Annotated in this window: 57 protein-coding genes and 1 pseudogene (2 of these 58 running past the window's edge); 13 read left to right on the forward strand and 45 right to left on the reverse strand. The window is 38.2% G+C overall.

Annotation, left to right across the window (positions count from 1 at the left end; genetic code table 11):
* Positions 1–367, reverse strand: partial view of a GNAT family N-acetyltransferase gene (locus tag H4J76_RS03090; protein WP_259366328.1) — the 5' portion only. It extends 83 nt beyond the left edge of the window; only the first 367 of its 450 coding nucleotides appear in the window; the start codon lies at positions 365–367; its stop codon lies off the left edge, out of view.
* The gene (locus H4J76_RS03095) at positions 357–1,253 is read right to left on the reverse strand and encodes a DMT family transporter (RefSeq protein WP_182221568.1); all 897 of its coding nucleotides are present in this window, start codon (positions 1,251–1,253) and stop codon (positions 357–359) included. The genes H4J76_RS03090 and H4J76_RS03095 overlap by 11 nt, the downstream gene beginning before the upstream one ends.
* Before the next feature lie 203 nt (positions 1,254–1,456).
* On the opposite strand from H4J76_RS03095, the gene H4J76_RS03100 reads away from it, so the two are divergent.
* Complete coding sequence (locus H4J76_RS03100) at positions 1,457–1,909, forward strand: isoprenylcysteine carboxylmethyltransferase family protein (RefSeq protein ID WP_182215663.1); 453 nt, start codon at positions 1,457–1,459, stop codon at positions 1,907–1,909.
* A gap of 111 nt (positions 1,910–2,020) precedes the next feature.
* On the opposite strand, the gene H4J76_RS03105 is transcribed toward H4J76_RS03100, so the two are convergent.
* From H4J76_RS03105 to rpsB, 20 genes are all read right to left on the reverse strand, one after another.
* Positions 2,021–2,590, reverse strand: coding sequence for an alkylphosphonate utilization protein (locus H4J76_RS03105; RefSeq protein ID WP_070374039.1), 570 nt, complete (start codon positions 2,588–2,590; stop codon positions 2,021–2,023).
* A 317-nt stretch (positions 2,591–2,907) separates the two neighbouring features.
* Complete coding sequence (sstT, locus tag H4J76_RS03110) at positions 2,908–4,146, reverse strand: serine/threonine transporter SstT (protein WP_182221569.1); 1,239 nt, start codon at positions 4,144–4,146, stop codon at positions 2,908–2,910.
* A gap of 108 nt (positions 4,147–4,254) precedes the next feature.
* A complete protein-coding gene (tilS, locus tag H4J76_RS03115) occupies positions 4,255–5,625 on the reverse strand; it encodes a tRNA lysidine(34) synthetase TilS (RefSeq protein WP_182230099.1) in 1,371 nt (456 codons plus the stop codon).
* A gap of 133 nt (positions 5,626–5,758) precedes the next feature.
* Positions 5,759–6,715, reverse strand: coding sequence for an acetyl-CoA carboxylase carboxyl transferase subunit alpha (accA, locus tag H4J76_RS03120; protein WP_070374042.1), 957 nt, complete (start codon positions 6,713–6,715; stop codon positions 5,759–5,761).
* A 171-nt stretch (positions 6,716–6,886) separates the two neighbouring features.
* A complete protein-coding gene (gene dnaE / locus H4J76_RS03125; protein ID WP_182215657.1) occupies positions 6,887–10,444 on the reverse strand; it encodes a DNA polymerase III subunit alpha in 3,558 nt (1,185 codons plus the stop codon).
* Entirely contained in the window at positions 10,444–11,169 is a 726-nt protein-coding gene (rnhB, locus tag H4J76_RS03130; RefSeq protein WP_182215656.1) for a ribonuclease HII, read from the reverse strand. Before rnhB ends, dnaE begins: the two co-directional genes overlap by 1 nt.
* Positions 11,166–12,368: a lipid-A-disaccharide synthase gene (gene lpxB / locus H4J76_RS03135; protein WP_182215654.1), complete on the reverse strand. Its 1,203-nt coding sequence runs from the start codon at positions 12,366–12,368 to the stop codon at positions 11,166–11,168. The genes rnhB and lpxB overlap by 4 nt, the downstream gene beginning before the upstream one ends.
* Positions 12,369–12,400: 32 nt before the next feature.
* Positions 12,401–13,195 (reverse strand): acyl-ACP--UDP-N-acetylglucosamine O-acyltransferase, encoded by a 795-nt coding sequence (gene lpxA, locus H4J76_RS03140; protein WP_182215653.1) that lies wholly within the window; start codon positions 13,193–13,195, stop codon positions 12,401–12,403.
* Complete coding sequence (gene fabZ / locus H4J76_RS03145) at positions 13,196–13,648, reverse strand: 3-hydroxyacyl-ACP dehydratase FabZ (RefSeq protein WP_070374046.1); 453 nt, start codon at positions 13,646–13,648, stop codon at positions 13,196–13,198. It abuts the gene before it with no gap.
* Positions 13,649–13,652: 4 nt separating this feature from the next.
* On the reverse strand, positions 13,653–14,693 hold the full coding sequence (lpxD, locus tag H4J76_RS03150) for a UDP-3-O-(3-hydroxymyristoyl)glucosamine N-acyltransferase (RefSeq protein ID WP_220465242.1): 1,041 nt from the start codon (positions 14,691–14,693) through the stop codon (positions 13,653–13,655).
* Positions 14,694–14,866: 173 nt separating this feature from the next.
* The gene (locus H4J76_RS03155; protein ID WP_259364978.1) at positions 14,867–15,385 is read right to left on the reverse strand and encodes an OmpH family outer membrane protein; all 519 of its coding nucleotides are present in this window, start codon (positions 15,383–15,385) and stop codon (positions 14,867–14,869) included.
* A 146-nt stretch (positions 15,386–15,531) separates the two neighbouring features.
* Positions 15,532–18,006: an outer membrane protein assembly factor BamA gene (gene bamA, locus H4J76_RS03160; RefSeq protein ID WP_182215650.1), complete on the reverse strand. Its 2,475-nt coding sequence runs from the start codon at positions 18,004–18,006 to the stop codon at positions 15,532–15,534.
* A gap of 27 nt (positions 18,007–18,033) precedes the next feature.
* Positions 18,034–19,389 (reverse strand): sigma E protease regulator RseP, encoded by a 1,356-nt coding sequence (gene rseP, locus H4J76_RS03165; protein WP_182215648.1) that lies wholly within the window; start codon positions 19,387–19,389, stop codon positions 18,034–18,036.
* Positions 19,390–20,637, reverse strand: coding sequence for a 1-deoxy-D-xylulose-5-phosphate reductoisomerase (gene ispC, locus H4J76_RS03170; protein ID WP_182221572.1), 1,248 nt, complete (start codon positions 20,635–20,637; stop codon positions 19,390–19,392). It lies immediately after the preceding gene.
* A gap of 13 nt (positions 20,638–20,650) precedes the next feature.
* Positions 20,651–21,520 (reverse strand): phosphatidate cytidylyltransferase, encoded by an 870-nt coding sequence (locus H4J76_RS03175; protein ID WP_182221573.1) that lies wholly within the window; start codon positions 21,518–21,520, stop codon positions 20,651–20,653.
* Between the two features lie 60 nt (positions 21,521–21,580).
* On the reverse strand, positions 21,581–22,324 hold the full coding sequence (gene uppS / locus H4J76_RS03180; protein ID WP_182230100.1) for a polyprenyl diphosphate synthase: 744 nt from the start codon (positions 22,322–22,324) through the stop codon (positions 21,581–21,583).
* 99 nt (positions 22,325–22,423) lie between these two features.
* On the reverse strand, positions 22,424–22,981 hold the full coding sequence (frr, locus tag H4J76_RS03185; protein ID WP_070374054.1) for a ribosome recycling factor: 558 nt from the start codon (positions 22,979–22,981) through the stop codon (positions 22,424–22,426).
* Between the two features lie 24 nt (positions 22,982–23,005).
* Positions 23,006–23,746 (reverse strand): UMP kinase, encoded by a 741-nt coding sequence (gene pyrH / locus H4J76_RS03190; RefSeq protein ID WP_070374055.1) that lies wholly within the window; start codon positions 23,744–23,746, stop codon positions 23,006–23,008.
* A gap of 144 nt (positions 23,747–23,890) precedes the next feature.
* Positions 23,891–24,763 (reverse strand): translation elongation factor Ts, encoded by an 873-nt coding sequence (gene tsf / locus H4J76_RS03195; protein ID WP_070374056.1) that lies wholly within the window; start codon positions 24,761–24,763, stop codon positions 23,891–23,893.
* Between the two features lie 122 nt (positions 24,764–24,885).
* Positions 24,886–25,614 (reverse strand): 30S ribosomal protein S2, encoded by a 729-nt coding sequence (rpsB, locus tag H4J76_RS03200; protein ID WP_070374057.1) that lies wholly within the window; start codon positions 25,612–25,614, stop codon positions 24,886–24,888.
* Between the two features lie 461 nt (positions 25,615–26,075).
* Here rpsB and H4J76_RS03205 point away from each other — a divergent pair, with 461 nt between their 5' ends.
* From H4J76_RS03205 to H4J76_RS03225, 5 genes are all read left to right on the forward strand, one after another.
* The gene (locus tag H4J76_RS03205; RefSeq protein ID WP_182215641.1) at positions 26,076–26,684 is read left to right on the forward strand and encodes a hypothetical protein; all 609 of its coding nucleotides are present in this window, start codon (positions 26,076–26,078) and stop codon (positions 26,682–26,684) included.
* A gap of 76 nt (positions 26,685–26,760) precedes the next feature.
* Positions 26,761–27,549, forward strand: coding sequence for a type I methionyl aminopeptidase (gene map / locus H4J76_RS03210; RefSeq protein WP_182230101.1), 789 nt, complete (start codon positions 26,761–26,763; stop codon positions 27,547–27,549).
* Positions 27,550–27,653: 104 nt separating this feature from the next.
* Positions 27,654–30,275 (forward strand): [protein-PII] uridylyltransferase, encoded by a 2,622-nt coding sequence (gene glnD, locus H4J76_RS03215; RefSeq protein WP_182215637.1) that lies wholly within the window; start codon positions 27,654–27,656, stop codon positions 30,273–30,275.
* Positions 30,276–30,312: 37 nt separating this feature from the next.
* The gene (gene dapD / locus H4J76_RS03220) at positions 30,313–31,143 is read left to right on the forward strand and encodes a 2,3,4,5-tetrahydropyridine-2,6-dicarboxylate N-succinyltransferase (RefSeq protein ID WP_182215635.1); all 831 of its coding nucleotides are present in this window, start codon (positions 30,313–30,315) and stop codon (positions 31,141–31,143) included.
* Between the two features lie 268 nt (positions 31,144–31,411).
* Positions 31,412–31,741, forward strand: a complete 330-nt coding sequence (locus H4J76_RS03225) for a hypothetical protein (protein WP_182215633.1) — start codon at positions 31,412–31,414, stop codon at positions 31,739–31,741.
* Between the two features lie 13 nt (positions 31,742–31,754).
* Here H4J76_RS03225 and truC read toward each other — a convergent pair whose 3' ends face one another.
* A complete protein-coding gene (gene truC / locus H4J76_RS03230) occupies positions 31,755–32,513 on the reverse strand; it encodes a tRNA pseudouridine(65) synthase TruC (protein WP_220465983.1) in 759 nt (252 codons plus the stop codon).
* Between the two features lie 110 nt (positions 32,514–32,623).
* On the opposite strand from truC, the gene H4J76_RS03235 reads away from it, so the two are divergent.
* The gene (locus tag H4J76_RS03235) at positions 32,624–33,673 is read left to right on the forward strand and encodes a DUF3549 family protein (RefSeq protein ID WP_182230102.1); all 1,050 of its coding nucleotides are present in this window, start codon (positions 32,624–32,626) and stop codon (positions 33,671–33,673) included.
* Between the two features lie 15 nt (positions 33,674–33,688).
* Positions 33,689–33,988, forward strand: coding sequence for a DUF3301 domain-containing protein (locus tag H4J76_RS03240; protein WP_182230103.1), 300 nt, complete (start codon positions 33,689–33,691; stop codon positions 33,986–33,988).
* A 306-nt stretch (positions 33,989–34,294) separates the two neighbouring features.
* Here H4J76_RS03240 and H4J76_RS20255 read toward each other — a convergent pair whose 3' ends face one another.
* Both H4J76_RS20255 and H4J76_RS20260 read right to left on the reverse strand, forming a co-directional pair.
* Positions 34,295–34,699, reverse strand: a complete 405-nt coding sequence (locus H4J76_RS20255; RefSeq protein WP_404842481.1) for a CZB domain-containing protein — start codon at positions 34,697–34,699, stop codon at positions 34,295–34,297.
* A 48-nt stretch (positions 34,700–34,747) separates the two neighbouring features.
* Positions 34,748–35,419 (reverse strand): annotated as a pseudogene (locus tag H4J76_RS20260) (methyl-accepting chemotaxis protein); the annotation flags it as partial.
* A 144-nt stretch (positions 35,420–35,563) separates the two neighbouring features.
* Here H4J76_RS20260 and H4J76_RS03250 point away from each other — a divergent pair.
* Entirely contained in the window at positions 35,564–36,079 is a 516-nt protein-coding gene (locus tag H4J76_RS03250) for a fused DSP-PTPase phosphatase/NAD kinase-like protein (protein WP_182230104.1), read from the forward strand.
* A gap of 177 nt (positions 36,080–36,256) precedes the next feature.
* Here H4J76_RS03250 and H4J76_RS03255 read toward each other — a convergent pair whose 3' ends face one another.
* From H4J76_RS03255 to H4J76_RS03265, 3 genes are all read right to left on the reverse strand, one after another.
* A complete protein-coding gene (locus H4J76_RS03255) occupies positions 36,257–37,237 on the reverse strand; it encodes an MDR family oxidoreductase (RefSeq protein WP_182230105.1) in 981 nt (326 codons plus the stop codon).
* Between the two features lie 45 nt (positions 37,238–37,282).
* On the reverse strand, positions 37,283–37,915 hold the full coding sequence (locus H4J76_RS03260) for a TetR/AcrR family transcriptional regulator (protein WP_182217969.1): 633 nt from the start codon (positions 37,913–37,915) through the stop codon (positions 37,283–37,285).
* A 72-nt stretch (positions 37,916–37,987) separates the two neighbouring features.
* Positions 37,988–38,428, reverse strand: a complete 441-nt coding sequence (locus H4J76_RS03265; protein ID WP_182221579.1) for a MarR family winged helix-turn-helix transcriptional regulator — start codon at positions 38,426–38,428, stop codon at positions 37,988–37,990.
* Between the two features lie 110 nt (positions 38,429–38,538).
* Here H4J76_RS03265 and H4J76_RS03270 point away from each other — a divergent pair, with 110 nt between their 5' ends.
* Positions 38,539–38,967: an organic hydroperoxide resistance protein gene (locus tag H4J76_RS03270; RefSeq protein WP_182217973.1), complete on the forward strand. Its 429-nt coding sequence runs from the start codon at positions 38,539–38,541 to the stop codon at positions 38,965–38,967.
* Between the two features lie 61 nt (positions 38,968–39,028).
* Here the strand turns inward: H4J76_RS03270 and H4J76_RS03275 are convergent, their stop codons facing one another.
* The 4 genes from H4J76_RS03275 to H4J76_RS03290 form a co-directional block, all read right to left on the reverse strand.
* On the reverse strand, positions 39,029–40,051 hold the full coding sequence (locus H4J76_RS03275) for a phospholipase A (protein WP_259377112.1): 1,023 nt from the start codon (positions 40,049–40,051) through the stop codon (positions 39,029–39,031).
* Between the two features lie 107 nt (positions 40,052–40,158).
* Positions 40,159–41,358: a sodium/glutamate symporter gene (gene gltS, locus H4J76_RS03280; RefSeq protein WP_182217975.1), complete on the reverse strand. Its 1,200-nt coding sequence runs from the start codon at positions 41,356–41,358 to the stop codon at positions 40,159–40,161.
* Between the two features lie 218 nt (positions 41,359–41,576).
* Positions 41,577–42,362 (reverse strand): 2OG-Fe(II) oxygenase, encoded by a 786-nt coding sequence (locus H4J76_RS03285; protein WP_182230106.1) that lies wholly within the window; start codon positions 42,360–42,362, stop codon positions 41,577–41,579.
* Positions 42,363–42,441: 79 nt separating this feature from the next.
* On the reverse strand, positions 42,442–43,773 hold the full coding sequence (locus H4J76_RS03290; protein WP_182230107.1) for an aldehyde dehydrogenase: 1,332 nt from the start codon (positions 43,771–43,773) through the stop codon (positions 42,442–42,444).
* 136 nt (positions 43,774–43,909) lie between these two features.
* Here H4J76_RS03290 and H4J76_RS03295 point away from each other — a divergent pair, with 136 nt between their 5' ends.
* The gene (locus H4J76_RS03295; protein WP_182230171.1) at positions 43,910–44,266 is read left to right on the forward strand and encodes a helix-turn-helix domain-containing protein; all 357 of its coding nucleotides are present in this window, start codon (positions 43,910–43,912) and stop codon (positions 44,264–44,266) included.
* 244 nt (positions 44,267–44,510) lie between these two features.
* On the opposite strand, the gene H4J76_RS03300 is transcribed toward H4J76_RS03295, so the two are convergent.
* The 13 genes from H4J76_RS03300 to H4J76_RS03355 form a co-directional block, all read right to left on the reverse strand.
* Complete coding sequence (locus tag H4J76_RS03300) at positions 44,511–44,840, reverse strand: YbaB/EbfC family nucleoid-associated protein (RefSeq protein ID WP_146798582.1); 330 nt, start codon at positions 44,838–44,840, stop codon at positions 44,511–44,513.
* A 63-nt stretch (positions 44,841–44,903) separates the two neighbouring features.
* On the reverse strand, positions 44,904–47,126 hold the full coding sequence (gene dnaX, locus H4J76_RS03305) for a DNA polymerase III subunit gamma/tau (protein ID WP_182230108.1): 2,223 nt from the start codon (positions 47,124–47,126) through the stop codon (positions 44,904–44,906).
* An 8-nt stretch (positions 47,127–47,134) separates the two neighbouring features.
* The gene (gene apt, locus H4J76_RS03310; protein WP_220465244.1) at positions 47,135–47,689 is read right to left on the reverse strand and encodes an adenine phosphoribosyltransferase; all 555 of its coding nucleotides are present in this window, start codon (positions 47,687–47,689) and stop codon (positions 47,135–47,137) included.
* A gap of 52 nt (positions 47,690–47,741) precedes the next feature.
* A complete protein-coding gene (locus H4J76_RS03315; protein WP_182230109.1) occupies positions 47,742–48,134 on the reverse strand; it encodes a response regulator in 393 nt (130 codons plus the stop codon).
* Positions 48,135–48,172: 38 nt separating this feature from the next.
* Positions 48,173–48,298 (reverse strand): hypothetical protein, encoded by a 126-nt coding sequence (locus tag H4J76_RS19810; protein ID WP_259367688.1) that lies wholly within the window; start codon positions 48,296–48,298, stop codon positions 48,173–48,175.
* Between the two features lie 479 nt (positions 48,299–48,777).
* The gene (locus H4J76_RS03320; protein ID WP_182230110.1) at positions 48,778–49,371 is read right to left on the reverse strand and encodes a hypothetical protein; all 594 of its coding nucleotides are present in this window, start codon (positions 49,369–49,371) and stop codon (positions 48,778–48,780) included.
* 625 nt (positions 49,372–49,996) lie between these two features.
* Positions 49,997–50,398, reverse strand: a complete 402-nt coding sequence (locus tag H4J76_RS03325) for a DUF3718 domain-containing protein (protein ID WP_182230111.1) — start codon at positions 50,396–50,398, stop codon at positions 49,997–49,999.
* Between the two features lie 748 nt (positions 50,399–51,146).
* On the reverse strand, positions 51,147–52,418 hold the full coding sequence (locus H4J76_RS03330; protein ID WP_182230112.1) for a lipopolysaccharide assembly protein LapB: 1,272 nt from the start codon (positions 52,416–52,418) through the stop codon (positions 51,147–51,149).
* Between the two features lie 5 nt (positions 52,419–52,423).
* Entirely contained in the window at positions 52,424–53,038 is a 615-nt protein-coding gene (locus tag H4J76_RS03335) for an energy transducer TonB (RefSeq protein WP_070374081.1), read from the reverse strand.
* A gap of 3 nt (positions 53,039–53,041) precedes the next feature.
* On the reverse strand, positions 53,042–53,443 hold the full coding sequence (locus H4J76_RS03340; protein WP_070374082.1) for a biopolymer transporter ExbD: 402 nt from the start codon (positions 53,441–53,443) through the stop codon (positions 53,042–53,044).
* A gap of 12 nt (positions 53,444–53,455) precedes the next feature.
* Positions 53,456–53,980, reverse strand: a complete 525-nt coding sequence (locus H4J76_RS03345) for a MotA/TolQ/ExbB proton channel family protein (RefSeq protein ID WP_146798594.1) — start codon at positions 53,978–53,980, stop codon at positions 53,456–53,458.
* Positions 53,980–55,323: a MotA/TolQ/ExbB proton channel family protein gene (locus tag H4J76_RS03350; protein WP_070374084.1), complete on the reverse strand. Its 1,344-nt coding sequence runs from the start codon at positions 55,321–55,323 to the stop codon at positions 53,980–53,982. Before H4J76_RS03350 ends, H4J76_RS03345 begins: the two co-directional genes overlap by 1 nt.
* Positions 55,323–56,105, reverse strand: a complete 783-nt coding sequence (locus H4J76_RS03355; RefSeq protein ID WP_070374085.1) for a DUF3450 domain-containing protein — start codon at positions 56,103–56,105, stop codon at positions 55,323–55,325. The genes H4J76_RS03350 and H4J76_RS03355 overlap by 1 nt, the downstream gene beginning before the upstream one ends.
* Before the next feature lie 449 nt (positions 56,106–56,554).
* Between H4J76_RS03355 and H4J76_RS03360 the strand changes: the two genes are divergently transcribed.
* Both H4J76_RS03360 and priC read left to right on the forward strand, forming a co-directional pair.
* A complete protein-coding gene (locus H4J76_RS03360; RefSeq protein WP_182217993.1) occupies positions 56,555–57,340 on the forward strand; it encodes a TSUP family transporter in 786 nt (261 codons plus the stop codon).
* 22 nt (positions 57,341–57,362) lie between these two features.
* Positions 57,363–57,671, forward strand: the 5' portion of a protein-coding gene (gene priC / locus H4J76_RS03365) for a primosomal replication protein PriC (protein ID WP_182217995.1). 297 nt of this gene lie beyond the right edge of the window; only the first 309 of its 606 coding nucleotides appear in the window; the start codon lies at positions 57,363–57,365; its stop codon lies off the right edge, out of view.

Consider the following 57,671-nt stretch of genomic DNA (forward strand, 5'->3'; position numbering starts at 1 on the left):
GATTTGCTAACAAAACATTTAATGTTATTGGTAGTTTTAACTCTTTTGCTTTTCTTTTAATTAAGGCTAAAACCTTACCACCAATTCCTTTTCCTTGATGTATTGGTATGATTTGTAGCTGCCTGATGTGTAACTTATCCGCTAAAACTGCTATTTTTATTAAGCCTATCGGGGCATTGTTCATCAAGATAATAGTTGAATCTGCAAAAAATTCATTCACTCGTGCAAGGTGTTGCTGATCAGATAAATCCAAACCTGCGGCAATAAGATGTTCACCCATTGAGGCTTTTCTTAATTGTAATAAATAGCCTATATCACTCTGCTGGGCTTGTCGAAATCCTATGGTTACTTTTTCATCAGTGAGCATATTTATTACGATGGTGTTTAATCACTAAATCGCCCCATTGATAAATAGCTAAACCAGCAATGATAGCTAATGCGCCAACGATTAAATTAATATTAATTGTTTCATTATTTAATAGTAACCCCAGTGAAATGGCAATCACTGGGGTGATCATAGTGATCAATGCCACCGTACTCGCTTTTAGGCGTTGTAATATATAGAAATAAGCAATAAAGCCCACTAAAGAGCCAATAACACCAAGATAAACGACACTTAATATTGATTTGTTACTCCATGTTTGATGCGCAATATTGCCATCGAAAATAAGCCAAACTAAGATAAATAAAGGCAGACTTAATAATAGTGAACCTAGGGTTGTTGCCATAGGGTTTATAGCAACTTCAACACTTTTTACCAATACACCACTTAAACTAAAAAATGAAACAGCAATCAATACCGCGATAATGCCAATATATCCATCATCTTTAAGTGATATTTTATCAAAACATACCGTAGCTAAGCCGCAAATAGCGATCGCCAATGCTATTTTTTTTGCTGGTGATAATGCAGACTCAGCCAAAATGCGCTGACTTAGTACCCCAGATAAAATAGGTGCCAAGCCGAACATTAACGACATCAGCCCAGAAGAAATGTAGCCAGCGGCTAAATACGCAAATAACATCCCGCCAAAAATACCTATCGCTGAAAAACTATAAAGTTTAAGCGCACTTTTATGCCAAGGAAGCTCAATACGAAAAGCCTTCAGTATTAACCAGCCAGGTACAACCGCAATCAGCATCCGCAACAAAACCGCTAAGGTTGGATGAATAGTTTCACTGCTCCACACTATCGCTAGTGGTGTTGTTGACCAGATAAGAATAACGGCAAAATAAGCGATGGGGACTGACATTTCATAAATCCTTTATCGGTACTATATTGAAAATTTAACAGGAAGAAAGCTAAATAAACATAACGAGTATACAAATGAACAATGGCGATATTATCTGACTACGTCAATAACACCTAAAAATAAACTTATCGAATAGTGTGCTTAATAACCACTAATACCTGCTAAAATAACAGCCAATAAACTTTTTAAGCTTAAGGTAAATCATGGAGTTAAAAGTAATACCCGTTGTGCAGATATTAATAGCCGTGTTATTAATGATGATTTTTTATAAAATATCACCCGATCTCACCTTGAGCTGGCCGGCTCATGTGCCAGTTGCCCTCGCGCTGTTATTTATCGCGATAGTTGTGGGCCTTTGTGCAATAGTCAGTTTTAAAAAACACAAAACAACTGTTAACCCCACTAAACCAGAAACAAGCTCAACCGTGGTAAGTTCTGGTATATATTCATTTTCAAGAAATCCAATGTATTTAGCCATGCTGATTTCACTGATCTCGCTCGCTTATTACTTACAACATTTAGCATCTTTACCTATTATTTTAATATTTATTGGCTACATGACACGTTTTCAAATAATCCCCGAAGAAAAAATGTTAACAAAAATATTTGGTCAACAATACCGTGATTATCAGCTAAAAGTAAGACGTTGGTTATAAACGATATGAGTAAGACAGTAAAACCGCAATGTTGGGGCTTTACTGACTTACTTTGATGCTTTTTTTGACTTTACATAGCTTTTTAAGGCGATTATAAACAGCAAGTTTTGCTTAAGCTTTTTTCAGATACGCCGAGACTAAAACAATACGTGTACCGTTAACTTTTCCTTCAATATGCTCAGGATTATCCGTTAAGGTAATGCCACGCACCATAGTGCCCTGCTTAGCCGTAAAGTTAGCGCCTTTAACTTTTAAATCTTTAATCAAGGTAACATCGTCGCCATCTTGTAAATCAGTGCCATTACTGTCTCTTGTTGGCCCCTCTCGCTCAGCAGCGGCAATGCCTTGCTCAGCCCAAGTTTTAACATCATCTTCCATGTAAATCATTTCTAAAGCGTCTTGTGCCCAACTCTCTGCTGACAGTTTATGAAGCAAGCGATACGACATAACTTGCACAGCAGGTTCTTGATTCCACATACTGTCGTTCAAACAGCGCCAGTGACTTACATCCATTGCAGTGTCACCATTAATTTGTGCTGTGCATGTAGCACATAGATATACACATTGCTGAGCACTTAAGTCGCTGGTTGGTGGCACAGGAAACACCGCTAATTGTTCAGTTGACGTACATAATTCACAGCTAGCATTACTGCGTGCTTTTAAGGCATTTTCGGTAGGCATAATATTAATTCACTAATTTTTGAAGAAGATTTTTCGCTATTATGCTCCTAATTCAGTGATTTAAAAAGTGCTGATTAAAAACGGGGAATAATTGACCTGAGCCATTATTTAAAGGCTGCACTTTACTCTGGCTAAAACGTGACCATATAGCTTAGTTGCTGAATACTAAAGTGGCGGTATAGCTCTGTTGCTGAATATTAAAGTGAAAGTATAGCTTTGTTGCAGGGCTATAAAGTGGCAAAAAAGCTATCACCCTTAATTAGCTTCAGGGTCTAAAATCAACCACCTCTATATGAGGTGGTTAACGAAGACTTCATTTATTCTAGATTTTTAGTGATGTGATGCGAAGCGGCTGCGGTGAAAATAACATCGGTAGAGCTATTTAAGGCTGTTTCGGCAGAGTCTTGAATAACACCAATAATAAAACCTATCGCGACTACTTGCATAGCAATATCACTGTCTATACCGAATAAACCACAGGCTAATGGAATAAGTAACAATGAACCACCTGCAACACCAGAGGCACCACAAGCTGATACTGAGGCGATGACACTCAATAAAATAGCAGTTGCAAAGTCAACTTCAATATTTAAAGTATTGGCCGCAGCCAGCGTTAATACCGTAATGGTGATCGCCGCACCAGCCATATTAATGGTGGCACCTAAAGGAATAGAAACCGAATAGGTATCTTCATGTAAATCAAGTTTTTCACACAGTTCCATGTTAACCGGAATATTTGCTGCAGAGCTACGCGTAAAGAAAGCGGTAATGCCGGATTCTTTTAAGCAAGTAAAGACTAGCGGATAAGGGTTTTTACGCGTAATAAAATAAACAATCAGCGGGTTAACCACTAAAGCAATAATAACCATAGAACCCAAAAGTAACAGTACTAAGTGTCTAAACTCACCTAAGGTATCAAAGCCTGTGGTCGCAACCGTATTAGCGACTAAGCCCATAATACCTAAAGGTGCAAAACGAATAACCAATTTAACAACACTTGAAATTGCTTCGGCTAAATCATGAACCATAACCTTCGTTGATTCACTGCCTTTTTTCAACGCAAAACCTAAGCCTAAGCCCCACGCTAAAATGCCAATAAAGTTTCCAGTAACAACTGCATTGAACGGATTATCAACAATTTTAAACGCTAAGGTTGATAAGACTTCACCTAGTCCTTGTGGCGGATTAGCACTTGCGCCAACAATATCTAATGTTAATTGCACCGGGAACGCAAAGCTTAGTGCTACAGCAACCAGCGCAGCACTTATTGTGCCGAGTAAATAAAGCCCAACAATCGGTTTTAAGTTAGCATCGCTATTTTGTTTTTGGTTAGCAATAGATGAAGCGACTAAAACTAACACCAAAATAGGAGCAACCGCTTTTAGTGCACTAACAAATAAACTGCCGAGTATTGAAAATGACTGTGCAACTTCAGGTAAAACAAGCGCTAAAACAATACCAACAACAAGTGCAATAATGATTTGATTGACGATGTTAATAGCTTTTAGCTTACCAAAAAGTGATGTTTTTTCTACAGAGGTATTTTGTGTTGTCATAGTTTGTCTTATTTTAGTTATTGTTTTTGTTATTAAGATAACGCATCGATGAAAGATTTTTACCACTTATGCACCGACACTGTCTAGTTTATTCGTTACACGGTACCTTTAAAGAGGCAGTTGACCATGCCATGATAGCGTAAATGCTGAGTCACTGTTCTCGGCTAGATAGCGCTGACAAACAAACTGTCCGACTACCGCAACCAACTCATTATCATAAAAGATAAAAGGTAACCTTTTTCTCTGCCATGTTGGTATAGCAAGCTCTTGTAAGACTTTCTTTAATGGTCTTGAATGCTGTCGATATTGTGGCAAACACCTTGGGTTTTCGTGAGAAAAACTAATCGTCACTTTTTGTTGCTCTGCCGGTTTTTTTATCACCGACTGCCAGTCACTGTTTTCTTGTACTTGTGCTGATAAATTCGAAAAACTTAACCAACCTAATTGATCGGGAAGACAAACATCTAACGGTTTATCATCGGCTAACAGCGCTAATGCTAGGTTTTGTTGCCACAGCGACAGGTCCTGATAGATACCCGTTAGATGTAACTCACCTTGATAACGTCTGATGCAACACTCAGCTAATTGCACAACTGGCGACTTATCCGCTTGTGCATTAAGCTGCTGGCATATTTGCATTAGTTGCTTTTGGCTTGGCATTAAAAATCCATGGCAAGATAAAAAATAGCGCAATAGATTTTTAAGACGTGCTTCGCTGAGCTTATTTAAATCAACAACACTCAGCTTATTAGCTGAAGACTGGCAAGCAATTAAATCTTGCTGCGCTAATTCATCGAGTAATTGTTGTGCTTCAAAGCAATGTTCAGCACTGCGTGCAATCGTCTTATTGATGCTTGGCCAACGTTGATTTAACTTAGGTAAAATTTGATGGCGGAGAAAGTTTCTGTCGAAACGCTCATCCGTATTCGATTCATCTTCTATCCAAACTAAGCCATACTCTTTCGCATAGGCTTCAATATCGGCTCGTGAAATAGTTAATAACGGTCTGACCAGTAATTGCTGCCCCAACATCATTTCACTTTGCATCGCTGAGAGCCCTTTCAAACCTGCGCCTCTTTTTAGGGCGAGTAGAAAAGTTTCAGCCTGATCGTCACTGTGATGACCAGTAACAATTAAATCACCTGCTTTAGCTACTGATTTTAGTGCTTGATAGCGGGCATCGCGCGCAAGCGCTTCTAAGCTTTTTTGGGCAACAGCTTGCACGTTTACTTCAATAATGTCTAACGGCAGGCCAAATAGTTGGCATTGAGCTTTAGCAAAGGCTTGCCATTTAACGGCATGAACACTCAAGCCATGATTAACATGACAAACACGAATATCGCTATTAATAGCATGTTGTGTTTTTAAAGCACCAAGGCAATGTAACAGCACTTGAGAGTCGATACCGCCACTGTAGGCAATAAGCAGTGATTTTTGAGGGTGGTTGGAAAAAAAATCTATTAAGGTCTGTTTAATCATAGAATACTTGGTTAATTGACACTGAAAACAAAAAAACTGTAGCCTTAACTTAGAGATAGAATCAGTAAGATAAGGCTACAACTTCATCAGCAAAGCATTCAATACTACTTTGCTCGTGTCGATTTATAACAACTTAACAATAACCGAAAGACATTAATCTGTCATAACGTTTTTCAATTAATTCTTCTTTTGACAAGCCTTCTAGTTCGGCAAGATTTGATTTTAATTCTTGCTTTAAGTTAGCCGCCATAATATCCATATCACGATGTGCACCACCTAATGGCTCTTCAACGATATTATCGATAAGTTCTAATTCTTTAATACGCGTAGCGGTAATACCCATAGCGGCAGCGGCAGTAGGTGCTTTTTCAGCAGTTTTCCACAAGATTGATGCACAACCTTCAGGAGATATTACCGAGTAAGTAGAATATTTCAGCATGTTGACACGATCACCAACACCAATCGCTAATGCACCACCAGAACCACCTTCACCAATAACCGTACAAACAATCGGCACGGTTAAACGTGACATAACCTTTAAGTTCATCGCTATCGCTTCACTTTGGCCGCGCTCTTCTGCACCTATACCCGGGTAGGCACCAGGAGTGTCAATAAAGGTAATAATGGGCATATTAAAACGTTCAGCCATTTGCATTAAGCGTAAGGCTTTACGGTAACCTTCTGGACGAGGCATACCAAAGTTACGTTTAACTTTTTCTGCTGTTGAACGCCCTTTTTGATGACCAATAATCATCACAGGTTTACCGTCTAAACGCGCAGTACCACCAACAATGGCTCTATCATCCGCATAGTGTCTATCACCGGCAAGCTCGTCGAATTCAGTAAAAATGCGTGGTATGTAATCAAGCGTATAAGGACGCTGTGGATGACGTGCCACACGAGCTGTTTGCCAAGGGTCAAGATTTGCAAAAATCTTTTTGGTTAACTCAGCGTTTTTACCGCGTAATTGAGTAATTTGATCTTCAAGGTCAAGATCTAATTCTTGACCGTTATTGACTAATTGTAGCTCTTCAATTTTGGCATCAAGCTCAGCAATAGGCTGCTCGAAATCTAAAAAATTTAATGACATATGATTATTCTTACCTATGTTCTATGCCGTTTTATAACAACAGCATGATTATTCAAATAGAGTACTTAATAATTTTAATTTGATTATTAAGTTGCTAACAAAGCCGTCATCGACCTTGTTATAAATTTTTTATAATGGTTAACAATAAATAACCCTTTAATGCGCCCTAAATTATTTAAACCTTAAAGTAACGTCGCCATCACCTAATAAGGTTCTTAATTCATGTAATAAAGGGTCTGCAGGCGTAACGCGCCATTGTACGCCTAATTCTAGCATAGCTTTTGCTTCATCTCTTTGATAAAACAACCGAACAGGACACGTACCATCCTTATAAGGTGTTAATACCTCGGTAAATTTATCAATAAAACCTGCGCCTGCCTTGTTTTTATTGACATTAATATCTACTGAAGAGACATAGTTTTCACGAGCATCACCAACCGTCATGATATCTCGAGCGGTCATTGTAATGCCTCCGGAGTATTCATCAAAGCTGACCTGTCCGCTACAGACCAAAATAGCATCACTTACCAGCAATTCAGCAAAATTATCATAGTCATCGGGAAAGAGTCTAATGTCCATGCGAGCGCTTTTATCGTCAAGCGTAACTAAGGCCCATCGTCTGCCGCGCTTATTGACCATAACTCTAACACCTAACACTAAACCAACCGCAACCGTGGTTTTGTCTTTACTGGTCGGTTGCAGACTTACTAACCGTCCAGTCGCATAATGCTTTATTTCACTTAAGAAACGATTAATAGGATGACCGGTTAAATATAAACCTAACGTTTCTTTCTCTGCATTGAGCCAAACTTCTTCAGCCCACATCGGCACATCTTTAAAGGCTTGTCGCGGCTCTGCTGACGCTTCATTAATTAAGCCGAATAAATCATTCTGTCCAACTGCCTGTGCTTTTGCATATTGGTCTGCAGCCTTTATTGCTTCAGGTAATGTTTCAAATAAAACAGCACGATGTGGTACTTCTTTACCGTTGATAATTTTTTTAGGCCCTAAACTGTCCATGGCCCCAGCTTTAACTAATTTTTCTAAAACACGTTTATTAATTTTTTTAAGATCGAGTCGCGCGCAAAAATCAAAAAGATCGGTAAATTCACCGCCAGCTTCGCGTGCGGCAATAATGGCATCAATAGGACCTTCACCCACACCTTTTACTGCGCCAATACCGTAGACAATTTGATCTTGCTCGTTAACGGTAAATTTATATTGACCGGCATTAACATCAGGAGGCAGTAAATCTATCCCCATATTGCCACATTCATCAACTAGGGTAACAATTTTATCGGTGTTATCTATGTCGGCTGACATTACCGCTGCCATAAATGGCGCAGGGTAATGTGTTTTCATCCATAAGGTTTGATAAGAAACCAAGGCGTAAGCCGCTGAGTGCGATTTATTGAAACCATAACCCGCAAATTTCTCCACCAGATCGAAGATCTTCATCGCAAGTTCGCCGTCAACACCTCGGTTGATCGCGCCTTGCTCAAAGCCATCACGCTGTTTGGCCATTTCTTCAGGTTTTTTCTTACCCATAGCGCGGCGTAGCATATCCGCGCCACCTAACGAGTAACCCGCCAATACTTGCGCAATCTGCATAACCTGTTCTTGATATAAAATAATACCGTAAGTCGGTTCAAGAATAGGCTTTAAGTCAATATGTTGCCAAGTAGCATCCGGATAGCTTACTTCTTCACGACCATGCTTACGTTCAATAAAGTTATCAACCATGCCAGACTGCAATGGCCCCGGTCTAAAGAGCGCAACCAAGGCGATAATATCTTCAAAGCAATCAGGTTTTAATTTGGCAATAAGTGATTTCATACCACTAGATTCGAGCTGAAACACTGCCGTCGTCTCAGATCTTAATAACACTTTAAAACTGGCTGGGTCTTCTAAATTAATCCGGGTAATATCAATAGGCGCTTTGCCTTGTTTTAACAATTTTGCATCAGCCATTTCGATGGCCCACTGCAAAATTGTTAACGTGCGAAGTCCCAAGAAATCAAACTTAACTAAACCGGCATCTTCAACATCATTTTTATCGAACTGAGTAACCGGGTTTTTACCCTCTTCGTCACAGTAAAGTGGCGCAAAGTCGGTAATGGTGGTTGGTGATATAACCACACCACCGGCATGTTTACCGGCATTACGTGTTGTGCCTTCTAAAATACGGCACATATCAATTAAATCTTTGACTTCACTGTCTTGTGCGTAAGCTTCTGGCAACTTAGGCTCTTCTTCAAAGGCCTTGGCTAGTGTCATGCCTGGTGTTGGCGGTATAAGCTTAGAGATGCGGTCAACAAAACCATAAGGGTGACCGAGTACTCGACCAACATCTCGGATAACCGCTTTGGCTGCCATGGTGCCAAAGGTAATAATTTGCGACACGGCATCACGGCCATATAGTTCAGCAACGTGATCAATAACTTCATCACGCCTGTCCATACAGAAATCGATATCAAAATCTGGCATGGAGACACGTTCAGGATTCAAAAAACGTTCAAAGAGCAAATCGTATTCAAGGGGATCTAAGTCGGTAATTTTTTGGGCATAAGCAACCAGAGAGCCTGCACCAGAACCACGACCAGGACCAACAGGAATATTATTATCTTTACTCCACTGAATAAATTCCATCACGATTAAAAAATAACCGGGAAAGCCCATATTGTTAACCACTTTAAGTTCAATGGCTAAACGTTCGTCGTAGGGTTTACGCTTTTCAGCAAAATCTGCTGCGTCTTTATCAAATAAGGTCTCTAAGCGGTCTTGTAAACCTTCTTCAGACACTTTAACCAAGTAATCTTCTATCGATAAACCTTCTGTTGGAAAATCAGGGAGAACATACTCTCCAAGCCTAACCGTAACATTACAGCGTTTGGCGATTTCAACCGTATTCTCAATCGCTTCAGGGATGTCTGAAAATAACTCACACATTTCCTCTTCAGTTCGAAGGTACTGCTCTTTAGAATATTTTTTCGGGCGACGTTTATCGTTGAGGGTAAAACCATCATGTATGGCAACACGTATTTCATGGGCATCAAAGCGCTTAGGAGAAATAAACATCACTTCGTTCGTCGCTACCACAGGGAGTGACGCTTTTTCTGCCAGCTCGACTGCCAAATGGATATAGTTTTCTTCGTTTTCTCTGTTGGTTCTGATCAGTTCAAGATAAAAGCAATCAGGAAAGTAGCTTTGGTAGAAATCGACCATTTTATTGACCAGCTCGAAATTTCCCTTAATCAGCGCTTTACCAATATCACCTTCGCGACCCGCCGACAATAAAATCAAACCCGGAGCATAGTCAATTAACCAATGCTTATCAATAACCGCCTTGCCTTGAACATGACCCCGAAGGTAGGCTTTAGAAATGAGTTCAGTGAGATTTTTGTAGCCGACATTATTAGTGGCTAAAACAACAATGCGGGAAAGTTCATTCTCTAATTCATCACTTTTAACCCAGAGATCGCAACCAATAATTGGTTTTATACCCGCGCCGTGAGCGGCATGATAATATTTAACCAGACCACAAAGGTTTGTTTGGTCGGTTAGCGCGATGGCTGGCATCCCTAAAGCTGAGGCTTTGGCGACAATAGGTTTTACTTTATTTAAACCATCACATAATGAATAGTCACTATGCACTCGCAAATGAATAAATTTTGGTTGAGCTTTGACTGACACTAATTCGGCTGCATCAACTAATACTTGCTCTGACATTAACACTTCACCTGAGAGTCTTCTTGTTTAGTTTTTGTTGGTAAAACACCCTGCATAGCAATAACTTGTGCTACTGGCTTAAAGCTTGCTCGGTAGCAATCAAGTACACCGTGCTCTACTATTTTTTCTAAATGGGCTTTGGTTGGGTAACCTTTATGTTTTGCAAAACCATACTCGGGATGTAATTCATCTAAAGCGAGCATTTCATCATCTCGAACAACTTTTGCAAGAATTGATGCCGCACTTATTTCACTAACCCGATCATCGCCTTTAACCACAGATTGGCTAGCAATGTTGCCGTTCACCTGCATAAAAATAGGGCAACGATTACCATCAACTAAAACATAATCAGGTGTTACTGATAAATCTTGTACTGCTCGCTGCATCGCTAACATAGTGGCATGAAGAATATTTAAGGTGTCTATTTCTTCCGGGCTTGCTCTTCCAACAGCCCAAGCAATAGCTTTTTCTTTGATTTCCACCGCAAGTAACTGACGCTTTTTATCTGATAGTTTTTTTGAATCCATTAAACCTTCAATAGGGTTTTCGGGATCAAGAATAACCGCCGCGGTAACAACGTCACCCACCAAAGGTCCTCGCCCAACCTCATCGACTCCTGCGATACAGTAAGCAATAGGGTATTCAAAAGGTGGGAAAATCTTTTTAGCTTTTGCCACTTTCTTACGGGGGGTTAAACTGGTATCGCTTACCGCTTCATTACTCATTTTGACATTAGATCCATTACAGCTTTCGCCGCTTCTTGACTGGCATTTTGTTTTAAAGCGAGATGAATTTTCATATATTCATCTTCAAGTGACGATTGGTCTTGGTATAAACGTTCTTTAACTAACGGCACAATGTTATCAACGCTGACTTTACCTTGCAGTAATTCAGGTACCAGTGTTTTTTTCGTCAATAAATTAGGTAATGAAAACCATTCTAATTTTACTAGGCCTTTAAACATGTGATAAGTAAAAGCATTGAACTTATAGCAAATCACCATGGGGCGTTTAACTAAAGCAGCTTCCAGTGTTACCGTACCTGAGGCCATGAGTAAACAATCACTGGCAGCCATCACTTGTTGGGTTTTATTAGTAATAATTGTTACCGCTAAATTTGGCGCTATCTTTTCTTTCAATTGGCTAAATTGTTCGGTTCTCTTATCGCTGATCATCGGCACAACAAAATGTAATTGTGGGTCTTGTGCTAAAAGTTGTACCGCAGAAAGTAAGAAAGGCTCGGTTAATCGAGATAACTCACCACCACGACTACCAGGCATAAGCGCAAGTATTTTTTTATCAAGCGGTAAGTTGAGTGCTTGTCTCGCTTCACGCTTATCCGAATGAAATGGAATGTCGTCTGCTAGCGGATGGCCGACAAAAGTACAGGGCACTTCATATTTATCATAGAAATCTTTTTCAAAAGGCAATAACGACAGCACCATATCGGTAGCCGCTTCAATGGTAAAAATACGCTTTTCACGCCAAGCCCAAACAGATGGGCTAACGTAATGAACTGTTTTAATACCCGCTTTCTTTAGTTGTCTTTCTAGCCGTAAATTAAAATCGGGTGCATCGATGCCAATAAACACATCGGGTCTATTATTTATAAACTGCGCGGCTAAACAGTCTTTGACATGAAATAAGCGTTTGAGGCGGCCCAATACTTCAAAAATGCCCATCACGGAAAGCTCTTCCATTTCAAACAAACTTTCGAAACCCAAAGCTTGCATTTTTGGACCACCAATACCGATAAACTTGGCATTAGGATAGACAGATATTAGAGAGCTCATAAGACCAGCGCCGAGCGTATCGCCAGAATGCTCGCCAACAACAAGCCCAAACACGGGCGATTGTTGAGCAGTTGAACTATTTATAATGGGTGATGTTTGGAGAATAGCCTGTTTTTCTACTGTTTTTGTCATTAACCTTTACTCTATACTTTTAACAATCGTGTTTAGCGGGCAATGCCACGGCTAGAGTTTTTAATAAACTCAGCAAACAAGGTTAACTCTGGCATATCATCGGCTAATGCGGCAACTTTTTCTAAAGCTTCGTTAACGTTTAAACCTTTACGATAAACTTCTTTATAGGCTCGTTTGATCGTTAAAATAACCTCTTTGTCAAAACCTCGGCGTTTTAACCCTTCTGAGTTTAAACCAAAAGGAGAAGCCGGTTGACCAGACACCATCAAATAAGGCGGTATATCTTTTAAAATCAGCGAATTTGCCGCAACAAAGCTGTGCGCGCCAATATGACAAAACTGATGAACGCCTGTCATACCACCTAAAATAGCGTAATCACCTACATGAACATGGCCAGCAATAGAGGCATTATTTGCAAGAATACAGTGACTGCCAACAATACAATCATGGGCAACATGGGTATACGCCATAAACAAATTATTACTGCCTATTTGCGTTAGGCTGTTATCTTGAATCGTGCCGCGATGGACTGTACAAGATTCACGAAAAACATTATTGTCACCAATAATCAATTCGGTTAACTCGCCGGCATACTTTAGATCCTGACAATCTTCACCAATACTGGCAAATTGAAAGAATTTGTTGCCTTCGCCAATTTTTGTTGGGCCTTTAATGACAACATGAGAATTAATCACACAGTTGTCACCAATAACGACATCTTTAGAAATATAACTCCAAGGGCCAATACTAACATTTTTGCCAATGCTAGCGCCTTCTTCGATAATCGCCTGAGGGTGAATTAAGCTCTGCTTATTGGAAGTCACCATTTATACCACTCTTCTTGCACACATAAGTTCAGCGCAGCAAACAACTTTACCTTCAACCCTAGCTTCGCCATAAAATTTCCACATACCACGACGCTCTTTTAAGAACTCGACATGCAAATGCATAGTATCGCCTGGCACAACAGACTTTTTAAATTTTGCCTTATCAATTGAAGCAAATAAGTACATTTCATTTTTATCTCTGCCATCTGTACTTTTAAAGCCTAAAAGCCCAGTTGCTTGCGCTAAAGCTTCGAGGATCATCACACCAGGAAAAATAGGGAGATCAGGGAAATGACCATTAAACACAGGTTCGTTAATACTAACATTCTTAATAGCATGCAATGTTTTCATTGGCTGATAATCTAAAACGCGATCGACCAAAAGCATGGGGTAACGATGTGGCAGTAATGCTTTGATTTCTGCAATTTCAATGGTGTTTTTTGGTAATTCCAACGGACTATTCCTTTTCAATAATATTGTTTAAGTGCTCGATGTCATGCTCTGCACTCTTAATGCGCTTAAGTATACTTTCTAATTTGCGAATTCTGGCATTATTTTTATTCCATTCTTTATTTGGTTGGCACGGCATGCCCGAAGAATAAACACCGGATTCATTAATATCTTTGGTCACCATGGTCATGCCGGTAAAAACACAACCATCAGCAACTTCAATATGACCATTAATACCAACAAGGCCCGCTATCACACAATTTTTGCCAATAACGGTACTGCCTGCAATAACACTACAAGCTGCCATCGCGGTATTTTCACCAATAACAACATTATGAGCAATTTGAATTTGATTATCTAAAATAACACCATCTTTAATCACTGTATTTTCTAGCGCGCCACGATCGATAGTCGTGCTGGCACCAATTTCGACTTTGTTACCAATAATAACGCTTCCCAGCTGAGGTATTTTCAACCATTTACCTTGGTCATTTGCATAACCAAAGCCATCAGAGCCAATAACCGTATTCGCTTGGATTAAACAATCTTGGCCAATTTCAACACGATGATAAATGCTAACATTGGACCATAATTTAGTACTTGCGCCGATTTTTGCTTGAACACCAATAAAACAGCCCGCACCAATGGTAACATTATCACTAATAACTACGCCCTGCTCTATCACAGTATTAGCGCCGATGGCGACATTATCACCTAAAGTAACATCCGCTGAAATTTGAGCCGAGGGATGAATACTGTTAGCCGGTTTTGGAGTGGTATCAAGTAATTGTGCGGTAAGTGCATAACCCAAATAGGGATTATTCATCACTAGCGCATGGGTATTACAGTCATTAAGGTGTTGAGAAGAAATAATAACCGCACCAGCTTTAGTATCAGCAAGCTGTTGGCTGTATTTTTTATTGGCTAAAAATGCAATTTGTTGTGCATTAGCGGTTGATAATGTGGCAAGTGAATGAATGATATATGTTTCATCACCATGAACCTCAGCACCAATTTTTTCAGCTAGCTGTTTGAGAGTATAAGACATAAACACTTAATATTTTTATGGATGCTCAATGAGCATAACTGGAAAAGACGCTAAAACCAATATGATTTTATTAGGCTAGAAAAAAAACTTGCAACTAATATTATTAATAATAGTTGCAAGTTTTATAACGGTAAGGCTTCAATTAACCTTATATCTACTACTTAGCGGTAGACTTAGTTAAGTTTACTAACCTGTTCAACAACCTTATTAGTGATCATTGCATCTGGCTTAGCAAAAATAACGGCTTGCTGTTCTAAAACAAGGTCATATTTGTCTTTTGCAGCAATGCTGTCGATAGCTTGACGAACCAAGGCTATAATTTTGTTTGTTTCTTCGTTCTTACGCAAGCCAGTTGCTTGTTGGAACGCTTTACCTTTAGCTTGGTAATCTTGATATAATGTTGCGATTTGAGTATCAAGTTCTTCGATATCTTTAGCGCTCATTAATGAACCGTCACGCTGTTTCTTTTCTTGGTAGTACTTAATGTCTTTTTCTAACTGAGCTAAAATAGCTTTATCATCTTTAAACTCAGCTTCTAGTACCTGCATTACTGCCGTTGTTTGTGGGATTTTACTCATCACTTCTTGGAAATTAACCACGGCGATTTTTTGATCAGCAGCCATTACAGAGCTTGCTAATAACAACGTTGACGCTACTGCAGAGCAAGTAACTGTTTTAATGAATTTTTTCAATTTTATCTCCAAAATATTATTACTTCACAACTTTGATATAAGTTGCATTAATTTTTATAATTGTCATGTAATAGCTATGGGGGCTAACTATAAGAATTAAACCCCCTTAGTAAATTTATACGCACTATGCCTGAAAGTTCTCTTTATTAAAATGTTTTACCTATATTAAAACTAAAGAACTCTTTATCATCGTCTTTTTCTGATTTTAGTGCTTTCGCGAAACTAAAGATCATTGGGCCCATAGGAGATAACCACTGCACTGATAAACCGGCAGAGCTTCTATAACGACCAACATCTGAATAATCATCAATCTTTTCAAATTCAGAGGTTACTAAATCGTTGTAGTCTTCTAAGTTGAACTCTGTATCCCAAACATTACCAACATCGACAAAAAAGCTGGTACGAACACTGTTCGAGAAACCTTCATCAAGTAATGGTGTTGGTACAATAAGTTCGATACCCGCGACAATAATGGCATTACCACCAACAGAACGCTGTGAGACGTTAATAAAATCGTGATCTTGCCCTAAACAACAACTACTTCCACCCTCGACCGGATCAGGAGTACCTGTGATTTGTGTTGGATAGCGAAATACCGCACGTGGGCCAACAATGTTATTTTCGAAGCCACGTAATGTATCAGAACCACCCGCTCTAAAGTTTTCCCAGAAAGGCAATATCTGGTCATTACCATCTATGGTGCCATAACCATTACCGTAACCGGCGTTTAAACGTGCTAGCACTGTCCAACGTTGATCTTGTGTTAATGGGAAGTACCATTTAGTGTCTAAGTTAATTTTAAAATAATCAACATCTGAATTTGGCGTTGTCATTTTATAAGTCAAACTTTGACTTGAGCCGTCTGTTGGAAAGGTACCACGGTTCAATGTCGTGCGAGATATAGCCATCGATAAATCGAAACTTTTAAATTCTAAACCACCATCAGGGTTATTAGGATCAGAATATATCTCGTAAAATTGTTGAATTTGTTCATAAGTTTGTAAACGTGTAATACCGTTACTTTTGTAACCTACGCCAAAGTTTAAACGAACATATTCATTAATAGGAAAGCCTAAGTTAAGCCCAACACCATAAGTTCTATTGTTGTATTCAACTAAGTTCGCATTACCCGCATTAAACTCGCTGTAATATATTTGCCCGCCTAAAGAAACAGCATCTACAGTAAAGTATGGGTCGGTGTAAGAAATACTCGCACTTTGCTGATAACTCATGGTATTAACATTAAATGCCAAGCGGTTACCCGTTCCTAAAAAGTTGTTTTGCTGTATACCTGCACTTAAACTTAAATTAGTCGTAGAACCATAACCAATACCGGCAGTAAAAGACCCTGAGGGTTGCTCTTTAACCGTAAAGTCAATATCAACTAAGTCATCATCACCTGGTAACTGTTTAGTTTCGTATTCAACATCTTCCAAATAAGGTAAACGCTGTAGCCATGCTTTTGAACTTTCGGCAGCATTATTCGATAACCAAGCACCTTCCATTTGACGCATTTCACGGCGTAGTACTTTATCGGCAGTAACATTATTACCTTCGAAGTTAATACGGTTAACGTAAACACGTTTGCCAGGGTCAATAGAAATAGTCAGTTTAACCGTTTTTTCTTCTTCATTAATTTCAGGAATAACGGTTACTTTCGGGTAAGCATAACCATAACGGCCTAGATAACGGCTGATAGTTTCTTCGGTATACGTTACCTCTGCACCATTATAAAGTTTACCTGGACGTAATGGGTTAATAGCTCGGATCGTACGTTCAAACCCAACCATATCACCAATAAAATCTATTTCACTGACTTTAAATTGTTCACCTTCAGTGATATTCAAGGCAATATAAACCGCTTTTTTATCAGGGGTCATTGACACCTGAGTCGAGTCTACTTTGTATTGCAGATAACCACGGTCTAAATAGTAACTTTTAATCGTTTCTATATCACCTTGTAAGGTTTGTTTTTGATAGCGGTCTTGCGCCATAAAATCCCACCAAGGAGAATCAAAGGTAAGTTCTATGCGTTCAAGAAGCTCAACATCAGAAAATATCTCATTACCAACGACGTTAATCTGCTCTATTGCTGCAGCATCGCCTTCGGTGAAAACAAAATTTATGTCAACACGGTTACGAGGCAAGTGAATAATTTCAGCTTTTACATCGGCATTATATTTACCAATACTGTGGTAGAAATCTTCTAAGCCTACCTCAATACCGGAAATTATAGTCATGTCGAGTGTTTCACCGACTCGAATATTACTGCCGTCAAGACTCTCAGTTAGTTGCTCTGCTTTTAAGTCTTTATTGCCATCGAAGGTGATTTCACTGATCGTTGAACGCTCATGAACACGATAGATAACTCTGTTACCTTCACGATAAACGACAACATCATTAAAATGTCCTGACTTGTAGAGAGACTTTATCGACTGAGAAATACGGAATTCATTGAGCGTATCTCCCGTATTAAAAGGGATATGAGTCAAAGCAGCGCCGAGTGCGACACGCTGTAACCCTTTTACTTCAATATCTTCTACTTGAAATTCTTCAGAGGCTTGTGCTGTTGTACCTAAGGCACCTAATAATACCGCAAGGGCAATTTTTTTAATTATCATAAATGCTAACTTTTATTACTTCTTTTGTTATAACCGCGAAAAATCGTTAAATAATGCGATACTCATTAAGCCTAAGAGGGCTAGTGTACCAAACTTAAAACCTATTTCTTGTATTTTTTCTGATACGGGTTTACCTGTGACAATTTCCACAAGATAATAAAATAAATGCCCGCCATCAAGCACTGGTAAAGGTAATAAATTTATAATACCTAAGTTAATGCTAATTAAAGCCAGAAAACCTAGGAAATATACCAAACCATATTGTGCACTACTTCCTGCTCCTTGTGCGATAGAAATAGGCCCACTTAAGTTCTTAACAGAAATATCACCCGTCAAGAGCTTGCCTATCATGTCAAAACTCAATACTACTAAGTTCCAACTACGCTGTAAGCTTTGTCCTAAAGCATCAACAACGCCGTAACGTAACTCAAATAAATATTCTTTTGGGTAAGAGTCAGATTTTGGAACCACACCCAAATAACCTATTTTCTTACCCGCACGTTCAATTAAAGCCGGTGTTACCATTATCTCTTTGTTTTCACCAAGTCTTTCGACGACTAAAATAACGTTTTGTTCCGGAAGTTGACTAATATTTTTTGAAAACATCACCCAACTGCCATTAATACTTTCGTTATTGATGCTAATTAACTTGTCATCAACTTTTAGGCCGGCCTTATCTGCAACACTACCTTCTTCAATAAAAGCTAGCTCAGCATAAACAGCGGCTCTATAAGGAGCAATACCTAAACTACTAATGGCTGATTCTTTATCGGGTGAAAAAGACCAGTTAGCCGCATCCAAATTATAAGTTTTCGGTGAAGCACTACCTTGTTCTTTTGTTTTTATAGTAAAAGCGCTCTCACCTATTTGCGAGACTAACGCTAGATTGACATCTTGCCAATCTAAGGTCTTTTGACCGGCAACTTCAATGATTTCACTGTTACTGGTAAGATTCGCCCGCTGCGCTATAGATTCTGGCATTATTTCACCAACAATCGGTTTTACACTCGGCACACCAATTAGAAACATCAGATAAAAAGCAAAAATAGCAAAAGCAAAGTTTGCTAGAGGCCCAGCAGCAATAATCGCTATACGCTGATAAACTGTTTTATTATTAAAAGTTTTATCGATATCTTCGGGTTTGACCTCATCAACGCGGCCATCAAGCATTTTAACGTAACCACCCAATGGAATTAAGGCGATAACAAACTCTGTACCTTCTTTATTAACTTTTCGCCATAATACTTTGCCAAAGCCAATTGAAAAACGCTCTACTTGCACGCCGTTTCTGCGGGCAACCCAATAATGGCCGTATTCATGCACCGTAATTAAAATACCTAAAGCGACAACAAAAGAGGCTAAATTCCAAAAAAAATCAAACAACTATAGATTACCTTTTTCGTTAACTTCATTAATCGCCACATCATTGACTACAAAGCAGCCACTAGCAATTAAATTACGTGAAAATTCTCTAGCACTTGCATCAAGCGCAACGACATCATCAATTGATGCCACCCTTTCTGAGACAAATTTATTCACAGAAGTTTCATTTATTTTTGCAATATCAGTAAATTTTATTTTTTCGTTCAAAAAAGCATCAACGGCAATTTCATTAGCAGCATTTAAAGCTGTACATGCACCTTGGCCACTTTTACAAGCCGCTATAGCTAATTTTAAATTAGGATACTTTTGATAATCGACATCTTCAAATTCAAATGATGGCGTATTGAAAAAATCTAAGGGTGCGACACCTGAATCAATTCTCTGCGGATAAGCCAAGGCATGAGCAATGGGGGTACGCATATCAGGATTACCCATTTGAGCTATCACGCTACCGTCTTTATATTGCACCATTGAATGAATGGTACTTTGCGGATGTAAAACAACGTGGATATCGTCAGGGTCGATATTAAATAACCATTTTGCTTCAATAAATTCTAGGCCTTTATTCATCATGGTCGCAGAGTCTACAGAAATTTTACGGCCCATCTCCCAATTAGGGTGGGCACACGCTTGTGCTGGGGTTACTTCTGCTAACTGTTCGACTGAAAAAGTTCTAAACGGACCACCTGAGCCGGTCAGTAATATTTTACTGACGCCATTACTTGCTAAGTCGCATCGACCTGGCTTAGCTTGTACATTAGCGGGTAAACACTGGAAAATAGCATTGTGTTCACTGTCTATCGGCAATAATTCTGCACCATACTTTTCAACCGCATCTATAAACAAAGCGCCTGAAGTCACTAAAGCTTCTTTATTTGCTAACAGTACTCTTTTACCCGACTTAACTGCAGCCATAGTAGACAAAAGACCTGACGCTCCAACAATAGCAGCCATAACAGTATCTGAGGTATCAGCTTGAGCAATATCAATTAAGCCTTGTCCGCCACTGAGTACTTCAATATTTTGTAAACCGTTTTGGTCGAGTTTTCCTTTTAAAGCTTGTGCCGCATGCTCGGCCACCATAACGACAGTGCTCGGTTTAAATTCCAGACACTGCGCCAACATTTCATCAACCCGGGTATTCGCCGATAAAGACTCAACAGAAAATAACGTGGGATGAAGTCTAACAACCTCTAAGGTGCTAACACCTATCGATCCTGTTGAACCTAAAATACAAAGTTTACGCATCGTTTATATCAACCTACTGCCAGCCTAATAAGGCATAACATAATGCATAAATCGGCGCAGTAGCCGTTAAACTATCAATTCTGTCCAAGATACCGCCATGACCAGGTAATATTGCGCCACTGTCTTTTATGCCTGCTTGTCGTTTAAACATACTTTCATTTAAATCACCTAGCACTGACACTGTTGTGATGATAGCGGTGACAATTAACGCTAACGTAAATTGATGTTGCTGCCATCCGAGCGAGTAACCGGCAATACTGATAAAGATACAGGCACAAACAACACCACCAATAAAGCCTTCGAGGGTTTTGCCTGGACTGACATTGGGTAGTAGTTTACGTTTACCGATAGATTTACCGACAAAATAAGCACCTACATCAGCACTCCACACCATTAAGAATAAAAACATAATGAGCTGAGCGCCATTATACGGATCTTGGTTGTAATCATTACTGCGCAGCACCATAAAAGCGAGCCAAGTAGGAATAAGCGTTAACCAGCCAAATACACCACGAATCGAGCGATGGCTTGACCAAAACTTACTGTAGCGAGGATAAAGAAAGGTTAGCGTTGCTGATAGCACCCACCAAGCAACAGCAATCCATAATACCAGCGACACACCTGAATGGAGCTGCCCATCATTAGACCAGAGTTGTAACAATGGTAGTGCGTACCAAAGCACAGATATAAGAATAATCGTCGCACAAACAAAAGCAAGACGACGGCGTTTATTGGCAAAGCCCATTAAAGGCCCCCACTCCCATGCACCAATAGCCATAACAGCCATAAACAAAGCCGCAAATTGATCTAGAGGTAAATAGAAAATGGCGAAAATAGTTAAAGGCGCTAAGATAACAGCGGTAATAATACGTTGTTTTAACAAATGGAAACCCTTATAAATGCTATTTAATTTTATCGTTATTATTGTTTTTAATTTATAGTCTTAAATTTTTATTTGTTCACCTGTTTGACCAAAACGTCGTTCTCTTTGGTCAAAGCATCCCATTGCGTTAATGAGCGCTTGTTCATCAAAATCAGGCCATAGTGTTTCTGTAAAATAAAATTCTGCGTAAGCTGCTTGCCATAGCAAAAAATTACTTATGCGAAAATCACCACCGGTACGAATAAGTAAATCAAGTTCAGGTAAGTTAGCTAAACAAGTATATTGATGGAGTGTTTCTTCGGTTATATCATCAACAGACATGGTGTTATTGGATACTTTTCCAGCTAAAATTTTAGCGGCATTAGCTATGTCCCAACGTCCGCCATAGTTAGCTGCAACAGACAATACCATACCTTTATTGTTTGCGGTTAAATCTTCTGAAACTTTTATTTTTTTTTGTAAATTTTCTGAAAAACGTGAAACATCGCCAATCACTTGGAAGCGCACATCATTTTTATGAAGCTTTTTCACTTCTCGTGTTAGCACAAACATGAATAAATCCATCAATACGCTAACTTCTTGTTCTGGACGTTGCCAATTTTCACTACTAAAGGCAAAAAGTGTTAATGCTTTCACCCCGTATTTTATCGCAGTACTCACTGATGTTCGAACTGATTCAACACCTGATTTATGACCTGCAACCCGTGTTTTTCCACGTTGTTGTGCCCAGCGTCCATTACCATCCATTATAATGGCAACGTGTTGCGGCACTTTGATTAAAGTATCTGTTATTGCTTCAGTCATAATCGTTCCGTCATACTAATCAAGCTAGATTCAAATTTTCTGTAAAAAAAACCGTAGTGATCATTTAATAACTACGGTTTATATTATCGGTTAAAGAAGTTATATTTCCATTAACTCTTTTTCTTTAATAGATAAGATATCATCAACCTGTTTTACATAAGTATCGGTTAATTTTTGAATATCATCTTCAGACTGATGCATTTCATCATCATTAATTTCTTTTTCTTTATTCAATGATTTTACATCTGAATTAGCATCGCGGCGAATATTTCGAATAGCGACCTTGCCATTTTCAGCTTCATTTTTAACCACTTTAACAAGATCTTTACGACGCTCTTCTGTTAAAGGTGGTAAAGGAATACGAATAAGTGTTCCTTGAGATGATGGGTTCAAGCCCAAATCAGATTTCAAAATTGCTTTTTCTACCGCGCCGATCATGCCTTTATCAAAGACAGTAATCGCTAAAGTACGCGCATCAGGTGTAGCAATGTTGCCCACTTGACTTAATGGTGTTTCCATACCGTAATAATCAACAACAATATTATCAAGTAAAGAACGATGTGCTCGCCCCGTTCTTACTTTGTTTAAATTGCTTTTTAATGATTCGATACTTTTACTCATACGGTCTTGAGCATCTTGTTTTATTTCATTTATCACGTTGAATTTCCTTTAAATCAAAAATTAAACTAAATTTTCTGAATGGTCGATAGTTGTACCTTCATTACCGCCCATTACCACTGCTTTTAGTGCACCTGGCTTATTCATATTAAAAACACGAATAGTCATATTGTGATCACGCGCGAGCGTAAATGCGGCTAAATCCATTACTTTGAGTTCTTTTTCTAATACTTCGTTATAACTTAATTGGCTATATAAGGTAGCATCAGGGTTTTTAACAGGGTCATCTGAGTAGATGCCATCTACCTTAGTCGCTTTTAAAACCACATCAGCTTCAATCTCAATGCCGCGTAAACAGGCTGCTGAATCTGTGGTAAAGAAAGGATTACCGGTACCGGCACTGAAAATAACAACACGGCCAGATTTTAATAAACTGATGCCTTCAGCCCAGTTATAACGGTCACAAACACCTGCCAAGTCAATAGCAGACATTAATTTAGCATTAACAAAAGCGCGATGTAAGGCATCACGCATCGCAAGACCGTTCATTACGGTTGCTAACATACCCATTTGGTCACCAACAACGCGGTTCATTCCTGCTTCTGCAAGACCAGCGCCACGGAACAAATTACCGCCGCCAATAACTAAACCCACTTGGATGCCCATTTCAATCAGTTCTTTAATTTCTTGAGCCATACGATCCAAAACTTTAGGGTCGATACCGAAACCCTCTTCACCCATTAAGGCTTCACCACTAAGTTTTAATAAAATTCGACGATATATTGGTTTTGGACTGATGCTCATAAAAAACATTCCTGTATTTTGTCTATAAATAGGCGAAAAAAATAGCCGTGATCAATTTGACCGCGGCTATTTTAATACGTTTAGCTGACTATCGAAAGTCTAAACTGAAAAAAGAACTGTTTTACTGAATTAAATGCTTAAAAATTAAGCTTTTGATGCAGCAATTTGTGCTTCAACTTCAGCAGCAAAATCTTCTTCTTTCTTAGCAATGCCTTCACCAACTTCTAAACGAACAAAGTTAGAAACCGTAATGCCTTTCTCTTTAAGAACAACACCAACAGTTTTCTTAGGTTCCATGATGAATGCTTGACCTGTCAAAGAAATTTCACCGGTAAATTTCTTCATACGACCTATGATGATCTTTTCAAGTAATTCAACAGGTTTTTTCTTTTTATCATCAAGAGCATCGTTTTCAGCTTTTAAGATATCTAGTTGAATACGTTGTTCATTTTCTACAACACTATCAGCAACATCTTCAGGTGTTAAAAATTCAGGCTTACTTGCAGCAACGTGCATAGCAATGTGCTTTAATGATTCAGCATCGCCTTCACCAGCAACAACAACACCAATACTAGCGCCATGGCTATATGAAGCTAATGCAGCACCTTCAACGTATGAAACGCGACGGATATTGATGTTTTCACCAATTTTAGTCACAAGCGTAATACGCTTTTCTTCGAATTGAGCTTGTAACTCTTCGATTGTCGCTTTTGATGCTAAAGCAGCGTCTGCAACTTCGTTAGCAAAACCTAAGAAGTTAGAATCTTTTGCAACAAAATCAGTCTGACAGTTAACTTCAAGAAGTGCAGCAACGCCATCAGCGCTTTTAATTAAAATAGCACCTTCAGCAGCGATGTTACCGGCTTTTTTAGCCGCTTTTGCTTGACCGTTCTTACGCATATTTTCAATCGCAAGTTCCATGTCGCCTTCAGCTTCTTGTAAAGCTTTTTTACAATCCATCATGCCCGCAGCTGTGCGTTCACGAAGTTCTTTTACCATTGCAGCAGTAATTACCATGAGAGAATTCCTCAAATTTTGTTATCCCCTAAACTATTTAAAGCCGGGCATAAATATTAATATGTTGCCACAAGCGCTAACACGCTTGTGGCAATAGCAAAAAAGATTATGAAAAACTGAAATTATTCAGCTTCTACAAAACCGTCTTTTTCAGCTTGAACAACAATGTTCTTTTCACGACCAGCTAAAACTGCGTTAGCAGCAGAATCAGTGTATAAAGTCACAGCGCGAATTGCATCGTCGTTACCCGGGATAATGAAATCAATGTTATCTGGGTTTGAGTTTGTATCAACTACAGATATTACTGGAATACCTAAGTTTTTAGCTTCTTTAATAGAAATGTGTTCGTGATCAGCATCAATGATGAATAAAACGTCAGGTAAACCACCCATGTTTTTGATTCCACCAAGACTTTTGTCAAGTTTTTCCATTTCACGTGTACGCATCAAAGCTTCTTTTTTAGTAAGAGCTTCAAAAGTACCGTCAGAGCTTTGTGCTTCAAGATCTTTTAAACGCTTGATTGATTGACGAACTGTTTTCCAGTTAGTCAACATACCACCTAACCAACGGTGATTAACGTAAAACTGATCACATTTGATAGCAGCATCTTTAATTGCATCGCTTGCAGCGCGCTTAGTACCAACAAATAAAACTTTACCTTTTTTCGCAGAAACACCTGATAAGAAAGCAAGGGCTTCATTGAACATAGGAACAGTTTGTTCAAGGTTGATGATATGAACTTTATCGCGTGAACCAAAAATGTAAGTTTTCATTTTTGGGTTCCAGTAACGGGTTTTGTGACCGAAATGAACACCTGCTTTAAGCATATCGCGCATAGAAACGTTTGGCATGATTTTTCCTTTATTTGGTTTAGGGGGTTAAGCGTTCATACATTCAAATATACCTGACTCTTTATTGTTCGATTATTTGCTTATAATTAAGACAAATTCAAACTGAGCACCCCGACATATTCTTAATAAATGTATGTGAATTTATAATAAGTATTATTATTTTTAATAATACAAGTTTAAAAGCTAAACACTATCGATAACAACAAGTTAGTAATCGGATAACCGAAAACACTGAGTAATACTTAGATAAAATCTAAATAACTATGCTATTCAATCGACAAATTTAACGGCGCACTTTATACCATATTAATTTACCAAAGGCTAGAAATTAACAATTAAAGGTCAATATTTCTTAATTAATATAGTAATAATATTACTGGGATAATTTTACTGTACGCGCTAAAATTAGCGGTTCTATATTTTATTAAATTTTTGACTTAACACTACGGCGATATATGACCATGTCTACTGAACTCTTTTTTATTTATGACACACACTGCCCTTGGAGCTTTGCGACAACTTCTTTAGTTAAAGAAATTGCTGATGCTTATCCAAATATCACTTTAAATTTATGGCACAGTGCTCACTATGAAGGAGATGAGAAAGTCAGCCGAAAAACTATTGATGCCGTTGAAGATGACGCTAACATTGAATTTAGTCACGAATATGTGAAGACACTTAACGTAGAGAAAGACTCAACATTAAGTGCTAATTTAATAGGATGGGTCAGTCAAAAAGTGCCTCACTTAACTTTAGAGCTTATTACCGCTATCCAAAAACAGCATTTTGAACAAGGCACAGCGTTTACGCACGAAAGTGATTTTCAGCCTATCATTGATGAACTTAAGCTATCACCGCCTGCAAAAGTATTTAAAGAAGGTAAAATAGCTAAGGAAGCCGAATTTGTTTTACAAGAAATTTATGACTTTCAAGAGTATATTGGTACAAAAGCGATCCCCGCATTACTAATTGCTCATAATGAAAACCTAACCTTACTCAATCATAACTTATATTTACAAAACCCTAGTGCAATAATAGAAGCTGTTGAGCTTGAACTTGCAAAAAACTAGACCAATAGACAATAACGACACTTTTAGGCAAAATAACAACCGTAGCCTTTACACTAAACAGACAATAGAGGAATAAATGGGTATTACAATTAAAACTCAGCAAGAAATAGAAAAAATGCGTATAGCAGGAAAACTTGCCGCCGACGTATTAGAGATGATCACACCTTATGTAAAAGCGGGTGTGACAACCAATGAGTTAAATACCCTATGCGCTGACTATACTGACAAAGTGCAAGATGCCATTTCAGCGCCATTAAATTATCATGGCTTTCCTAAATCAATTTGTACCTCAGTTAATCACGTGGTGTGTCATGGTATCCCTAACGACGTGCCATTAGTTGATGGCGACATCGTTAATATGGACATCACTGTTATTAAAGATGGCTATCACGGTGATACCAGTAAAATGTTTCTTATTGGCGAAGTAAGTCTTGAAGACAATCGTTTATGTCGTATCACCAGAGAAGCTTTGTATGTCGGATTGAAAAAAGTAAAACCTGGCAACACCTTTGGTGAGATTGGCACTGCTATTCAAAAGTTTTTAAAAAAATCAGGTCGTTACTCTATTGTAAAAGAATATTGTGGCCATGGTATAGGCAGCGTTTTTCATGAAGAACCACAGATCGTTCATTATAAAAATACCGACAAAGAAAAAATGCTTGAAGGTATGTGTTTTACTATCGAACCTATGGTTAACCTTGGTCGTGCTAATACACTACTAGATAAAGAAGATAATTGGACCGTTTACACCTTAGACGGCAAAAAGTCGGCACAATGGGAACATACACTTGTGGTTACTCGCACAGGCTGTGAAATTTTAACATTGCATAGCGATGATACGATTCCAAGACATCTACATAACTAGTTTTGTTAACAAAGTATAAGTTAGCGATAGTCGTTATTTGCTTTTTAATGGCTAAATAAAGCATGATGTCTATCGCCTTAACTTATTGAGTAAAATATTCAGCTATGCAAACTCTTTTTCCGATAGAATATAGTACCCCATTAGCCGTTAGCTCCCCTTTTATTTCTACTCAAGATATTTGTCAACTTAGCCGCGATTTTCAGCAATGGCAAAAAGATAAATTTCCTTATGTAGAGGTATCCATATTAGTATCAACGCGTTCAGAGTTTGTCGACAAAATTCTCCATAAACTTTGGTGCCAGCACAATTTAGATGAAGATCAAATTAGCTTACTTGCTGTTGGTGGTTATGGTCGAGGTGAATTACATCCTTATTCTGATGTCGATATATTATTACTGACTAAAGAAAAGATCAGTGATGCCTTATCCGAAAAAATATCCGCTTTTATTACTCAGCTATGGGATGTAAAGCTCGATATTGGTCACAGTGTCCGCAGTGTTAAAGAATGTGTAAAACAAGCAAAAAGCGACGTTACCATAGCGACAAACCTGATGGAAATGCGCCAAATTTGTGGCAATGAAGCACTCACTCAGAATTTATATCCGTTATTGGCAAAAGATGGCTTTTGGACCTCAAAAAAATTCTTCTTGGCCAAACGCGAAGAACAATACGAACGCCACCAACAATACCATGGTGCTTCTTATACGCTAGAGCCCAATTTAAAAGCTAATCCGGGTGGCCTGCGAGACATTCAAACCATAGCTTGGGTTGCCAAACGACATTTTGTTGCCGACTCACTTGAAGAACTTGTTGCCCATCACTATTTAACACAAAACGAATTTTTTGAATTATTAGAGTGTCAAGACTACCTATGGCGGATGCGTGCCGCTTTGCATATTATTGCGGGTCGTAATGAAAACCGTTTACTCTTTGATTACCAAGGTGAAGTTGCCAGTTTAATGGGCTTTGGTGATGAAGGTAAATTTGCTATTGAACGCATGATGAAGCGATTTTTTCGTATTATTGGCCGTGTTGCTGAACTTAATAAAATGCTATTACAGCATTTTGAATATGCCATTATCAAAAAGAATCATCCGGTTGAAAAGATCCCCCTGACTAAAGATTTTATTATTATTGATGGCCAAATAAATGCAGTAAATGACAGAGTTTTTATGAGTTCAGTAAAAATTATGGAACTGTTTTTACTGGTTGCTCAAAATGAAAATATTACCGATTTACACCCTCAGACACTCAGATTATTAAGAAATGCCCGTAGACGTTTAATTTCAGGGCTGATGGATTACGCCGAATGTCGACGAATCTTCATCGAAATTATGAAGCATCCTAATGGCTTAGGATTAACCTTTAGCTTAATGCATCGCCATTCGATTATTGCCGCTTATTTACCACAATGGCGAAGTATTGTTGGGCAGATGCAGTTTGATTTATTTCATGCATATTCAGTTGATGAACATAGCTACCGCTTAATTAAAAATATTTACCGTTTTAGCCAACCTCAACACGACAATGATTATCCGCTTTGTAGCAAGATAATGCAGCGTATTCGTAAGCCAGAAGTATTATATATTGCAGGCATTTTTCACGATATTGCGAAAGGTCGTGGTGGTGACCATGCAAAGTTAGGTGCAGTTGATGCCTTAGAATTTAGCAAGGTTCACCCGATAAGTGATCACGATGGGCGCATGATAGCCTGGTTAGTCAAAAACCATTTAGTGATGTCGGTAACCGCACAACGTCGAGATATTGCTGATGAAGAAGTGATCAGAAATTTTGCTGCTATTGTCAGGGATGAAGCTCACTTAGATTATCTCTATTGTTTAACCGTTGCTGATATGCGTGCAACCAATGAAAGTTTATGGAATAGCTGGAAAGCAAATTTACTGCAAGAGCTTTATTTTAATACCAAAAGAGCCTTTCGCCGCGGACTCGAAAAACAAGTTGATTTACGTGCAAAAACACGAGAAAACCAAGAAAAAGCACTTGAACTGCTCAAAGATTACGAGTGCGATGCTAATCAAATTAGAACCTTTTGGAAAAAGCTTAAAGCCGAATATTTTTTACGTTATTCACCGGTACAAATTGCTTGGCATAGCCGTCATATAATAAAACATAGTATCGTAAAACCTTTAGTGTTGATCAGTCCTAAGCCTTATCGAGGCGGTACTGAAATATTTATTTATACCAAAGCCTCAGCAAATATTTTTGCAAAAATGGTGACCTTACTCGACGCGCAGCGTTTATCGATTCATGATGCTAAAATAATTAGCAGTAAGAAAGGCTATACCTTAAATACGTTTGTGGTATTAGATCAAAAAAACAGAGCGATTACGGACAGCAGTCGGGCATTAGATATAGCAAACAAACTCACTAAATCATTAATGAAGCCACTGCCAAAAGTAAAAAACAAACCTGCTCCCGCTTATATTGATAACTTTAAAGTTCCCACTAAAGTGAGTTTTATCGAAACAGCAACCGATAAAACTACGGTATTAGAAATAATTGCGCTTGATCATCCCGGCCTATTAGCTAAATTTGCCAAAATTTTTCAAGAAAACAAACTAAATATTCACTCAGCAAAAATCACAACTTTTGGTGAAAAGATAGATGATGTTTTTACGGTTTCAAACACTGATAATTTAGCGTTAACACAAGAACAACAGCAAAAACTTTCAGCGATGCTATGTGAAAAACAATTTAGCATTTAACACTTTAGACCATAAATTTAAAAGAATAGGAATTACCATGTCAAACTTACAAAGCACCATAGAACAAGCTTTTGAAGATCGAATGAACATCACGCCAAAAACGGTTTCAACTGAAGTAAAGCAGGCGGTGTTAAACGCATTAGCCGCCTTAAATGATGGTTCAGCACGTGTTGCAGAAAAAGTAGCCGGTGAATGGGTTGTTCATCAGTGGCTAAAAAAAGCAGTTTTACTCTCTTTTAGAATTTGGGACAACGCAGTCATCGACGGCGCCGAAAGTACCTTTTTTGATAAAGTTCCGATGAAATATACTGATTACACACAAGCAGACTTTGAAGCTGACGGTGTTCGTGTCGTTCCTGGCGCATCTGTGCGCACGGGTAGTTTTATTGGTAAGAATGTAGTGGTTATGCCAAGCTTTGTTAATATCGGCGCTTATGTTGATGAAGGCTGTATGGTTGATGCATGGGCAACTGTCGGTTCATGTGCTCAAATTGGTAAGAATGTACACTTATCTGGTGGTGTTGGTATCGGTGGAGTTTTAGAGCCTTTACAAGCAGGACCAACCATTATTGAAGATAATTGCTTTATTGGTGCACGATCGGAAATTGTTGAAGGTGTAGTTGTTGAAGAAGGCGCTGTAATCTCTATGGGCGTTTACATTGGTCAAAGTACTCGCATTTTTGACCGTGAAACGGGTGAAATACATTATGGACGTGTGCCAGCAGGCTCAGTAGTCGTACCGGGCAACTTACCTTCTAAGTGTGGTACCTACAGTTTATACGCAGCGATAATCGTTAAAAAAGTTGATGCTAAAACACGCGCAAAAGTTGGTATTAATGCTTTACTTCGTTCGGTATCAGAAGAATAAAGCGATAAATTCTTTGTAAAAATAGCGGTGAATTTATCACCGCTATTTTTTTGACAGCTGAACAGTCTTTGCTATAGCTTGGCTGTCAAAGTTAATGTTCTTTACAAAAACACCTGCTTTCATTAAATAAAAAATTTAAAAATTCTTTATAAATAACAGTTAATTAATTATTCTCACTTCATTTAGCTCAACTGATTTAACAATCAATAAAACACTTGGCATACCATTTGCCATCTAGAGGTATCACTTGTTTTATTATTGACTGATCATGAAAAATATTTTAACTTTGCTTGTTGTTCTTAGTGCTTTATTTCTGACGGCTTGTCGCTCGACCCCTCAAGTAGCAATAGAAAAAAAACCATTGCTCTCTGACCATCATTTGATGATGTCATTGCTTCATCGTCCAGTAACGGAAGATCAGCAAATGATGTTAGCATTTGCTCAGCAACGCGAACGTTATAGTAATGATATTTTTGTTAATACTGTCAATATTAAAGGGCCAAAAATTAGCGACGATAATAGCCAACGAACCACACATGTTTATGCTGCTTTAATTGCTAGAGATGTAAATTCTATTCGTATTATTACCGCTGAATAAGCTAATTTAATGATTACGTTAAGGTCTTTATTATTTTAGTCTCCCAAGATAGTTCATCAAAAACCTCTAGCCATTGCTGATCAAATTCAGCTTCAATTGTCAGCTGTACCTTGGTAATAGGGTGAATAAATACAACTTTTTTAGCGATTAACATCAGCCGCTTAAAGCCAAAATGTTCAATGAAAAATGGATTTTGTTTATTATCCCCATAATTAATATCACCTAAAATAGGATGGCGTAAATGCGCTAAATGACGGCGAATTTGATGTCTTCTTCCCGTGGTAGGCAGTAATTTAATTAATGAATAACGCACACTATCAAATTTACCGACCTTAATAGGTAAACTTGCAGTTAATAAAGACTCGTAGTGAGTAACAGCATCTTGCGGCGCTTTATCAAGGCTAACATTTTTATCACCTAATTTATCGAGCTTCTCTTTAAGGGGATAATCTATTTCGCCTGCACCCAGTAAATGACCACGCGTCAAAGCAAAGTATGTTTTTTGAATTTTTTTATCAATAAACACTTGCCCCATTAATCGGGCTACTTCTTCGTTTAAACCAAATAATAGAACACCTGATGTCGGGCGATCTAATCGGTGAAGGGGATAAACATATTTACCCACTTGGTCACGCACCAATTGTAAGGCAAAATATATTTCATCTTTATCCATATAACTTCTATGAACAAAAAGTCCTGCTGGTTTGTCAACGGCAACAATGTAATCATCTTGATATAATATCGTTAAGATGGGTTTTTCATCAAAAGGCATGATTATCTCTAGGTTTCTTATCTGCTATGCAAAAAGCAAATAGTATTGATCTATTATTATCTCTATAATGCCAACATTATTCGATTATTATTTTATTTATTATTTAAGCTATGAATACTATTTCTTCTATTTCTGAATTATTAAAGCTTTCTGGCTCTCAATATCGGGTATTTGATATTGGCCGAAAAATAGATAAATTATCAAAAGATAGTTTTACTAAAATTGAAGCAAACCAGATCCCTTATCCATTCCCTTCTCAAGGCCATGCCTTTATAGCAATAGCTTTTTGGCAAAAGCAAAACGCTTCACCATATTTATGGTTTGTAAAGATACCTCTTGATGAGCGTGGTTTACTTAACTTAGCCGCAAGGGATCATTTTATAGCTATTATTATTGAAGCATTAGGTGCTGAACTTAGTACGGCGCCAAGCGAGCAACAAGAAGCCTTACTTAAAAGTAATCCTTATCATTTTACTCCGCCACAATACAAACTAGCCTATATGAACAGTTTAATTTCGCTAGAAACAAAAAATAATAGTAGCCAATATTTTTCAGGCGCATTAAGTTATTTATCGGGCGAAAATTCTTGGCAGGATTACCACAACGTAGGCGTGCAAGGCTTAAATGATTTTGCCGTACGTTTATCAGCTAAAGAAATACAAAAAATAATAGTCAACGCTCTTCCTCAATTACCTTCGCAGGTTCTTAAGCCATTATGTTCAGCATTAGAAAATGTTAAGTTATCAGTAGATATTATTGATAGACTCATTGCAGAATTTAAGCTGCGTGAGAGTGCAAAAGATGAAGACAGTAACGCTGAGCTGAGTTTTATATTACGAAGTTTATCATCAAGTTGTGAACACCCTCATGTGGTAATATTTATTAATACCCTGATTAAGCAAGCGTCGCCTGCACAAGGAATGTCTGAAGAAATAGCGATAGTGATTGCTGGAAGATGTTGGCAAGTTTTCACCAGTGAACCGCAAATCATGACTTTTTTGGAGTTATTAGTAACTCAGCATGATATTGCCGTTTTCCAAGCTATTTTTAAAGATTTAGTGGCTATTCCTACTTTACGGCCATTAATATTTCAATGTATGAGAGCGCCAAACCGTAGCAATGAGTTAAGTAAAGCTATTGGTATGTTATTTCAACGCTAATGATAGAGAGCTAGAATGGAAAATATTTATTTATTACTGATTGTCTGTTTATTTTTGTGGTATTTCATTTACCTTAGAAAAGTTTCAGAATTCGCATTACGCCACATAACAGCATATTGTGAAAAAGATGGTTTGCAGTTCATTTCGCTTTCGCGGCGATCAAGTCGCTTAACCTTTAGCAAAGCTTTGGGACCCCATTGGATCAGTATTTTTGATTTTGAGTTCAGCGGTGACGGTGAGTCAAGTTATCAAGGTCAAGCAACATTAAATGGTTACAAATTAGAAAACACCCATGTGCCCATGTACAAAATATAAGTACTTACCAACGAGTGACCTAGCGACTAAAAGCTAAATAATAAACACAGACCGTCATTGGCCGCTCGGTAACTGCTGCTGCATTACCCTACTCTCTACTCCTTGCATCTATGCAGTTCTGAACATATACGTTCCTTGGCATCCATGCCACCACGTTATACCGTTCATCCTGAACATATACGTTCTTTGGCAGCGAAGGTATCGATACCTAAGAGCTGCCATGACCGTTGACGTGCAAGGATGTACTAATGTATCAAAAGACAGGATGTCTGAGAGAGGCCATCCTGAACAATAAAAGCTAAAGTGCTACTTTTTAGTTGCTGAATTAATATTTTGAGCAACTTGTTGAGAAAGCCCCGTTAATGCATCAACCACTTTAAAACTCGCATTTTCCATAACAGTAAGGGCTTTTAATGCACGAGCCGAGTCTCCAGCCTTATGAGCCTTTAACGCCTCAAGCCCATGACTATGAACATCGATATGTGGGCCTTCTATTTGTTTAAAAGCGCTTTGTGTTGCATATTTTTCAGCGCCCTCCCCTTGATAAAACCATTTCCCTAATCGACACATAGTATGATCAGCAAAATCTTCAAGGCATTTATCAGACATACCTAACATCACCTTATAGACGTCAAGTTTCCAAACAACGTGATCCATTTTAACCGTCTGTAAAAATGCATCGGCTGTTGAATGAGTAATAACCGAATACATATTTTTTGATAATGACACAATACGATTCGCGGTATCTTCAATAGAAGAAGTACTGGCGCTTATTGCTTGGCTCTTCTCGCCTACTTGGCCAATACCATTAATAACATCGCCCATTTGTGTATTAACTTGCTCTATTAAGTTAGATATTTCATTGGAAGCCTCCGCTGAGCGTTGGGCTAATGTTCTAACTTCGTCAGCAACGACAGCAAAGCCTCGGCCTTGTTCTCCAGCCCTTGCTGCTTCTATGGCGGCATTTAACGCTAATAAGTTAGTTTGATCAGAAATACCTTTAATGATATTAACAAAGTCATTAATGCCAGAAGTCACTGTTTTCAATTGGTCAACTGATGTTGATGCCGATTGCGTCTCATTAGAAATCTCTGACGTGGAAATAATATTTGTTGCTAACATATCCATGATTTGATCAAAGAGTTGCTGCGACGACTGAAAGGTATCACGATGCTCAATCATACCGGTAGATGAAGATGCTAACTCTTGACGAATTTGGTCAATTAAACTTGAAGACTGCATCCAAAGCTTATTCAGATCTTCATGTGTACGAGCACGACTATCGTTAGTAGACATATCTTCAGCTAACTGAGAATTATCATTTTCGGCTAATAATAATTTTTCTTCTAGTGATTCAATACGATTTTTTAATTGGTTATTCTCAATTTTCAAACGAGAGATTTCTTCTTTGTTTTTTGCACCAAAAATCATTTTATTTTGCTACCTTTAATATCAAGTTTTATACAATTAATATATATTAAAAAACTGCTATGACTAGCGTTTTTTACATCTTTTCATAAAGTATGTTCAAAACAAAAATCATATAAAGTTAATTCGCCAATTGGAAGTACACTAATGAATAAACAAGCAAGCGTAGTTTTTATCTTTTTAATTTTAATGTTCACTTTATCTGGTTTTAGCCAAGCTAATGACGTTAGTGATAAGCTCTCAGCCAAAAATGCTACACAATATAGCCAGCAATTTATTATTGGTGGGCAACCCAGCGAAAATGATCTCATTATGCTGTCAAAAAGTGGTATTAAAACGGTAATAAATTTACGGGGTACTGGTGAATTTGATGATTTTGACGAACAAGTTAAAGTAGAAGCCTTGGGCATGAATTATATTGCGATACCTATTAGTGGTGCCAGTGATATCAATAAAGAAAATCTCGCATTATTTACTGCTGCCATCACAAATAAAGAACAAGCTTTTGTTCATTGCGCCAGCGGTAACCGTGTTGGTGCTATGTTCGCATTAGATGCGCACTTCAATCACAATAAAAGCCTTGATGAGGCGATTGTTACAGGAAAAAAAGCGGGGTTAACTAGCTTAGAAGCTACCGTTAAAAAAGTGTTAAAGACTCAATAAGGTTAATAATCCAGCTGTCTTTATGTCGTAAAGGCTCAAGAAATACTTGAGCCTTTACTCTTTGTCAGTTACAGCTAACTAAGATGTTCTATTATAAAAAATTTTTAATAGAACATCTTAATTATGAGTAGAAACTTACAAAATATCAGTTTTTACTCATTTAACTTATAGCTTTCACTAACTGATATTAACAACCACTCGACCACGCACTTTGCCTGCCATTAAATCACTGGCCACATCGACAGCTTCTACCAAGGTGATGTCGGTAGAAATATCTTCAAAAATATCGGGGTCTAAAATATCAGCAAGTCGTTGCCATGCTTCAATCCTGTCTGCGAGTGGGCGCATCACACTATCAATACCCGCTAAAGTTATGCCACGTAAAATAAAAGGTGCAACAGAAGCAGGAAAATCCATGCCTTGCGCTAAACCACAGGCTGCAACAGTGCCACCATATTTCATACTCGCACAAACATTCGCTAACGTATGACTACCTACTGAGTCGATTGCGCCAGCCCAACGTTCTTTGGTCATTGGGCGACCAGGTTGCGATAACGTTTCACGGTCGATAACGGCTGATGCACCTAGTTTTTCTAGATATTTTACTTGATCAACGCGACCTGTTGAAGCAACAACTTTATAGCCTAATTTCGCTAGGATTGCGATTGAAAAACTACCGACACCACCGTTTGCTCCGGTCACTAAAATTTCACCTTTATCTGGAGTGACGCCATTTTTTTCAAGTGCAATTACACAAAGCATCGCGGTATAACCTGCCGTACCAATAGCCATGGCTTGGCGTGGTGTAAATGCTTTTGGCAATGGGATCAACCATTCACTTTTTAATCGAGCTTTTTCAGCTAAACCGCCACAGTGCACTTCACCGACACCAAAACCATTGAGTAGTACACTATCGCCAACCTCAAACTTATCACTCTCAGTGTGTTCAACTGTTCCGACTAAATCGATACCGGGAACCATAGGGAATTGTCTAACTACCGGACCTTTACCTGTGATGGCCAAAGCATCTTTGTAATTAAGCGTGCTATGAGAAACTTTAACGGTAACATCACCTTCTGGCAGTAAGTTGTCGTCAATATCTTTAACTGTCGCGCGGTAACCTTGGTCGTCTTTTTCAATTAAAATGCCTTTAAACATCTGCTATTCCTTATTTAGACCGATCGTCTATAAATGATGAAAAAATTATCGGGGTAAACCGACTATGTAAAAATTCAGGTAATTATCTAAGGGTGAAGTATTTTGAACTAGCTTTGCTCTACTAACCGCGCCTTCCCAACCCATCCAAAAGTATTCAGCCAGTCGATCGCAATCTGCGTTTGGTGAGATTTGACCTTGCTTTTGTGCTGCTCTGAGACATGTAGCCAAGCGATGCTGCCAACAAAGGAATATATCAATCAATTGCTGTCTAAAACTTTCAGGAAGTAAATCAATTTCTTGGCCTAGATTGCCGATTAAACAACCACGCTTAAATTGATAGCGGACCATGCCTACTTTGGCGCTTTCAACGAAATGACTAATACGTGTTAAAGGAGGAAATGCTTCATCCAACAAACATGCATCTAACTTGTTAGCAAAATAATTAGCGTAGTTTTCAATGACCGCCTGACCAAAAGCTTCTTTGCTGGCAAAATAATGATAAAAAGATCCTTTGGGTACAGCCACTTTCTTTAAGATCTGATCAATTCCTGAAGAGGCAAAGCCATTTTCAGTGAGTTGTTCTAGACCACTGCGAATTAACTCCGCTTTGGTATCTTGATTTTCACGCGCTACTTTGGGCGGTCTACCGCGGCGTGCTTTAATTGCTGGAATATTCATTTATTAATAATAGACCGATCGTCTAGTTAATGCGAGCATTATTATTTTAACTGATGGTTTATTTACATTTTGTTATGTTTTTATCGCTAAATCATTGACTACTAGGTCGAGTAATTCCATAAGTTGGCTGGCTTGTGTGCTGTTAATATGGGTAAATTTGCAACTGATTGTATTAGGAATACTTGCAGCCTTTATTTTTAATTCTTGCCCTTGTTGTGTTAATTGCACTAGGCGCTTGCGCTTGTCGTTGTCGTCTTTAATTATTTCTAGAAGGCCCTTATCAACCATTTTCTTTAAAATTTGTGTCATCGCCCCACCATCAATCATGGTTTTATCTAAAAGCTCAGCAATAGTTATTTTGTCATGCTCCCACAATGCCATCATGACCACATATTGGGGGTAAGTAATATTGAGTTCGCTTAGTGGCTCACGGTAAGCGCGAACAATACTGTTTGATGCCATATATAATCGATGGCAAAGCTGGTTTTTAAGTTTTAATTGATCAAATGACATAATACTCTCCTGAAGGTTACATTTTAATTTGCACACAAAGTATTTGCAATCAGTATTTGTTTCCTATATATTTTGCATACAAAGTAAATATTAATGACTTGGAGTTTATTATGAACGTATTAGAAAACATTGCTTACACAGCAAAAGCAACAGCAACGGGTGGCCGCGCAGGTACAGCAAAATCTGATGATGGTCGCTTAGACATAACCTTATCTACGCCAAAAGGTTTAGGTGGAGATGATGGACAAGGTACAAACCCTGAGCAATTATTCGCTGCTGGTTATGCTGCTTGTTTTATTGGTGCACTTAAATTTGTTGCTGGTGAAGAAAAAATCAGTTTGCCGAGCGAAACTTATATTAATTCAGAAGTCTCTATTGGTGCTATTGAAGGTGGTTTTGGTATTGCGGTAAAATTAGCGATATCATTAGGTGATATGGATAAAGCACAAGCGCAAACAATGGTAGATAAAGCGCATCTTGTGTGCCCTTACTCAAATGCGACACGTGGTAACATTGAAGTCGTACTTTCAGTAATTTAATATCCGACATAGTTTGACAATAAAGCACGCCTTTATAAAATAAAGCGCGTGTTTTTTTTTGCTATAAAATATCACTGAGTGAGATGCCAATACCAAACCTAGTTTGACTATAGTTATAATCGATAAGGCTTTCACCATAACCAGTAAACACCATTGCGTAGCCCCTTAGTTTACCCCATAGCGGAAAAGTAAAACCAAGCTCAGCAGCGCCGTAATGACTACTGAAATTTTGTCGACCTTTGAAATTGAATTCATAGTCACGCCATTTATAGGCCATGCTTAACTCAAAGTTACCCATGTAATCTTCGATATCAGGGTTATCGTCTCCGTCGGGATCTAAAGCAAAAGTTTTTTCCTTCTCAGATAACCTTATCCAAGGTTTAATCGATAGCGCAAATCTTTCTTTCTCAAAAAGGATATGTGTGTAAATACGATTCCAACTACGTGATAAGTCTTGTGCTCGCCCGTTAGATTCGTGCTCTACCCCGACAATAAAGCCCGTATTACCTCCAAATGGATGCCAGTTAAGCGGTGCAAGATAGAATATTTCTGGCTGATAATTTGTTTCTCGAAAGGGTTTAGAAATGCCACTCGCATAAATTTGCCACCAGGCACTTAAGGTAAAAGCTGCGTAAAGCCCATCGCCTTCTATAAATATTTTGTCATAATTTAAGGGGACTTTAAGGCTTAGTTGAAATTTTGCTTCAACATTTTCTAAGTTGTCTTCATACCCTTCAAAGGATCTATATGCTTGCTTGTTCACTTTATTTGTTGTCATTGCTGGCAATACAAAATTCATTCTATGAGGAGTAAGCACATAAGGTTCAAACTCAGTCATTTTCTCACGTTTTATTCTATCGGTAATACCGCCTGTTCTACTCTGTAATTCTGTTTGCTCGGTCTTTTTTTGTTGTCTAGTGATATCATTTTCTTGGCTAGCACAAACAGATCTAATTTCACCAAGTGTCATCGATTCAGCGCCAAGGGTAAACAACTTCATGACGCATGACGCTTTATCTTGCTTAGCACTTACGTATGTCGAAACAAAAATTAATATAAATGCCAATGGCAGCGGATTTTTCATTAGAGTATTCCTTTAAGTAGACAAACAAAGCGAACAGTTACAGCCGTTTTAAAAGCCAATAAGTCGCTAACGCTAAACTTTCTCGATGTAGGCAAAGTCAATGCGCTTTAAAAATTTAGGGCTATCCTGATGATAAAGGCATTAGTAATATCAACAAAAAATGCACCGACCAAAGGTAATATAATGAAAGCCATTGGTGCAGCGCCATGCGCTTTAGTCACCGCCGTCATATTAGCAATAGCGGTTGGTGTTGCCCCCAGCGCAAAACCACCAAAGCCGGCACTTAAAACAGCGGCTTGATAGTTTCGCCCCATTAATGGAAATAAAATATAAATAATAAATAACACCGCAACACAGGTCTGTACACCTAAAATTATAAATAATGGTCCGGCTAAATCAGCTAGGGTCCAAAGTTGCATACTCATCAGTGACATAGTTAAAAATAGGCTCAATGAAAAGTCAGAAACGATGGCCAATGAGCGAGTTCTAGCGGGCCAATGTAATTTAGGTAAGAGATGAGGAACCGTGTTGGACAGTAAAATTCCTGCTAACAGGCAAGTCACAAAAAGCGGTAATTTTAAACCCATCTCCATAAACATCTTATTGGCAAAAAAACCAATAATGATACAAATATGAATAACCAGTAATACCGCCATAAAACTCAGGTGGCTAAAGGACTCTGTATCCGTTTTATGATAAGCAATACCGATAGAAGGCTTTGCTGTTGATTCACTTGAAAGCTGGTACTTAGCCAATAAATATTTAGCAATAGGTCCACCAACTAAACTCGCTACAACAAGTCCAAGCGTAGCAGCTGCAACACCTATTTCAAGAGCATTAGGTACTCCAAGTTCAACAGCATCGGGAGCCCAAGCTATTGCTGTGCCATGACCTCCAATTAAAGAAACCGAGCCAGCCAACACGCCAATGGTTGATGGTAAATCAAGAAGTATTGCGCTGGTTATGCCAACAACATTCTGGATCACAATAAAAGACAGGGTTAATACTAATAATATCAGCAGAGGTTTTCCCCCTTTAACTAAATCAGAAAACCTAGCGTTGAGCCCAATAGCGGTAAAAAAATAGACTAACAGTCGATCTCGGGTTGATAAGTCAAACGCTATTTCGCTACCCGTGAAAATATAGACTGCATAGATAAATAAAGCAGCAAGCAAGCCCCCCGTTACTGGCTCTGGAATATTAAAATCTCGGAGAAACTTAATATTTTTTGTTAAATACACACCCATAAAAAATACCACTATACCTATAGTGTAAGACATATAATTATCAAAGGGCATTTCAATCATAAGGTATATCCAATTTTACTTTTTCTATCCATGGCAAGACTAAAAATAAGCGCGTCAATAAGGCTAATGCTCATCTGACAAAATATCTCAGCTATATTGACTGATATTCTTTACGTGTTCAATAAGCAGTCACCTTAAAAGTTATTAGATTTGCTCTACCGACGACAAAGCACTTTTTACACACGTAAATATAAAGCGACTTGGCCATTGAGAAACACTTATAATTCAAATAAAACATCACTGCGAATGATATATTTAATCCCCTCAGTAATAGGTAGAGAGCTATGAATACATTGTAAAGGATGCATACCATGAGGAAAGCATAATATACCGCCTACTGGGGTTCGAACATCGACATTTTTAACCCTGTCATTTCTTGATGCTGGCTGGTTGGGATCATCAGCATTGACTAAAAAACGTGTCTCTCCACCTTGAAAGTCTTCACTTAATAAGATTAAAAAAGTCATTTCACTATATCGGTCAGAATAAGCATTAGTGACTAGCTCGTCACCAATAATGCGACTACCCGGCCAAGAGCCATCAGAATGAGGCTTAAAGTAGTCAGCAGGGTTATAACGATAGAATCTAAAACGAGCATTGATCCCCAACGCTTTACGACCACCAAAAATAGCCTGTCGGTCGTCCATTAAATGCGCAATTCGTTGCCAAATAGTGCCATCAGTTTGTTCATCAACTATCCAGGTTAAACTGTCATTGTGTCGAACACTGCGCGGCAAAGAAACGGCAGCATCTGGCAAGAAACCTAATTGTTCACTAATATCGATAAGCTGCGCGCACTCATCTTTGCTCAAGACATTCAATAATTGAAATGCTCCAGGCACCTCTATCAGTTCTCGACGTTCAATATGACTGATATCAAAATCTTTGCTCAAATTAGCAGGATTAACCTGACGGTTCCCCCATGCAGGTAAAGCCGGGTGCTCTGCGCCGGCTTCTAATGCGGCGACAAAAAAGTCAGTGTTTGTGTCTATTGTTTCTTTCATATTTTACTCTTTCAATAATGGGTATACTGGCCTTAACGCATTTGCTTAGTTAAAGGGTTGTGCTGACCATAGTGTATTGCTATTGGTTGATAATGCGTAACTGGCTAAACTGGCGATGACCAGCTGCCGTGCCATGAAAACCAAAACCACTTTGTTTCGCCCCAACCCAAGGTCCAAGGCCTCCAGCGCCTTGATTAATAGCGACCATCCCCGCTTCCATTTGCTCTGCAACCTTATTAGCACCATCATGACCAAAAACCACAGCACCTAAACCATATGAACTGGCATTGGCTCGTTCAACCGCTTCAGACAACTCATTAAAGCGACTAATAGCCACCACAGGGCCAAAGGTTTCATCTTGCTCTAAAAGCATATTAGCGGTAATACCAGTGACAACAGTAGGCTGTATATAAGGCAACTCGTAGTGATGTGTCCCTAATAAAAATTTTGCACCTTTAGCGTGTGCATCTTTAAGTTGCGATAAAACATGAGCATGCTGCTTAGGATTAACAATCGGGCCAAAGTTGACATGTTTTTGATCCCAAGCGCCCACTTGATAACGATTAGCTAAAGCCGTAACTTTCTGTTCGAATTCATCGGCGATCTGCTCATCAACATAAATGCGCTCGGTAGACGTACACATTTGCCCGGCATTTTCAAAAGAACTTGCAACAGCAAATTGTACCGCTTTGTTAATATCTGCGTTTGCCATCACAATAAGCGGATCGTTACCCCCCAACTCCATAACTAAGCGTTTAAGCCCTGCTGCTGCACTTGCCATAATATGCTTGCCAGCCGCGAGTGAACCGGTAAAGGCGACCATATTAATATCGGCTTCAACTAAAGCTTTGCCCGTATCTGCATTACCGTGCACTATTTGTAATACGTTTTCAGGTAATAATTTATTGAGTGTATTGACAAAAAGTTCAGCAACCAAAGGTGTTTCTTCTGATGGTTTTAACACCACACTGTTACCGGCAATTAATGCAGGTAACAGCAAGTTATTCGCCATGGCCAGTGGATAATTCCAAGGCGATATAACCGCAACCACACCTAAGGGGCGATATTGCATTTGCGCATTGTTTGTTATCGCCTCACTTTTGAGCGCTTGCACTATTTCTTCAGTAAAATAAGAGGCGTTCTGAACGGTACCCGCCACTTCATAACTTGCTCTTCGGTGATCTTTGCCCATTTCTTGGCTAATTAATAATGCCAGTTCGTCTTCAACCATAGCCAGCCCTTTATAGGCCTTGTCTACACTTTGTTGACGTTGTTCAAGAGACAGTGCCGACCAAGCTTTTTGCGCTTGCTGTGCACGTAACACAACCGCTGTCATTTGTGGGGTTTGAGTAACAGGGACTTCGCCTAAAGGCGCTCTATTAATGGGATCGTATGAGATAAGTTTTGGCATAAAATAGTTTCCTAAGATTGCATTAAAATTAATGCATCGAGAGAGTAAATTGGCTATATACTCACATTATGCTAGAGTGGTTAATTAAAGCAACCAGTATACTTTTAGTAACCACTAAGATAAAAATAGAATAATGATTACAAAAACAATAAAAACAATAAGTAACGTAAAAAAAATAAATTCACAAAGCTGTGAAGAACCCTGTCTGATTGAGCGAGGTATGCGCGTTTTAGGGGGGAAGTGGAAAGCCTCTATTCTTTGGCATTTAAAAGATGGACCCGTACGCTTTAACGAATTATCTCGCATGTTAGGAGGCGCAAGTAAAAAGATGGTTGATCAACGCCTTAAAGAATTAGAAGTTCAAGGCTTAGTAACGCGTGAAGTTATTAGCGATCGTCCTATTGCCGTCGCGTATGAAATCACCGACTTTGGCCGTACCGCATTAGATATTTTAGAAAAGCTCAAAGATTGGACACAAGCAAACAATATTTAACTATAAAGCGGCGCAGTTGCCACGGCATTACAGTAAATCATAGCCCTTTATATAGAAAACTAGCCGGCGCTATCCTTTAACCTGGGCCTGGGACTAATAAACAGAATGCTCCAAAACGCACTAAACCGACAGTTTATTGAAACTCTATTATAAACGACGTGCCAAATCTATTTGAGTGTTATCTTAAATCCTTGCCCAAACAAAAATGGCACCTTAAAGGTGCCATTTTTATTAAGAGTAAAGCTTAAAAAGGCATTTTCATCCCAGGAGGTAATTGCATACCACCTGTTAGAGCGCCCATTTTTTCTTTATTTTGTGCTTCAACGCGACGAACGGCATCGTTAAACGCGGCTGAAACTAAATCTTCAAGCATATCTTTATCATCTGCCATTAAGCTGTCGTCAATTTCAACACGTCGAACACTGTGTCCGCCTGTCATAGTCACTTTAACCATGCCGGCACCTGACTCACCAATAACTTCCATTTTAGCTAATTCTTCTTGAGCTTTAGCCATTTTATCTTGCATTTGTTGGGCTTGTTTCATTAAGTTGCCCATGCCACCTTTCATCATAATTTTTTCTCCAAAGTTCTGTTGCCGCCAAAGATAGATCTTAACGCGACAAATATCAAGTAGCAGTTACAATGCTACAATCGAATTTTCATCTAATTGTGCTTGAAAATGAGTTTTCAAACCAATAATGATTTCATCATTTTGTAATAATTCTTTCGCATAGTCATAACGTTTATCATTAATATGTGATTGAATTTGATACGGATCATGCGAGGTCTCATCGACAATAGTCAATTCTACCGTAATTTTTCGTTGTAAAAAATCAGAGATGCATTGTTCTAGCTTTTTATGAGCAACATCACTGTTTAAATGTTTAGTCGCTTGATTTAAGTTAAGTAGCAATAAATCGTCGGTAGACCTTTCATCAACGGTTGCATGTATTGCCAATTGACGCAGTCGCCCTGTTAACGACATGGCGTCAATCATATTTGCCCATTTGTCGACTTGATTAGCAGAGCGTATTTTTGCTGGGTCTATCGCACTAACATCAAAAGCCTGCTCAGAAATAGATGTTAATGCAGGAACATCTGAACGAGGCTCTTCTTGAGTTATTGCTTCAAGAACATCTGGACTCTTTGTGTCTTGACGCCCTTTAGCGTCATTTGACTTTTTTGCGCTATTTTCCAACCCTTTTTTTCGACTACGTAACATGTTCCGGGTCGCTATAGCTTTTTCTATAGGCGATTGAGAAGTAGGCGTATCGATATTTGGGGCTATTTCAGCTAAATCTATAGAGGGAGGCATTGCGCGATGCTCTTGCTCTGAGGGCGCATCGGGTACAGCAAAGTACTCAGGCGCAGTAATCATAGATTGTTCTTCTAAAGGGCTTGCTGTTGCTGGCGAAGCATTGCCCGTCATAAGGTTGGGTCTACTTTCTTCAGCTGAGTCTATAGAGGGAGACATCGCAGGATGCTCTTGCTCTAAGGGCGCTTCGGGTACAGCAAAGTACTCAGGCGCAGTAATCATAGATTGTTCTTCTAAAGGACTTGTTGTTACTGGCGAAGCATTACCCGTTATAAGGTTTGGTCTACTTTCAGCTAAATCGGCTATAGGCTGATCAACTGATGGTTGCTCGACTAGGGGTTGCTCAACTAAAGAAGACGCAATAAAATTATCAGGTTTATTAATATTGCTTTTAGCAAAGCTTACATCGTCAAAGTCGCTGGTTTGACTGACCTGAGTATCGGGTAAACTTTCGCTATTTTTGATTGGTGTAAATGTTAATAATCTCAGTAAAAGCATATCAAAGGCTGCTTGTTCATCAGACGCATAAGGTAAGTCTTTACGGCCATTCAGCACTATTTGATAATAAAGTTGAATATCTTCAGCACTCATTGCTTTACTGAACTTATCAACCAATTGGTTATGCTCAGGTGACAAATCAAAGTGTTGACCAACAACTTGCGTCATAGCAACTTGATGGAGTAACTGAATAAGCTCTGCCGTTAAGCGGCTGTAATTAGGTGCGTATGAGGCTATATCGAGAGAAAGTAGCATTAGCGCTTTAGGATCTTGCTTTAATAAGCTTATCAGTATTTTAAAAACCCAATTTTGATCGACACCGCCCAACATCTGTTGAACATTGGCGAGAGTAATACTTCCCTGCCCTTGCGCGATACTTTGGTCGGTTAAACTTAAACAATCACGCATACTGCCGCGAGCGGCTTTAGCTAATAAGGTTAAAGCACCGGGTTCAACTGAGACGTTTTCAGCGGTAAGAATTTGCTGAGTCTTTTGCTCAATTTGGCCGACGGTTAATGCTTTTAAGTGAAATTGTAAGCAACGAGATAACACGGTTACCGGTAGCTTTTGAGGATCTGTGGTCGCTAAAATGAACTTCACATGTTCAGGTGGCTCTTCAAGCGTTTTTAATAACGCATTAAAGCTACTACGAGACAACATATGTACTTCATCAATTAAATAAACTTTATAACGACCACGTGTCGGTGCATATTGAACGTTATCAAGTATTTCACGAGTATCATCAACCTTTGTTTTAGAAGCCGCATCAATTTCAAGTAAATCGATAAAACGGCCCTGGTCAATATCTTGGCATGTATCACAAACACCGCAAGGCGTTGAAGTTATCCCTTGTTCACAGTTCAAGCTTTTAGCAAAAATTCGAGCTATCGTTGTTTTACCGACACCACGAGTACCGGTAAATAAATAGGCATGATGAAGACGTTGCTGCTCTAGTGCGTTAACTAGCACAGTGACAACATGCTCTTGACCCACTAATTCTGTGAATTTTTTAGGGCGCCATTTACGTGCTAATACTTGATAACTCATATGACTGCCTAATCGCCGTTATATTGCAGTAAAGAATAAATCGATAAGCCAAGATCCGTTAAACGTTTTTCACCGCCTAAATCAGGTAATGAAATAACAAATGCAGCATCTGTAACTTCTGCACCAAGCTTTTTAGCAAGCATGAATGTTGCTTCGACAGTGCCACCGGTGGCAAGTAGATCATCAACTATCAAAACTTTATCATCTGCGGTTAGTGCATCTTGATGAATTTCTAAGGTGTCTGTTCCATATTCAAGTTGGTAACTTTGGCTAATTGTCGCTCTTGGCAACTTGCCTGGTTTGCGGACAGGAATAAAGCTAATACCAAGCGCTAATGCCAAAGGTGCACCAAAAAAAAAGCCACGAGCTTCAGTACCAAGAATCTTAGTAAAACCAGAATCTTTATATTTAGCAGCAAATAAATCTATGGTTAACTGGTAAGCAGCCGGATCATCAAGTAAGCCGGTAATATCACGAAATAAAATGCCTGGTTTAGGATAATCAGGTACGGCGTGAATAGAGTTTTGTAAAAGAGAGAGTTCTGTATCGGTCATCGTTAGCATATCAAAAGTAAAAATTTATCATGGCTAAAGAATAAAGCAAAAGTACGATGATTTACAGTGAATAACGACTTGTATTGGTATTATTTAATTGATTTATTTCATTTACTGCATTTAACAAACTGTTTTCATTAATAGGCTTGGCAATAATGGCATGAAAATAGAGTGAACGAGTTAAAGCGATGACATCAGTAGTGTTTTGAGTAGTCATGAATATTATAGGAGTGTTAACGGTAAAAGGTTTTTTTTGAAGGTTTTTACTTAACTGAATACCGTTCATAAAAGGCATAAGATGGTCAATAATATAGAGGTCAAAATGCTGTTGTTGCGCCTTTTCAAAGGCAGCTAAACCATTGCCTGCAATTTCAACGATATGACCCTGTTGTTCGAGTAACGGGGTAATAAAATCTAAAACGTTCTGCTTATCATCAGCGAGTAATATAACCATAGTATTAATACTTCTTATTTTAATTAAACGAGAAAATACTAATTTGAAAGCAGAGTGAACCAACCCATTACCATAGGCAAAAGTGGCGCTGAAACTAATACAATAATCGCTGCTAATAAATGAAATATAGATGAGCTGTCTTTGAAGTCTTCGCCGTGTGACATGTTGATCTCGTTAACTTGAAAATATTCAGCGCGCATTCTAGCCGACAACAAGATTTATTTCTACTAAAAGTTGATCTGGATCAATGATAAATCATGGTGATTGTGCATACACATAATGATTGATATTAGACTCATTTACACTTGGTGGTTTTTAAGGGGATGCAGTTAAGATGGCTTTTTGAAAAGACGACTGTTCAGTCATAATACTTGAGATAAACCGGAATATTTAGGATCACTTTGTGCGCATTCCTGACATTAACTATGGTTTGTTCTTTAGGTCACTGATTAGCCAAAAGCGGACAATTTTGGATTGATTTTTAATTGATAAATTTTTGTTGAAATAGCTACCCCAATGACCCAGCTTTTATGTCAGCTATATTCAAAGGTAACTGACATTAGAGGAATATTTCTATGGCGCTAACGCCCCCATTGCGCCATAGCACTTATAATAACTTTGCCGAAAGCAAGGTCATATAATGTTAATCTTCATGTATATAACTGCAATCATCTGAATCAAGACCTAACTGATAGTCTTTTGATTTTCCCTCTAACCAATCGACTAACTCTTTGGCCGCAGGTGAAAGGTTGACTTCAGCTCCTCCCCCTCTCCTTTCCAAAAGGTAGGGGGTATAAAGCTCTGTTTCATTATTAAACTTAAAGCTCAAAAAACGAATACTTCCAGCGTCAGAACAACGTTTTTGCAATTCAGTAAAATTTTGAGAAGTCACCTGGCTAGCAATACTTTGAATGTCCTTGACAGCTTCAATATCTATAGTTTCAAGTAAAGTACCAGCCCCACCCATCACTTTAGTGAGTTCAATTTCTGACTGCTCTGCCACATCATCTACAGAAAGATAACCGTCATTCTTCCCTTTATTATGATAATAATGATAAAAGTTGCCTTGAATATCAACAAAAATTCCAGCATGACTTGCCCCCCATGCGTTGTTATCATAAACCACAGCCAGTAAATATTTTTGTTCAGCTATTGGCTCTGCTTTTTCTTCTGAATCCCCCTGACAAGCAGTAATAAAACAGATAATTACAAGTATCAAAAGATTGTTAATTTTCATTTTATATCTCAATTAGTTTAATTTTAACTCAACCGTTTATTGTAAGTTCAGATGATATTGGTAATTATTATACTCTAGCAAATTTATCATGGGTGTCTTGATAACTTTTGAAAAGACGACGGTTCAGTCATAATACTTGAGATAAACCGGAATATTTAGGATCACTTTGTGCGCAAATAAGGAGTAAAATTTTAAAATGTTGAATGTTTGTTGATGTCACTATACACCCGTTAGTTGTCTTAAGCAGGCAAACAGCTAATTAAATAATCATTGCCATAGCGGACATACCTAAAATCAGTTTTGAGACTGATTTCACGGTATAAAAAACAAAATAAAATTATATAATGAAAACAAAACCATAACGTCTGCAAGTTTATAGTTTTACTTGGCATTCAATATATAGACGCTAAATTCTGCTACAAAATAGTCATTCTGGATTATTAAATAGATTCTAATTACTGCTCAGCTTTTGGGTAAGAAAACTGACAGATAGATATTTCAGTAATTTATATCCAATGGTAAGAAGCAGATATTTGTATGCTAAACTTAACATTAACTTATTGAATGAAGAGTTAAACTTTATAGTAAGTTATAAAAGTTTAACTCTAAATTTTCAATATGCTATTTATTTAGCCGAGCCGACATAAATGATTTTAATCTCTTCATTTTTGTGATTAAAAACGGCTGCGATATCTTTTATTTCAACACTTGTGGTAGGTATTTTATCTTTTTTGGAGGTAAAATGGTTTAAATACGAAAAAGTATCTAACGCATCATATTTATGGGCAAAATGCGCCATTACCATATCATTACAAGTAACAGAATTAACAGCAAAGCGTTTTGAATTAATCGCAGAACTAATCATACGCAATCTCAGTGCATTTTTTAATCCATCTTTATTATTATTTCCAGCAAACACACACATTTTTGTCTCAATATTACTATCTGTTGCAATAAACTCGTACTTGGTAGCATTAGAATTGAAAGCTAATAATACGAACACTACTGCCAAAGTTAAAATTTTCATAATTGACTCCTTTATAGTTGCAAGTACCCGGTACAACTTAACTAAAACTCTCGAATAGTTAACGGGAGATAGGAAGCTATTTAACACATCCTCATCCGTACGGTTATAGGCATTTTTTGCGCCATTCAGAATTGGTAAAGCCTAATTGTATGAATAAAATGCGATTAAAATGTGTAACTAAAAGTAATATTAATTTTGAAATAATAAGTGTAAAAAAAATGGACACTAGCTAATTAAAAACTCAAAATATAGAGCAAAATCTAATGTTAGATTGGAAATATACATATTTACACCTCGGAAATATACATATTTGCAGTGCAATGTATTATATGCTGTAAAAAAAGCTGACATTTTAGTCTACTTTATACAAGGTGGACGAGCTGCAATAAATCATGCAATACAAACATGTCAACGACCGCTATCGGGCACACTCCAAAGTAATATGAATGTTCAATCATGTCCGCGTATATCAAAATATACAAAAAATTTTAGTATGTATTATAAAATGCGAATGTCTTCAAAGTGGCAAAAGTGATCATTAGAAGCCAATCTCATTTAGTGATTGGTAGTCTTAAACATTATGTGCTTTCACACTATACAAGGGCTCAATTATTTTAATGAGGCGGTCAGTCTAAAAATTTATCAAGGATAATCAACTAAATTTAACGAAGTATCTTTTGAATTGAAGGAATTTTAGCGATAAAAAAACCAGCCATAAGGCTGGTTTTTAACGCAAAGACAAAAGAAGTTAAATAGAAACGTTCTTACGTGCTGCGGTATCTTTGATATAAGTAACCCAACCTTTAGCCGTTCTACGTGACTTAGGGTCTTTTAATGCTTTTTGTACATAAACATTGGCTTGCTTATAATTTTCAAGATAAAAGTATGATTCTGCAATACTTTGGTTCAAGCGACCTTCGTTACTAACACCAATCTCGATGGCTTTCTTTAAAGCAACTATCGCTTTAGCAAATTGCTCATCTTGATTTAACAACATACCTTGCTTGCTGTAATGCTTAGATAAATTAGTCATTTTGGCTAATTCACCGTAGTAAGCAGCAGCTTTACCTATATGCTGAGCAGCATGCCAGCTGTTAGCTAAAGTAAAGAGGTTTTTGTCATCACGAGGTACAACGCCCGAATCAATATACTTTTCCATTAAAACAGCTGCTTTATGTGGAATTTGACTTTGAGCATACAAGTTAGCAAGCATCTTAATTTCGTTTTCTTTATCAAGATAGCCTTGCTTATAAGCTAGATCCAATGTCTGTAAACTTTTTGGGTAATCTTCAACCATCGCATAAAACGAGGCTAATTGAGTCCAAAATAGTTTAACTTCAGGGAATAATTGCACTGCTGTTTCTAAAACTTCAACACATTCTTTAAACATCTTACGTTCATAATAAGAGTTTAATTTAAGAACATGTGGGTTTTGGTTTTTCTTATCACCAAAAACCGCGATAGCATTATCGGCAGCAGGAATAACCTTAGCGTATTGTTTAAGTTCTAAATTAGCCTGAGCTATTTTGATCCAAACATTACCATCAGTTTCCCCTGTAAACTTCATCCAAGCATCATAAGCAACAAGCGCTTCTTTATAGCCTTGTACTTGCATCTGCAAGTCACCCACTAGTTTCAGTGAGTCGGCATGCTCTTTCTCATTTAAGATATCAGGTGCAAGTGCTTTGTTAAGGTAGATAATTGCATTCTTTTCGTCACTTTTCTGCGCATACATCACGCCAATAAAACGATCTAAAAAAGCAATATCATAATCTTTTTTTGCATTTATTTCTAAAAGCAAAGTCAGAGCATTATCGATGTTAGAACCATCTTCAGCTTCAACGCCGTAAGCTTCAAAAGCTTTGGCTACCTTTTTACCAACAGTTGGACCAACAAGCTGTGTTTTACGCTCTTGTCTCTCACTCTGTTCTTCCCCTATAGCATAAGCTACAGGAGATAAAGGCAAATGAGCAATCGTTACTGAACCTATGATCAATATAGATATAAAAATCTTATTCATTCTGATTACTCCTTATTCATACTAAAGTCTAGTTGTACCGTTAAACCAGGACGACGTTGAGCAACACCGTCAACAACTTTTGGCTTGTAACGCCATTTTTTCAAAGCGCGTTTAGCCTCTCTGTCAAATATACGTTTCGGTTCTGAATCGATGACTTCAACATCTTCAACACCACCAAGTTCGGTAATGGTAAATGAAAGCTTAACCCAGCCTTCTTTACCATCACGAGCGGCTTGCTGTGGATACTTAGGGTCAATACGTACGATTGGCGATGCATCACCGTCACGTCCAAAACCAGCTCCCGGAGCAGACATACCTGAATTAGCACCAGATAATTGCACACTAGGCATATTAAACGTTAGTCCACCTGAGTTGTTATTAGCTTCAGGCTCTGGAGCTTGAGGCTTAGGTGGCGTTTTTGGCGGCGGTGGCGGCGGCGGCGGTACACGCTGTCGACGTTCTGCTGCTGACTTAGGCGGCGTAGTATTAACTTCTACAATAATATTATCTAATGGATCTTGTTTCGTCATGTCACCACTTGAAACAAGAAAAGCCATAAAAGAAAATAGTGCAAAAGTAACCGCTGCGCCTAGTAGTAATGAAACTAAAAAGCGAACCATAGACTACCCCTTCGCTGCAGCAATAGAAATTCTATCTATACCTGCATCTTTAATCGCATCCATCACTTTAACAACTATGCCATGTTTTGCATCTTTGTCTGCTTGAATGATAACAACATCAGTTGGTTGCTCTGCTAATAATTTTTCAATGTTAGCAGCAACACGTTCGACATCAACGCGACGTTTATCTAACCAAATTTCGCCATTTTCTCTAACAGCAATAAAGATGTTAGCTGATTTTTGCTTGCTTTGGTTAGCGGCTTTAGGTTTGTTAACTTCAATACCAGCTTCTTTTACAAATGAAGTGGTTACTATGAAGAAGATCAGCATGATAAATACGATGTCTAGCATCGGTGTCATATCAATTACTGCTTCTTCGTCTTCACGAATACGTTTACGTGCCATTCGAATATCTCTCTAGTGATGAGGTAAACTGTCAATCAGTTTAGCCTTTGCTAGTTTAACTTTAGCGTCTAACCTTGTACTGAAAAACACTCCTGATAACGCAGCAACCATTCCCGCCATTGTCGGGATAGTAGCCATTGATATACCAGCAGCCATCAGACGCGGATTACCTGTACCTTGTTGAGCCATTGTCTCAAACACACCAATCATACCGGTGACTGTACCTAGCAATCCAATCAGTGGACACATTGCCACTAAGGTTCTAATTGTGAGCATACGTTGCTCTAGTAATTCTGTCGCTTCGGAGATCCAAGTATCTCTAATCCGATGGGCATACCAAGATGTAGTATCTTGGCGTGCATCCCAACGATTGACGATATCGTCTTTCATTGCAGGATAAATTCTTGATAAGAACCAGTAGCGTTCAATCATCATTACCCACATCAGTAAGAGAGCGAAGGCAACAACATATAATACGTTACCACCTGTCGCAATAAAACTCCTGACAGATTCCCAAAGCTCTATCAGGAATAACATTATTTAGACTCCTTCTCAGCAATGGCAGCAATTAATCCTGCGCTTTGCTCGTCAAGCTTTTGCAATACTGACTTACTTTTACCCGCAACAACGCTGTGGATTAAGATAAGTGGTAATGCACAAATTAGACCTAATGCAGTTGTTACAAGTGCAAGAGAGATATCACCAGCCATTATTTTCGGGTCGCCTGTACCAAACAATGTAATCGTTTGGAAAGTCATAATCATACCGATTACTGTACCTAATAGACCCATTAATGGAGCAATAGCAGCAAACATTTTGATTAAGTTGATACCGCGATCGATTTTCGGTGTTTCGCGTAAAATAGCTTCATCAAGTTTAAGTTCAAGTGTTTCAGCGTCAACATTTTTGTTTTCGTGATAAACCTTGATTAAACGTCCTAGTGGATTGTTATCATTAGGCTGTTCAATATTCTTTTCTTGAGTCTTGATGCGAGAGCTAATAGTCGTTAAGAAAATCATACGCTCTAAAGCAATTAAGAAACCAATAACAAGTAATACTGTGATTGCATAACCAACAGTGCCACCTTCATGGTAGAACTCCATAAGAACTTTCTTACGAGTTTCAAGGGCTAAGATACCGCCACGTGAAGGATCTACGTATAGAGGATGGTAGCCAGAAGTTTCACCAAAGAAATCAGAAGCTGTGCTAGAAATATAACCCGCTGGCTGTTTAGCCAAAGGTTGAATTTGACCAACTTCATCATTGTAGTTTAAGAAACCGTCAGCAGATACTAAGTTAAAAGTACCAATACGTGTAACAGTTTGCGTAGAGGTTGAACCATCTAAGCTTGTTACTTCAGCGCTAAACTGTGAAATTTTACCCGATTGAGTCATTTCAGTTTGTAAAGCAATCCATAACTCTTCAAGTTGCTCAAGTTCAGGTATTTTCTTAGAGTTGGCAATAACATCTAATGTTGCGCCACGTCCAGGAAATTCAGCACTTACAATTGATGTTACGATTTGACCGTAAGCATCAGCGGCAGCAGCACGAGTAACACCAAACATTTCGCCAAGAGTACCTTTAGCGTTGTCTAATTCAACTGAACGTTGCGCGATAGTAATATCGTTAGCAGCATATTCTTTAGTTAAACGGTCGTTACGTGTATTTTGATTAGCTAATTCTTTCTTAGCTTTATTCAAAAGTGCTTGCTTGTCTGCACGAGCTGAAGTGAACTCTGCTTCGCGCGCTTTATCAAGCTTGCCTTCAGAAATTCGATCGTTTTTAACTTGTTTTAATAAATCATCCAAGTCATTAGCTACGGCTGAAGTTGCTACAGTCATTGACGCAGCAAGCATTACAAAATTAATAATTTTTCTCATTATTTCGCTCCCGCTGCAAATACTGGTAATTTAGTCAAATCTTTTGGTAATTGGTTACGCGCCATAGCGATTGCATCTTTAGTAGGCTTTAAGTATTCATCGCCTAATGCTTCCCAACCGCGTGTTTCATTGTTCCAAACCCAAACATTTTTCATGTCTAGTGATTGAGCAACAAGAGCTACACGGCCCATATGAACGAAATCAGCAGTAATTGTACGGTCGCCTAAGTCTAGCTCACCTTGGTAAGCTGCAAAAACAGTACCGTAGTTTGCTTCAATTTCGTAAGCTTCAAGTACTAAACGAAACTGTTCAGATACTGAAATATCAGAAGCGCCTAACACGTCACGTAAATTAGCAACGCGCTCTTTACGATTTTCAATATTCACAGGAATATCTAACGCTACAAACTTGTCTAACGTATCAATCATCTTATACATAAGAGGAACGATACCTTGTTTAGTTTTGTCAATACCAGCGATCTGATCTTCTAAAGATTTGATATTCGCAAGTTGGTCATTAACCATCAATTGAATGTGATCATTGTATTGAGATAAAGTTTCAGCTTCATCAACAGTTAAACGATATTCACCTAAAAGCTCAATAGTTTGTTCATAAATACTATTGATTTTTTGTTGTGATTTTTTAGAAGCTTGAAAAGTGCTAGCTTCTGCTTTTTGTAGTTCTGATAATGCATCTGCAGAAGCGAAGTTGCTTGCTGTTAATGCTAGTGCGCCAATTATCGTCGAAGCGATAAGGCTTTTCTTGTTGCTAAATTTGGACATAGTTCCCAACCAATTGCTATTGAATGTGGATAACATGGAGATGTTAACGCAAATTTAATAATCTGCCATTTTAAGTTTTTATTTCTCTAGAATAAAACAATGCAATACTCCCAGACGACAGCGTTGCTGTCAACTAGGTACATAAAAAAGGCTGCTAATTACCAGCAAATTACATAAATTTGCTGGTTTCGTTACAAAAAATAAACATTAAGTTAAAAAAATCATAAGTGATTTGCAGTAACTTTCTGAATAAATTAGGCGACTAAACAAACACAATTTTCTGTAAATATATTTGCTCCTATTAGTTTTACTAATTCATTCGTACTAAGTCAAATTTATTTATTGAAATATTGATAATATTTATAAAAAAAAGGTTGGTAATTTGACATATTTAAAGATTAAAACCGTGCTACTATTCGCCTATAGCACTAATTTACCTATATTTATTTATGTTTATAGATTCAACTTTTAATTTTGAAATATGGTTCACTTTATGTGCCATTGGATTTATCGCAGGACTCATTGATGCAATAGCTGGCGGTGGTGGTATGCTAACTGTTCCAACATTACTCTCGGCCGGTTTACCACCACATCTTGCTTTAGGTACCAATAAGCTTGCCGCTACTTTTGGTTCATTAACCGCTTCAGTGACTTTTTATCGTAAAAAGCTATTTGATCCCAAATTTTGGCGTTTATCTATTTTATATACGGCGATAGGTGCTGTTGCGGGCACGTTTGCTGTTGGCTATTTGTCAGGTGATTTTCTAGAAAAATTTATTCCTATTGTTATCGTTATCACTGCCATTTACACCCTGTTTTCTAAAACCATTGTCACTGAGTTAAAGGGGCTACCTGCGTTAACTTTTCGTTTAAAAATCACCCAAAGTATTCAGGGTTTACTCTTAGGATTTTACGATGGCTTCGCCGGCCCTGGAACCGGGGCATTTTGGACCGCATCCTCAAGTGCACTCTACAAAATAAACATATTACTGAGCTGCGGATTGGCGCGTTCAACTAATTTTGTCAGTAATTTCTGTAGTTTATTAACCTTTATTTATTTTGGTTATGTTAATTTTATTATCGGTATTTCGATGGGTATATTTATCATGCTAGGTGCTGCTGTGGGTGCACATTGGGCAATAAAGTTTGGTAACCGCTTTATTCGTCCTGTTTTCATCATCGTCGTTATTTCTATGTCAGCAAATTTAACTTATCATGCGTGGTTCACTCAATAACAAGGTCAAGAGGTCGTCAAATATGCAATTAGCAATCGACAGAATTACAGCTGTTTTAGATAGTCTAGCTGAGCAGGCTAAAATTATTGATACTGAAAATCAGCAGACTAAATCACATTATCTTTTAAAAGATAAAGATATCTTTTCAGAAGCTTTATTTGCCACCAATAGTGATAAAATAGGCGCATATGTTGATGAGGTACGTGGTAAAACTATCGAATTAGCTCGGTTATTAAAGAGCGGAAAAAAAGAACTATCGCAAAATAGATTACAAGGTATTGAGCAACAAATATCATCAATAATCAATGCAATAAGATCAAACAAAGGGCTT

Source organism: Colwellia sp. BRX9-1 (assembly GCF_014077195.1).
GTDB lineage: Bacteria > Pseudomonadota > Gammaproteobacteria > Enterobacterales > Alteromonadaceae > Colwellia_A.

Bases quoted from the DNA above. Each gene is read 5' to 3' on its own strand.
- H4J76_RS03340 (WP_070374082.1), bottom strand. From the start codon at position 53,443: ATGGCACGTAAACGTATTCGTGAAGACGAAGAAGCAGTAATTGATATG.
- accA (WP_070374042.1), bottom strand. From the start codon at position 6,715: ATGTCATTAAATTTTTTAGATTTCGAGCAGCCTATTGCTGAGCTTGAT.
- H4J76_RS03270 (WP_182217973.1), top strand. From the start codon at position 38,539: ATGAACGTATTAGAAAACATTGCTTACACAGCAAAAGCAACAGCAACG.
- H4J76_RS03320 (WP_182230110.1), bottom strand. From the start codon at position 49,371: ATGAAAATTAACAATCTTTTGATACTTGTAATTATCTGTTTTATTACT.
- H4J76_RS03335 (WP_070374081.1), bottom strand. From the start codon at position 53,038: ATGGTTCGCTTTTTAGTTTCATTACTACTAGGCGCAGCGGTTACTTTT.
- H4J76_RS03285 (WP_182230106.1), bottom strand. From the start codon at position 42,362: ATGAAAGAAACAATAGACACAAACACTGACTTTTTTGTCGCCGCATTA.
- H4J76_RS03100 (WP_182215663.1), top strand. From the start codon at position 1,457: ATGGAGTTAAAAGTAATACCCGTTGTGCAGATATTAATAGCCGTGTTA.
- rpsB (WP_070374057.1), bottom strand. From the start codon at position 25,614: ATGCCAAACGTTTCTATGCGCGATATGCTTAAAGCAGGTGTTCATTTC.
- H4J76_RS03345 (WP_146798594.1), bottom strand. From the start codon at position 53,980: ATGTTATTCCTGATAGAGCTTTGGGAATCTGTCAGGAGTTTTATTGCG.
- H4J76_RS03330 (WP_182230112.1), bottom strand. From the start codon at position 52,418: ATGAATAAGATTTTTATATCTATATTGATCATAGGTTCAGTAACGATT.
- H4J76_RS03360 (WP_182217993.1), top strand. From the start codon at position 56,555: ATGTTTATAGATTCAACTTTTAATTTTGAAATATGGTTCACTTTATGT.
- tilS (WP_182230099.1), bottom strand. From the start codon at position 5,625: ATGATTAAACAGACCTTAATAGATTTTTTTTCCAACCACCCTCAAAAA.
- H4J76_RS03265 (WP_182221579.1), bottom strand. From the start codon at position 38,428: ATGTCATTTGATCAATTAAAACTTAAAAACCAGCTTTGCCATCGATTA.
- dapD (WP_182215635.1), top strand. From the start codon at position 30,313: ATGTCAAACTTACAAAGCACCATAGAACAAGCTTTTGAAGATCGAATG.
- rnhB (WP_182215656.1), bottom strand. From the start codon at position 11,169: ATGAGTAATGAAGCGGTAAGCGATACCAGTTTAACCCCCCGTAAGAAA.
- H4J76_RS03240 (WP_182230103.1), top strand. From the start codon at position 33,689: ATGGAAAATATTTATTTATTACTGATTGTCTGTTTATTTTTGTGGTAT.
- uppS (WP_182230100.1), bottom strand. From the start codon at position 22,324: ATGACTGAAGCAATAACAGATACTTTAATCAAAGTGCCGCAACACGTT.
- gltS (WP_182217975.1), bottom strand. From the start codon at position 41,358: ATGATTGAAATGCCCTTTGATAATTATATGTCTTACACTATAGGTATA.
- tsf (WP_070374056.1), bottom strand. From the start codon at position 24,763: ATGGTAATTACTGCTGCAATGGTAAAAGAACTTCGTGAACGCACAGCT.
- lpxA (WP_182215653.1), bottom strand. From the start codon at position 13,195: ATGGTGACTTCCAATAAGCAGAGCTTAATTCACCCTCAGGCGATTATC.
- H4J76_RS03205 (WP_182215641.1), top strand. From the start codon at position 26,076: ATGTCTACTGAACTCTTTTTTATTTATGACACACACTGCCCTTGGAGC.
- H4J76_RS03105 (WP_070374039.1), bottom strand. From the start codon at position 2,590: ATGCCTACCGAAAATGCCTTAAAAGCACGCAGTAATGCTAGCTGTGAA.
- dnaX (WP_182230108.1), bottom strand. From the start codon at position 47,126: ATGAGTTATCAAGTATTAGCACGTAAATGGCGCCCTAAAAAATTCACA.
- H4J76_RS20255 (WP_404842481.1), bottom strand. From the start codon at position 34,699: ATGTATTCGGTTATTACTCATTCAACAGCCGATGCATTTTTACAGACG.
- apt (WP_220465244.1), bottom strand. From the start codon at position 47,689: ATGCTAACGATGACCGATACAGAACTCTCTCTTTTACAAAACTCTATT.
- ispC (WP_182221572.1), bottom strand. From the start codon at position 20,637: ATGCGTAAACTTTGTATTTTAGGTTCAACAGGATCGATAGGTGTTAGC.
- H4J76_RS03290 (WP_182230107.1), bottom strand. From the start codon at position 43,773: ATGCCAAAACTTATCTCATACGATCCCATTAATAGAGCGCCTTTAGGC.
- dnaE (WP_182215657.1), bottom strand. From the start codon at position 10,444: ATGTCAGAGCAAGTATTAGTTGATGCAGCCGAATTAGTGTCAGTCAAA.
- H4J76_RS03235 (WP_182230102.1), top strand. From the start codon at position 32,624: ATGAATACTATTTCTTCTATTTCTGAATTATTAAAGCTTTCTGGCTCT.
- H4J76_RS03260 (WP_182217969.1), bottom strand. From the start codon at position 37,915: ATGAATATTCCAGCAATTAAAGCACGCCGCGGTAGACCGCCCAAAGTA.
- H4J76_RS03350 (WP_070374084.1), bottom strand. From the start codon at position 55,323: ATGAGAAAAATTATTAATTTTGTAATGCTTGCTGCGTCAATGACTGTA.
- map (WP_182230101.1), top strand. From the start codon at position 26,761: ATGGGTATTACAATTAAAACTCAGCAAGAAATAGAAAAAATGCGTATA.
- bamA (WP_182215650.1), bottom strand. From the start codon at position 18,006: ATGATAATTAAAAAAATTGCCCTTGCGGTATTATTAGGTGCCTTAGGT.
- truC (WP_220465983.1), bottom strand. From the start codon at position 32,513: ATGCCTTTTGATGAAAAACCCATCTTAACGATATTATATCAAGATGAT.
- H4J76_RS03355 (WP_070374085.1), bottom strand. From the start codon at position 56,105: ATGTCCAAATTTAGCAACAAGAAAAGCCTTATCGCTTCGACGATAATT.
- H4J76_RS19810 (WP_259367688.1), bottom strand. From the start codon at position 48,298: ATGTCACACGGCGAAGACTTCAAAGACAGCTCATCTATATTTCATTTA.
- H4J76_RS03275 (WP_259377112.1), bottom strand. From the start codon at position 40,051: ATGAAAAATCCGCTGCCATTGGCATTTATATTAATTTTTGTTTCGACA.
- H4J76_RS03255 (WP_182230105.1), bottom strand. From the start codon at position 37,237: ATGTTTAAAGGCATTTTAATTGAAAAAGACGACCAAGGTTACCGCGCG.
- lpxD (WP_220465242.1), bottom strand. From the start codon at position 14,693: ATGTCTTATACTCTCAAACAGCTAGCTGAAAAAATTGGTGCTGAGGTT.
- H4J76_RS03315 (WP_182230109.1), bottom strand. From the start codon at position 48,134: ATGGTTATATTACTCGCTGATGATAAGCAGAACGTTTTAGATTTTATT.
- glnD (WP_182215637.1), top strand. From the start codon at position 27,654: ATGCAAACTCTTTTTCCGATAGAATATAGTACCCCATTAGCCGTTAGC.
- pyrH (WP_070374055.1), bottom strand. From the start codon at position 23,746: ATGAGCATCAGTCCAAAACCAATATATCGTCGAATTTTATTAAAACTT.
- sstT (WP_182221569.1), bottom strand. From the start codon at position 4,146: ATGACAACACAAAATACCTCTGTAGAAAAAACATCACTTTTTGGTAAG.
- H4J76_RS03250 (WP_182230104.1), top strand. From the start codon at position 35,564: ATGAATAAACAAGCAAGCGTAGTTTTTATCTTTTTAATTTTAATGTTC.
- H4J76_RS03225 (WP_182215633.1), top strand. From the start codon at position 31,412: ATGAAAAATATTTTAACTTTGCTTGTTGTTCTTAGTGCTTTATTTCTG.
- lpxB (WP_182215654.1), bottom strand. From the start codon at position 12,368: ATGACAAAAACAGTAGAAAAACAGGCTATTCTCCAAACATCACCCATT.
- H4J76_RS03095 (WP_182221568.1), bottom strand. From the start codon at position 1,253: ATGTCAGTCCCCATCGCTTATTTTGCCGTTATTCTTATCTGGTCAACA.
- H4J76_RS03325 (WP_182230111.1), bottom strand. From the start codon at position 50,398: ATGAAAATTTTAACTTTGGCAGTAGTGTTCGTATTATTAGCTTTCAAT.